The organism is Streptomyces sp. NPDC005281 (assembly GCF_040607495.1).
Taxonomy (GTDB): Bacteria; Actinomycetota; Actinomycetes; order Streptomycetales; family Streptomycetaceae; genus Streptomyces.
In genome coordinates this window covers 1-57,671 of record NZ_JBEXGX010000018.1, presented here as the reverse complement: position 1 = coordinate 57,671, position 57,671 = coordinate 1, and the positions used below count along the sequence as shown (strand labels likewise).

Here is a 57,671-nt window from a genome sequence, read left to right as displayed (position 1 = left end):
GTTCACGGCGCGGGCGGGGCACGGAGGGGGCGACCGCCCGGGTGTAGAGCTGGACCACTTCGTCGGCGGCCGTGGTCGCGGTGTTCGTCACGGTGCAGGAGACGGACAGCGCGTCAGGCCCTCTGCGGACTCGCAGGTCCGAGTAGGTGAACGAGGCGTAGGACAGGCCGTGCCCGAAGGGGAACAGCGGGGTCCCCTCGAAGTAGAGGTAGGTCTGCCGGCCGCCGATCACGTCGTAGTCGAGCGGATCCGGCAGGTCGTCGTCCCCGGCGTACCAGGTCTGCGGAAGGCGGCCGGCGGGGGAGACGTCCCCGGCGAGGACGCCGGCCAGCGCGGTGCCCGCGGCCTGCCCGCCGTGCGCGGTCCACAGCATCGCGGGCAGGCCGGCGTGGTCGACCGCGTACGGGTAGGCGGAGACCAGCGCCAGCACGGTGGCCGGGTTCGCCGCGCGGGCGGCGTCCAGCAGCCGCTCCTGATGCGCGGGCAGCCGCAGCGTCGTACGGTCCTCGGTCTCGCGGCCGTTGATGTGCGGGTCGTTGCCCGCGACGACGAGAACCACGTCGGCCGCGGCGGCGGCGCGCGCCACCGCGTCCTCGCCGCGTTCGGTGAACCGCGGCTCGAAGATCTCGGCGTCCCGGGCGTCCGGCCCGACCCTCACGCCGTCGGCGGAGACACGGACGTACCCGCCCGTCCCCAGGTGCTTCAGAAGGTGTCCGCCGCCATGGGCCGGGGAGGGTTCCAGCCGGAAGGTCTCCTGGACGACCCAGCCACCCGGCCGGTCCGCCGACGCGCGGACGAAGCCGTCGTCGGCGACCGACAGCCAGCGGCCGTCGGGGGCGCGCAGGGTGAGGACGCCCTCGCCCCAGTCGATCAGCGCCAGTTCGGTGCCGACGTCGTCGGCGGTCAGCGGGGGCAGGTCCGTGCGGCCCGGGATCAGCGCCGGATCGAGAGCGCCCTCGGCGTCCCGCCCGCCCTTCGGCGCGTCCGTTGCCGCGGGCACCGCGAGATACCGGCCGGACGAGGTCCTCAGGCGTACGCGGTCCACGCCCTCGGCGAAGTCCACCCGGTCGGCGCCGAAGCGCTCGTACAGCCCCTCCAGCGGTGTCCACCGGTGGATGAGCGTGCCGCTGTACCAGTCGAGCTTGCACTCGTCGGCGAGCAGACCGACGACGGCGATCCTGACACCGGGGCGCAGCGGCAGCAGACCGTCGTTCTTGAGCAGGACGATCGCCTGCTCGGCGGCCTCGCGGGCGAGCGCGCGGTGGGCGGGCGTGTCGAACTCCCCGGTGCGGGCGTACGGGCCGAGGTCCGGGTCGAACTCGCCCAGCCGGAAGCGCACGGCGAGCTGGCGGCGGACCGCGGTGTCGACGTCGGCCTCGGTCAGCAGGCCTCGCTCCAGGGCGCCCCGGACGCGCGCGGTGATCCGTGAGGCGTCCGTGCCGTGGTCGGTGAAGCTGTCGACACCGGCGAGGAGCGCGGCGGCGGTCGCCTCCTCGTGGGTGTCGAAGTAGTGCTCGGAGTCGACAAGGTTGGAGGGCGCGCCCGCGTCCGAGCAGACCAGCAGCTCTTGGTCGGTCCAGGTCCGCAGATGCTCGCGCAGATACGGCGAGACGTGGTTGGGGCGGCCGTTGACCAGGTTGTACGCGGGCATCACCCCGGCGACGGCGCCCGCCGTCACGGTGTCGCGGAAGGCGCGCAGATCGTACTCGTGCAGCACGCGCGGCCGGACGGAGGAGGACGAAGTGTCCCTGGCGGTCTCGTTGTTGTGCGCGAGCCAGTGCTTGAGGACCGGCGCCGTACGCCAGTGGACCGGGTGGTCGCCGCGCAGTCCTCGGGTGTACGCGGTGGCGATGGCGGAGGTGAGCGCCGGGTCCTCGGAGTAGCCCTCCTCGTTGCGGCCCCACAGCGGGTGGCGCAGCAGATTGACCGTGGGGGACCAGACGTTGAGGCCCACGCGTTCGTCGCGGGCGCGCATCGCGCGGACCTCCGACGACACGGCCCGGCCGATCCGGCGCACGAGTTCCCCGTTCCAGGTCGCGCCGAGTCCGACGGCCTGGGGGAACACCGTCGCCGGCCCCATCCAGGCGACCCCGTGCAGTGCCTCCTGGCCGGTGCGGAAGGCGGGGATCCCGAGCCGCTCGACGGCAGGCACGAACTGGTGGAGGAACGCGATCCGTTCGTCCAGGGTGAGGCGCGTCAGCAGGTCGTCGACGCGCTTGGCGAACGGCAGGCGCGCATCGCGGAAGGGCGGCATGGGGGGCGTCTCTGCGGTCACGTGGGGATCCCTTTGCGGTGGGGCACCAAAGGTCTTTCGAAGCGCTTCGATGCTCGATCGACCAAGGGGTGGGTGTCAAGAGACCCGCACCCGCCACCTCTGTTTCCCGCCAGTCACCTCAAGTGCCGCACGGAGACGTCCTGTTGTTCCGTACCTCCGAGGAATCTTGGGAACGACCCTTGTGCACCCCCAGGCGTTCACTTAACCTCGCAGCAACATCGAAGCGCTTCGATTGCCGGGCTCCCCTTTTCCACAGGGCACAGTCCTCCGAGGACCGCTTCCGCTCGGGCAGATCCACTGGAGACACCGCAGCCGACGGCCCCAACCGCCGGGTGTCCTGCTGTGCGCCACGAAGGGTTGACGCAATGACGCCGAACTCCGCCACCTCCGCCCCCAGCCGGAGAAGCTTCCTCGCCTCCACGGCGGTCGCAGCGGCCGCCGTGGCCGGCGGAACGCCCCTGCTCGCCGCCTGCGGCGGCGGACAGGCCGGCAGCAAGGACGGCACGACCTCGGGGAAGGACGCCCAGAAGCTCCTTCCGGCCTTCGTGGCGTCGGGTGTCGTCACGCCCGACCTTCCGTCGAAGAACGGATCGGCGGCCGGGTTCACCCGCGCCATCGACCTGAACGCGCTGAAGACGTCCGTCCCGAAGAAGCTCGGCGGCGGCAGCGACCTGAAGGTCATGTCGCCGTTCTGGGGCAGCCCGCCGGCCGGTGACAACGCGTACTACACGGCCATGAACGAGGCCATCGGCATCAAGGCGACCTGGCAGAACCAGGACGGCAACACCTATGACGAGAAGCTGGGCGCGGTCCTCGCCTCCAGCGACATCCCCGACGTGGTGGTCGTCCCCGGCTGGAACCTGAACGGCAAGATACCGAGCGCGATCAACGCGAAGTTCGCCGACCTCGGCCCGTATCTGTCGGGCGACAAGGTCAAGGACTACCCCAACCTCGCGGCCGTACCGACCGACGCCTGGCAGCGGTCCATCTTCGGCGGCCGGCTGCGCGCGATCCCGATGCCGGCCTCGTACGTCACGAACATCGCGCCCTTCTACCGCAAGGACATCTTCGCCACGAAGGGCTACACGCTGCCCAAGTCGCCCGAAGAGTTCCTGTCCTGGGCGAAGGAGGCCACCGACGCCAAGGCGAAGGTGTGGGCCTGCGACGACCTCAAGTGGACGGCCTTCAACATCTACGGCGTTCTCAACGGCAGCGACAAGGCCCTGTGGTGGGACCTGAGGGACGGCAAACTCGTCAACCGGATCGAGACCGGCGAATACCTCGAAGCCCTGGAGTGGACCCGCAAGCTGTACGCGGCGGGAGTCGTCCACCCCGACGCCAAGGCCGTCAAGGGCGACGCGTCCAACCGCTTCACCGCGGGCCAGTCCCTCGTCTTCAACGGCGACCTGTCCTACTGGTACGGCTCGACGGCCGAACAGCGCACCCAGAAGACGGACTTCGAGATGGGCGCGTTCGATATCTTCGGCCCCGACGGCGGCGACCCCACGCTCTGGGCGACCCAGCCCGCCGGCATCTTCACCTTCGTCAGCAAGAACGCGTCCAAGCGGCAGATCAAGGACTTCCTCGCGCTCGCCGACTTCTGCGCGGCGCCGTACGGCACGAAGGAGTACATGCTCACGGTGTACGGCGTCGAGGGAACCGACTACACCGTCAAGAGCGGCCTGCCCACCAAGACCACCAAGGGCACCAACGAGGTCAACGGCGCCTACGACTACACCGGCGACCCGGCCGCCTACCTCGCCCACCCCGATCTGCCGGACATCGCGAGGCTCCAGGTCGAGTGGCAGCAGCGCATGGGCGCCTTCACCAAGAAGTCCTCCTTCTACGGCCTGACGATCACCGAGCCCAGCAGGTGGACCAACCTCGCCAACGACTTCGAGCAGCTGGAGGACGACATCGTCCGCGGCCGCAAGAAGATCGCCGACATGCAGCAGGCCGTCGCGGACTGGAAGCGGAAGGGCGGCGACGACCTGCGGGCCTGGTACAAGAAGCTGCTCGACGACAACGGCTCCGCGGCCAAGTGACCCAGGGCTGAGGCAAGGAGAAGACCGTGTCCCACAGCACGGTGCCTCGGAGCAGGGCCGGGGCCGGGGCGAGCGCCAGGACGCAGGACGGGAGCCCGCCGGACGGCGGAACAGGACGACGGACCGCCGGGAGAGCCGGCGGGGGTGCGGGAAGACTGGGCCTCCGGCTGCGGCTGCGACGCGACCGCACCCTCATCCTGATGACCCTGCCCGCCATCGCGCTGCTGCTCGTCTTCAACTACATACCGGTGCTCGGTAATGTCGTGGCCTTCCAGGACTACGACCCGTATCTCAGCGACAACGGCTTCGTCGCCATGTTCGAGAGCCCCTGGACAGGTCTGGAGAACTTCCAGCGGATCTTCGCGGACTCCGAGTTCTGGCACGCGGTGCAGAACACCTTCGTCTTGTTCTTCCTCCAGCTGGTGCTCTACTTCCCGATCCCGGTCGCCCTCGCGCTGCTCATCAACAGCGTGGTCAGGCCCCGGGTCCGGGCGCTGGCCCAGGCGGTCATGTACCTCCCGCACTTCTTCTCCTGGGTCCTCGTCGTGACCGTCTTCCAGCAGATCTTCGGCGGGGCGGGCGTCATCGCCCAGACCCTGCGCCGCCACGGTCATCAGGGGATCGACCTGATGACCGACCCGGGGATCTTCAAGTTCCTGGTGACGGCCGAGGGCGTCTGGAAGGACGCGGGCTGGGGCATCATCGTCTTCCTCGCGGCCCTGTCGTCCGTGTCGCCCGACCTGTACGAGGCCGCCGCCATGGACGGGGCCGGACGATGGCGGCGGATGTGGCACATCACCCTGCCCGCCCTGCGCCCGGTGATCGCCCTGCTCCTGGTGCTGCGGGTCGGCGACGCGCTCACCGTCGGCTTCGAGCAACTCCTGCTCCAGCGCGACTCGGTGGGCCCCGGCGCCTCCGAGGTCCTGGACACCTACGTGTGGTGGAACGGCATCCGCAACCAGGACTTCGGCTATGCCGCGGCAGCCGGACTGATCAAGGGAGTGGTCGGCCTGGGGCTCGTCCTGACCGCCAACAAGGTCGCCCATCTCATGGGCGAGCAGGGGGTGTACGAGAAATGACCGCCGTGACCTGCGAACCGGTCGGGAAACCCGGCCGCTGGACGGCGCCGCCCCGGCCGTCCTGGGAGGAGGAGCCGTCGAAGGCCGGCCTCGCGGGCAAGGGGCTCATCCTCACCCTGGCGGCCTTCGCGATCCTCTTCCCGCTCTGGATCGTCGTCGTCACCAGTCTCCAGTCGAAGAAGACCATCGACGCGGCCGGCGGACTGGTCGTCGTCCCCAGAGGCGTCACGTTCGTCGCCTACCGGGAACTCCTCACCGGCGGCCAGGTGCAGCGCGCCGCGCTCGTCAGCCTCGGCGTGACCCTGACCGGCGCCCTGTTCAGCATGACGGTCTCGGTCCTGTGCGCCTACGGCCTCTCGCGCGTCGGATCGCTCGGCCACCGCTGGTTCCTGATGCTGCTGCTCGCCACGATGTTCTTCGGCGCCGGACTCATCCCCACGTACCTGCTGGTACAGGCGCTCGGCCTCACCGACAGCTATCTCGCGCTGATCCTTCCCAGCGCGGTGAGCGTCTTCAACATCCTCGTGCTGCGGGCGTTCTTCATGGGCATCTCACCCGAACTGATCGACAGCGCCCGTATCGACGGCGCGGGCGACTGGCGCATCCTGTGGCAGATCGTGATGCCGCTCTCCCGGGCGGTCCTCGCGGTCATCTCCCTGTTCTACGCGGTCGGTTACTGGAGTGCCTGGTTCAACGCCTCCATCTACCTGACCGAACAGGACATGATGCCGTTGCAGAACGTCATGATCCAGCTCGTGCAGAAGCAGGAGCGTCCCGTCGGACTCGCCACCCAGATCAACACCGGCCAACTGTCCCCGCTCGCCGTCCAGATGGCGGTCATGGTGATGGCGCTGCTGCCGGTGGCGGTCCTCTCGCCCTTCGTCCAGCGGCACTTCAAGAAGGGCATGCTCACCGGCGCCGTCAAGGGCTGACCGGGCCCGTCCTCCGCCCCGAGGTACTCCCGCGCCGCCCCCGCACTCGTCGCGGCCGACCTGCTCCTGACCGGCGGCCGGCCGCGGCGTACCACTCCCTCACCCCGATCGAGGTGGCTCATGCGCACGCCCCGCGGAACCGCTCCGGAGCCCGGCCGGCCCGGCCTGAGGGACGCCACCCGCGGCCGCATCCTGTTCGGCGGCGACTACAACCCCGAGCAGTGGCCGGAGGAGACCTGGCACGAGGACGTACGCCTCATGAAGGAGGCCGGCGTCAACTCCGTCACCCTCGGGGTCTTCTCGTGGGCCATGCTCGAACCGCGCCCCGGAGCAAGGGAGTTCGGCCGGCTGGACCGGTTGATGGACCTGATGCACGAGCACGGCATCGGCGTCGTGCTCGCCACCCCCACCTCCTCGCCGCCGCCCTGGATGGGCCGGCTGCACCCCGAGACCCTGCCCCGGGACGAGGAGGGCCGGACCGAATGGTGGGGCTCCCGGCAGCACTTCTCGCACTCCAGTACCGTCTACCGCCGCTGCGCCGCCGCCATCACCGAGGACCTCGCCGCCCGCTACGCGAACCACCCCGCCCTCACCATGTGGCACATCAACAACGAGTACTGCACCTTCGACTACGGCGACGAGGCGGCCGCGGCCTTCCGGCGCTGGCTCCGGGACAGGTACGAAACCCTGGACGCGCTCAACACGGCCTGGGGAACGGCCTTCTGGGGCCAGGGCTACGACGGCTGGCACGAGATCGTCCCACCACGTCACGCGCACTACCTGAAGAACCCCACACACGTCCTCGACTTCAAGCGCTTCACCTCCGACATGCTTCTGGAGTGCTACGTCGCGGAGCGGGACATCGTGCGCCGCCACAGCCCCGGTGTCCCGGTGACCAGCAACTTCATGCCGATGTGGGTCGGCCAGGACGCCTGGCGTTGGGCCGGGGAGGAGGACGTCGTCTCGGTCGACCTCTACCCGGACCCGCGCGACCCCCTCGGCGCGCAGTACGGCGCCCTCGTCCAGGACATGACGCGCTCGCAGGCGGCGGGCGGCCCCTGGATGCTCATGGAGCAGGCGGCCGGAGCGGTCAACTGGCGCGGGGTGAACCACCCCAAGCCGCGCGGTCTGAACCGGCTGTGGTCGCTCCAGGCCGTGGCGCGCGGCGCCGACGCCGTCTGCTACTTCCAGTGGCGGCAGTCCCGGCAGGGCGCGGAGAAGTTCCACTCCGGGATGATCGGGCACGCGGGGGAGCGGGGCCGTGGCTTCCGGGAGATCAAGCGGATCGGCTCCGAACTCGCCCGCCTCGCAGCCCACGTGACGGACACCCGGGTCAGCGCCGACATCGCGATCCTGCACGACTGGAACTCCTGGTGGGCCGGAGCGCACGACGGCCGGCTGTCCGCGGAGAACGACTGCGCCGAGGTCGTACGGGCCTGGCACCGCGCCCTGTGGGAGGCACACCTCACCACCGCCTTCGCCCATCCCGAGCACGACCTCTCCGGGTACCGGATGGTCGTCGCTCCCCAGCTCTACCTGCTCACGGACACGGCGATCGAGAACCTCCTCGGCTACGCGCGAGCGGGCGGCACGCTCGTCTGCGGCTTCCTCACCGGCACGGCCGACGAGGACGACCGGGTGCGGCCCGGCGGCATGGACGAGCGGCTGCGCGAGCTGTTCGGCATCCGCACGCTGCACGAATGGTGGCCGCTCGACGCCGGGGAGAGCGCCGCGTGCGACGGCTTCTCGGGCACCGTCTGGTCCGAGGAGATCGAGCCGGGCCCGGCCGCGGCCGTCGAGGCGCGCTACCGCGGCGGCGAGCTGGACGGGATGCCCGCCGTACTCCGCAAGGGCACCGTCCGCTACCTGTCCACCCTCCCCGAACCGCCCGCCCTGCGCGCACTGCTGGCCGAGGCGGCGGACCGAGCGGGCGTCCGGCCGGTGCTCGACCGGCTGCCCGACGGTGTCGAGGCCGTCCGGCGCGGCGACCTGATCTTCCTGCTCAACCACGGCGACCCGGTGACCGTCGAGGTGCCGGGCAGCCACCGCGACCTGCTCGGCGGCGTGCCCGTGCTGGACTCCGTACGACTGGAGCGCCACGGAGCGGCGGTGCTCGCCCCATGACCGACGGGACTCGCACCGGCACCCACGCGGACCGCCCCGGGACGGAGGACGGGCGCCGCCCCGGGACGGGGGGCGGGCGTGGCTCCGGAACGGGGGGCGGGCGTGGCTCCGCCCTCGTCCACGGCACCTGGGAACCCCGGCCCGCCGCCCGCTGGGAGGACGCCTTCCTGAGCGGGAACGGCACACACGGCGCCATGGTGTTCGGTGATCCGAACGACGACCGGGTCATCGTCAACCATCACCGCCTGGTCCGCCCCAACGGCAGCGCGGCCGCCCGGCCGCTCGAACTCGCGGGCCGCCTCGCCGACCTTCAGGACCGGCTGCTGGCCGGAGACGTGAAGGCCGGCGAGGACTTCACCGACGGCCGGCCACTGCTGTGGGTGCAGCCCTTCCACCCGGCGTTCCAGGTACGGGTGCGCCGACCCGCCGAGGAATCGCGCGGCTACCGGCGCGACGCAGACTTCACCACCGGGGTGGTCCGCTCCGTGTGCGGGGACCGGCGCGGCGAGGTCTTCGTCTCGCGCGCCGACGACATGATCGCGCAGTACGTGACCGCACCAGGCCCCACGGCCGAGGTGACGCTGGACCACCGGCTTGCGGGGGCGCCCGCGGACCTGGCGGTGGAGAACGGAGCCGTCCACACCCCCGAGGGCGCCCTGCTGACCCTGCGCGCCCGCTATCCGGGCAGCGACCTGGCGTACACCGGGGTCACCCTCCTCGTCACGGACGGCGTCGTCCGTGACGCCCTTCCCGGCGTACGGGTCGAGGGCGCCCGCTCGCTGCTGCTGCTCACCCGGGTCAGCCGGCACCCGGGCGACCCGGACGTCCTCGCGGAAGTCCGCGCACTGCGGGAGCCGCTGCCCGACGCCGGTCACGGCGCCGAGGGCATCGAGTACGCCTACACACACCTTCTCGCCCGCCACACCGCCCTGCACCGGGCCGCCTATCTCCGCGTCACCCTCGACCTGCACGCCGACCCCGCCGAACGGGCGCTGTCCGGCTCGGAGTTGCTCGGGCGTCCGAAGTCTCCCGCCCTCCTGGAGCGGCTCTTCGCGGCCGGCCGCCACCACCTGCTGTCGGCGGCCGGGACGCTGCCGCCGCGGCTGACGGGCCTGTGGACCGGCGACTGGGACACCGCCTGGTCCGGGGCGTTCACCACGGACGCCAACCTCAATCTCCAGACGGCGTCGGCCGCCGCGGCCGCCCTCCCCGAGGTCACCGAGGCGCACGCGGCCCTGGTCCACGGCCAGTTGCCGCACTGGCGGGACAACGCCCGGGCCGTCTTCGGCACCCGCGGCGCGGTCGCCCCCGCCCACACCGACGGCGAGTCAGGACACGTTTACCACCTCAGCCGCGCGTACCCGCTGCATGTGTGGACCGCCGGCGCCGACTGGCTGCTCAAGCCCCTCGTGGACCACGACGAGACCCGCGGAGCGCGCGATCCACGCCTTGCCGCCGCGCTCGCCGAGACCGCCCGCTTCTACGAGGACTTCCTCACCAGGACCGACGAGGACGGCCGGCTGGTGATCGTGCCGTCCTACTCCCCGGAGAACCGCCCCGCGAACGCGAGCTGGGTCACCGTCAACGCCGCCATGGACCTCTCGGCGGCCCGGCACGCCCTGTGCACGGCCGCCGCCTACCATCCGGGCCCCGACGCCGAGCGCTGGCGGGCGCTCGCCGGCCGGCTGCCGCCGCACCGGGTCAACGCCGAGGGAGCACTGGCCGAGTGGGCCCGTCCCGGACTCCTCGACACCTACGACCACCGCCACCTCAGCCATCTCTACGGCGTCTGGCCGCTCGACGAGATCAACCCGTACGACACCCCCCGGCTCGCCGCCGCTGCCCATCGCGCCCTCGTACTGCGCGGCGCCGAGAACGACTCGGCGCACGGCCACCTCCATCACGCCCTGGTCGCCGCCCGGCTGCGGGACGCCGAGCGGGTGGCGAACGCCCTCGGCAACGTCCTGGCCGGGGACTTCTTCCACGTCTCCCTGATGAGCGGCCACTACCCGAGGCGGCACGTCTACAACGCCGACGCCGCCCACACCCTGCCCGCCGTGCTCATCGAGGCGCTGATCCAGTCCACACCGCGGCGGCTCGTCCTCCTCCCCGCGCTTCCCGCCGGCCTCCGGAGCGGCGAACTCCGGGGCATCCGCACGAGGTTCGGCGCCCATGTCGACCTCACCTGGACCCCGGAGGGAGCCACGGCCGTACTGCGGCCGGGCCGCACCTGCCGCGTCGAACTCGTGACTTCCTCCGGTGCGACACCGCTCTCCCTGAACGCCGGAGAAGACCGCGTCCTCACCCTGGGGCCGCGGTAGACCCCCGCACCTCCCCCCACCCATGGAAGGGACAACCATGGCACTTCGCACACTGAACAGGGTCACCAAGGCCCTCGTCGCCCCCGCACTCGCGCTCGGCGCGACCATCGGTCTCGCCTCCGCCCCCGCCCAGGCCGCCGTCTGGTCCTCCTGCGACCAGTGGGGCAGCACCACCCTGAACGGGTACACGCTCTACAACGACATCTGGGGCTCCGGCGCCGGCAGCCAGTGCGTCTGGGCCAACTCCGGCACCAACTGGGGAGTCTGGGCCGACCACCCGAACACCGGCGGCATCAAGTCCTACCCCAACTCCAAGAAGTACGTCGGCAGGACGATCGCGGGGCTGTCCTCCCTGACCAGCACCTACAACGTCACCGTCCCGTCCTCCGGCGCGTACAACACCTCGTACGACATCTGGGACACCGGCTACGCCTACGAGACCATGCTCTGGGTCAACTACAACGGAGCCGTCGGCGCGCTCGGCACCTCACAGGGCACGCTCACGCTGGGTGGCAACACCTGGACCGTCTACAAGGGCAACAACGGCGCGAACGACGTCTTCTCGTTCCTGCGCAGCTCCGACTCCACCTCCGGCACCATCGACATCCTCCCGATCCTGAAGTGGATCGCGAACACCAAGGGCTGGATGTCGAGTTCCAGGACCATCGGGGACGTGCAGTTCGGCTTCGAGATCACCTCGTCGGCGGGCGGCCTCGACTTCGTCACCAACAACCTGACGGTCAGCAGTAGCTGACCCGCGTGCGAGTGCGGCCGGTCCCTCGCGGGGAGCCGGCCGCACCTTCGGGAGTCTCCTAACCCGCCACCGGCAGCCGTGCCCCGTCCCGCAGGAACAGCGGGATCCGGTCCAGCGGCGCGTCCACCGTCACCGTCTCGCCCCCCTCGTACACCACCCCGGTCCACGCGTCCGTCCAGCGGGCGCCCGCCGGGAGATAGGCCGTACGGGCCGTCGCGCCCGCGGTGAGGACCGGCGCGACCAGCAGATCCGGGCCGAGGAGGTAGGCGTCGTCCACCGACCAGGCCGCCCGGTCACCGGGGAACTCCAGAAACAGCGGGCGCATCACCGGCAGCCCCTCCTCGTGGGCCTGCCGCATCACGTCCAGCAGATACGGCTTCAGGCGTTCGCGCAGCCGCAGGTACTTCTCCATGACGGCCCCGGCCTCCTCGCCGTACGACCAGACCTCGTTGGGACCGCCGGTCATGTCGGGGCCGAGCGGCAGACCCGGGTCGCGGAAGCCGTGCAGCCGCATCAGCGGCGACAGTGCGCCGAACTGGAACCAGCGGACCATGACCTCGCGGTACGCCGGGTCGTCCGGGTCACCGCCGTGGAAGCCGCCGATGTCGGTGTTCCACCAGGGGATGCCGGACAGCGCGGTGTTGAGACCCGCGGCGATCTGGCGGCGCAGGGTCGCGAAGTCCGTTCCGATGTCACCCGACCACAGGGCGGCCCCGTAGCGCTGACTGCCCGCCCAGGCCGAGCGGTTGAGGGAGACGATCTCGGTCTCCCCGGCGGCCAGCAGGCCCTCGTAGAAGGTGCGGGCGTTCTCGCGCGGGTAGAGGTTGCCCACTTCGAGTCCCGGGCCCGCGTGATAGCGCAGGTTCTCGGAGAAGCCCGGCTTCAGCTCCGGCTCGCAGGCGTCCAGCCAGAAGGCCGAGATGCCGTACGGGGCCAGGTAGTTGTCCTTGACCCGGGACCACAGGAAGTCGCGGGCCTCCGGGTTCGTGGCGTCGTAGAAGGCCACCTGGACCGTGGACGCGACCTCCTTGTCCGGCCAGTCGGCGTGCGCCGTCGGCCCGTACTCGGTGCCGATGAACCAGCCCCGCTGCTCCATCAGTTGGTGGTTCTCCGAGAGCGGCGAGACCGAGGGCCAGACCGACACGACCAGTTTGACGCCGAGGGCGGCGAGTTCGGTCTGCATGGCCGCCGGGTCGGGCCACTCGGCCGGGTCGAACCTCCAGTCCCCGAGGTGCGTCCAGTGGAAGAAGTCGCAGACGATGACCGACAGCGGAAGCCCCCGGCGTCTGTACTCCCGGGCCACGCCGAGGAGTTCGTCCTGGGTGCGGTAGCGCAGCTTGCACTGCCAGAACCCGGCCGCCCACTCGGGCAGCATCGGCGTCCGTCCGGTCGCCGCGCTGTAGCGGCGCTGGGCGTCGGCCGGGGTGCCCGCGGTGATCCAGTAGTCGATCTGACGGGCCGAGTCGGCGACCCAGCGGGTGCCGTTGCCCGCGAGTTCCACCCGGCCGATGGCGGGGTTGTTCCACAGGAGGGTGTAGCCGCGGCTGGAGGTGAGCACCGGAACGGTGACCTCGGCGTTGCGCTGGATCAGGTCCAGGACCGCGCCCTTCTGGTCGAACAGCCCGTGCTGGTGCTGCCCGAGGCCGTACAGACGCTCGCCTTCGTACGCGGCGAAGCGCTGCTCCAGCCGGTGGTGACCGTTTCCGGTGGGGGTGTACAGCCGTGAGCCCGGCCACCAGAAGTGGGCGCGCTCCTCGGCGAGGAGTTCACCGCCGTCCCCGGTGCGGGTGAACCGGATCAGTCCCTCGGCGCTCACCTCGACCGTCAGCGCCCCCACCGTCAACCGGCCCTCGCCGTGCCGGAGTTCCAGCGTGCTCGCGGTGTCCTCCGGCTCGTCGAGCAGTGCTCCGGGGAGGCCTTCGAGCAGGGGGCCGCCGAGCCGGGCGCGGACCCGGACCGCGTCGGGGCCCCACGGCTCGATCCGGAGGGTCTCGGTGCGGCCGCTCCACTCCAGTGCCCCGCCCCGTTCACGGAACGTGCCGACGGTCGGGGAAGACTGCGCGAGGCTGACCTGGGGCTGGATTTCGGCAGACTGATTCACGTGGATGCTCCTGAAGGAGTGCAGACATGAACGAATGCAGACAGCGGGGGAGTGCGCGGCCGGCGGGCAAGCGCGCGGGCCGGGGGAAGTACGCGCGGACAGCAGGGCCCGGCAGGGACGCGAGGTCCGCGAAGGGAGCCCCGGCCGGGGGCGCCCCCGAAGAGGCTGTGGCTCAGGGAGCGGCCGGGGCAGGTCCCGTGCTCGCCCGTGCGGTCAATACCGGGGCGATCAGTACGACCTCGTCCTCGCCGCGTCCTTCGAGCTTGGCGATCAGATGCTCGACGGCTCGGCGGCCCATGTCCTGCGCGGGAATGGCGACTGACGTCAGCCGCACCGAGGCCTGGGTGGCGACCTGGTCCGGACAGACGGCGATCACCGAGACGTCCTCGGGCACGGCACGGCCCTTCTGGCGCAGCAGCGCGAGCAGCGGTTCGACCGCCGACTCGTTCTGCACGACGAAGCCCGTGGTGCCCGGGCGCTCGTCGAGGATGCGGGCGAGCGTGAGGGCCATCGCGTCGTAGCCGCCCTCGAAGGGCCGGTGCAGCACCCGCAGCCCCAGCTCCCGCGAGCGGGCACGGAGTCCGTCGAGCGTGCGCTCGGCGAAACCGGTGTGGCGCTCGTAGACGGCGGGCGCCTCACCGATGACAGCGATGTCACGATGGCCGAGCAGTGCCAGATGCTCGGCGCACAGCGCGCCCGTCGCCCCGAAGTCGAGGTCGACGCAGGTCAGGCCCGCGGTGTCGGCGGGGAGGCCGATCAGCACGGACGGCTGGTCCGTCCCGCGCAGCAGTGGAAGCCGCTCGTCGTCGAGTTCGACGTCCATCAGGATCATCGCGTCGGCGAGCCCGCTGCCGGTGACCCGGCGCACCGCGTCGGGCCCCTCCTCCCCGGTGAGGAGCAGGACGTCGTAGCCGTGGGTCCGGGCGTTGGTGGCCACCGCGATGGCGATCTCCATCATCACGGGTACGTACATGTCGGTGCGCAGCGGAACCATCAGCGCGATGATGTTGGACCGGCTGCTCGCCAGGGCACGGGCGCCGGCGTTCGGGTGGTAGCCGAGCTCCTGGATGCTCCGCTCGACCCGCTGCCGGGTGCTCGCGGAGATGGACCGCTTGCCGCTGAGGACATAGCTCACCGTGCTCGCCGAGACTCCGGCGTGCTGGGCGACCTCGGCGAGGGTGACCATCCAGCTCTCCCAGCTTGTGAAGCGCTTCGACAGTGCGCGCGGTATCGATAGGGGCGAATGAGAGTGGCTCGACACTAGCCCCGTGGAGGAATCGTGTCCATAGGTGTCGAAGCGCTTCGACAGACGAATTCCCATGGAGCGGGTCTCCGGCACGGCTGCGACGGCCGGTTCACGGGGAGCGCATTGGGCCGAACGCTGCGCGAGGACTGGTGGGGTCATCCGGAATCGGGTAAATACGATCGAGTAGAACCGGTCGGTAACGGACTGTCCCAAGATCCCTATTCGCGGCGAGGTGAGCCTCATGTCCGCAACACCCCACCAGCCCACAGTCACAGAACGTGAGGCCCGACAGGTCGCCGAGGCCGCGCGTGAACAGGGCTGGCAGAAGCCCAGCTTCGCCAAGGAACTCTTCCTCGGCCGCTTCCGGCTCGACCTGATCCACCCCCACCCGCTCCCCGCGGACGAGGACACACAGCGCGGCGAGGAGTTCCTGGCCAAACTGCGCGACTTCTGCGAGACGAAGATCGACTCCGCCCGGATCGAGCGCGAGGCGCGGATCCCGGACGAGACCATCACCGGGCTCAAGGAACTCGGCGCCCTCGGCATGAAGATCGACACCAAGTACGGCGGCCTCGGCCTCACCCAGGTGTACTACAACAAGGCCCTCGCCCTGGTCGGCTCCGTGAACCCGGCGCTCGGCGCGCTGCTCTCCGCCCATCAGTCGATCGGCGTACCCCAGCCGCTGAAGCTCTTCGGCACCCAGGAGCAGCGGGACACCTTCCTCCCGCGCTGCGCCCGCACCGACATCTCCGCCTTCCTGCTCACCGAACCGGACGTCGGCTCCGACCCGGCACGGCTCGCCACGACCGCCGTACCGGACGGCGACGACTACATCCTCGACGGGGTGAAGCTCTGGACGACCAACGGTGTCGTCGCCGACCTCCTCGTCGTCATGGCACGCGTACCGAAGTCCGAGGCGGGCAAGGGCGGCATCACGGCCTTCGTGGTGGAGGCCTCCTCCGAGGGCGTCACCGTCGAGAACCGCAACGCGTTCATGGGCCTGCGCGGCCTGGAGAACGGCGTCACCCGCTTCCACCGGGTGCGGGTGCCGGCCGCCAACCGCATCGGACCCGAGGGGGCGGGCCTGAAGATCGCCCTCACCACCCTCAACACCGGGCGGCTCTCGCTGCCCGCCATGTGCGCCGGCGCGGGCAAATGGTGCCTGAAGATCGCCCGCGAGTGGACGTCGGTACGCGAGCAGTGGGGCAAGCCGGTCGCCCTCCACGAAGCCGTCGGCGCCAAGATCTCCTTCATCGCCGCCACCACCTTCGCGCTCGAAGCCGTTCTCGACCTGTCCTCGCAGATGGCCGACGAGAACCGCAACGACATCCGCATCGAAGCCGCCCTCGCCAAGCTCTACGGCTCCGAGATGGCCTGCCTGATGGCCGACGAACTCGTCCAGATCCGCGGTGGCCGCGGCTTCGAGACGGCCGCGTCGCTCGCGGCCCGCGGCGAACGCGCCGTCCCCGCCGAACAGGTCCTGCGCGACCTGCGCATCAACCGCATCTTCGAGGGCTCCACCGAGATCATGCACCTGCTGATCGCCCGGGAGGCCGTCGACGCCCACCTCTCGGTGGCCGGAGACCTCATCGACCCCGACAAGTCCCTCTCGGAGAAGGCGAAGGCCGGCGCGAACGCCGGTGTCTTCTACGCCAAGTGGCTGCCGAAACTCGTCGCGGGCGCCGGACAGCTCCCTCGCTCGTACAGCGAGTTCCACCACGACGTGGACCTCTCCACACACCTGCGCTACGTCGAACGCAGCGCCCGCAAGCTCGCCCGGTCCACCTTCTACGCGATGTCGCGCTGGCAGGGCCGCATGGAGACCAAACAGGGCTTCCTGGGCCGGATCGTCGACATCGGCGCCGAACTCTTCGCGATGAGCGCGGCCTGCGTACGGGCCGAACTCCTGCGCACCACGGGGGACCACGGACGCGAGGCCTACCAGCTCGCCGACGCCTTCTGCCGCCAGTCCCGCATCCGCGTCGAGGAACTCTTCGGACGCCTGTGGACCAACACCGACGACATCGACGGCAAGGTCGTCAAGGGCGTCCTGTCCGGCACCTACACCTGGCTGGAGGAAGGCGTCCTCGACCCGTCGGGCGACGGCCCCTGGATCGCCGACGCCACCCCCGGCGCCAGCACCCGGGAGAACCTCCACCGGCCCATCCGCTGACGGTTCACCCCGGTCACGCACACCCACCCGTCTCCCGGCCGCGCCGCTCACCGAGCCCGCAGCCGGGATCCGGCCGGAGGGGCCGTGCCGGTACACCACAAGCCCGTCACCCACGCCCGGACCGGGCGGCGGCTCACCCGTCGACCGATGTCCGCTCCAACGGTGACCGGCGGGTGTACCGGCACGGCCCCGACCACCCACCGGACAGAACCGCGAACGCCGGCGCGAGCGACCCCGCCGCCTCCGCCCAAACCCGCGTCCCGCCGCCGCAACCGCTGACCTGCGGATCAGTAGAGCGGACGGCCGCACCACGGCCACCGCACACCCGCAGTCGGGATCCGGCCGGAGGGGCCGTGCCGGTACATCGATGCCCGTCGCCACCGACGCTCACGCCTCACCCAACGGCGACGGGCTGATGCACCGGCACGGCCCCGCCCCCACCGCGGCCCGTACCGGATGCCCAGCGCTCACCGATGCCCCCCGGTACGGCCGGGCACCACCGGTCACGGTGGGAGACGACGGGAATGAGGGACGCCCTGTCCGCCGGCCGACGCGATGCGGCCACAATGGGGGGATGAGCGACAGTCCAGCCCCCCTCGCTGATCCGCATCTCGTCTTCGACCCCGTGAACGGAGTCCGGGATGTCGTGATCCTCGGATCCACCGGCTCGATCGGCACCCAGGCCATCGACCTCGTGCTGCGCAACCCCGACCGGTTCCGGGTCACCGCGCTGTCCGCCGCCGGCGGCAGGGTCGGCCTGCTCGCCGAGCAGGCCCACCGACTGCGGGTAGAGACGGTCGCCGTGGCGCGCGAGGACGCCGTCCCCGCGCTCAGGGAGGCCCTCGCGGCCCACTACGCACCCGGTGAGACCCTTCCCGAGATCCTCGCCGGACCGGACGCGGCCACCCAGGTCGCCGCGTCGCACTGTCACACCGTCCTGAACGGCATCACCGGTTCCATCGGCCTCGCGCCCACCCTCGCCGCGCTGGAGGCGGGCCGCACCCTCGCGCTCGCCAACAAGGAGTCGCTCATCGTCGGCGGCCCGCTGGTGAAGGAGCTGGCCGAGCCGGGCCAGATCATCCCGGTCGACTCCGAGCACGCGGCCCTCTTCCAGGCGCTGGCCTCGGGCACCCGCGCCGATGTGCGCAAGCTCGTCGTCACCGCCTCCGGGGGCCCGTTCCGCGGCCGTACGAAGGCCGACCTGGCGGACGTGAAACCGGCCGACGCCCTCGCGCACCCCACCTGGGCCATGGGGCCGGTCATCACGGTCAACTCCGCGACCCTGGTCAACAAGGGACTGGAAGTCATCGAGGCGCACCTCCTCTACGACATTCCCTTCGATCGGATTGAGGTGGTCGTGCACCCGCAGTCGTATGTCCACTCGATGGTGGAATTCACGGACGGCTCGACGATCGCCCAGGCGACGCCCCCCGACATGCGGGGGCCCATCGCCATCGGCATCGGCTGGCCCGAGCGCGTCCCGGACGCGGCGCCCGCCTTCGACTGGACGAAGGCGTCGAGCTGGGAGTTCTTCCCGCTCGACAACGACGCCTTCCCGTCCGTGGGACTCGCCCGGCACGTGGGGCAGCTCGCGGGCACGGCTCCGGCGGTGTTCAATGCCGCCAACGAGGAGTGCGTGGACGCGTTCCTGAACGGCACACTGCCGTTCAACGGGATCATGGAGACCGTCACCCGGGTCGTCGAGGAACACGGCACACCGCGTACGGGAACTTCCCTGACCCTCGCGGACGTCCTCGAAGCGGAGACCTGGGCGCGCGCCCGGGCCCGTGAACTGACGGCACAGACGACAACCGCGGAGGCTCGTGCATGACGACCCTGATGATGATCCTCGGCATAGTCGTCTTCGTGCTCGGGCTGCTGATCTCGATCGCGTGGCACGAGCTGGGACATCTGTCGACGGCCAAACTCTTCGGCATCCGGGTGCCGCAGTACATGGTGGGCTTCGGGCCGACCATCTGGTCGCGCAAGAAGGGCGACACCGAGTACGGCATCAAGGCCGTGCCGCTCGGCGGCTACATCCGCATGATCGGCATGTTCCCGCCCGGCCCGGACGGCCGGATCGAGGCCCGCTCGACCTCCCCGTTCCGGGGCATGATCGAGGACGCCAGGTCGGCCGCGTTCGAGGAACTGCAACCCGGCGACGAGACGCGCCTCTTCTACACGCGCAAGCCGTGGAAGCGCGTGATCGTGATGTTCGCCGGCCCGTTCATGAACCTGATCCTCGCCGTCGCGATCTTCCTCGGCGTGATGATGACGTTCGGCGTCCAGACCCAGACCACCACGGTCGGCAAGGTCTCGGACTGTGTCATCCAGCAGAGCGAGAACCGCACGAAGTGCGCGAAGAACGACCAGGCGGCGCCCGCCAAGGCCGCCGGGCTCAAGGGCGGCGACAAGATCGTCGCGTTCGACGGCAAGTCGGTCGGTGACTGGTCCGCCCTCCAGTCCGACATCCGCGCCAACCCCGGCAAGGACGTCACGATCACGGTCGACCGCAAGGGGCAGCAGGTCGACCTCAAGGCTCACCTGATCAAGAACCAGGTGAGCAAGACCGACGGCAGCGGCGGCTATGTCGAGGGCAAGTACGTGTACGCCGGATTCCTCGGCTTCACGCCCGCCTCCGGCATCGTCCAGCAGTCCTTCGGCGAGTCCGTGAACCGCATGGGCGACATGATGCAGAACGGCGTCGAGTCCCTGGTCTCGCTGCCCGGCAAGGTCCCCGACCTGTGGAACGCGGCCTTCGACAACGCCCCGCGCAAGGCCGACTCCCCGATGGGCGTGGTCGGCGCGGCCCGCATCGGCGGCGACGTCTTCACCCTGAACATCCCCGCGTCGCAGCAGGTCGCGATGATGCTCCTGCTCGTCGCCGGGTTCAACCTCTCCCTGTTCCTGTTCAACATGCTCCCGCTGCTCCCGCTCGACGGCGGGCACATCGCCGGGGCCCTGTGGGAGTCGCTGCGCCGCAACACGGCGAAGGTGCTCCGCCGCCCCGACCCGGGCCCGTTCGACGTGGCGAAGCTGATGCCGGTGGCTTACGTGGTGGCCGGAATCTTCGTCTGCTTCACCGTGCTCGTCCTGATCGCAGACGTCGTAAATCCCGTGAAAATCTCATAGTCATACTGCGTTGGTGGCGGCCGGGCACTCCAGGTGTCCGGCCGCCTTCCATCGGGTGGGTTTGAGTGCCGGGGCGTGATGTGCCCGGTGGTGCGCCCGTACCGTAATCTCGAAGCCCGGAGCCCAGGATTTCCGGGACCTTGATCCACAACTTGGGGTTGCACAGCAGATGACTGCGATTTCTCTCGGCATGCCGTCCGTTCCGACCAAGCTGGCCGAGCGCCGCAAGACCCGGCAGATCCAGGTCGGAACCGTCGCCGTGGGCGGAGACGCACCCGTCTCGGTGCAGTCGATGACGACCACGCGCACGTCGGACATCGGTGCGACGCTTCAGCAGATCGCCGAGCTGACCGCCTCCGGCTGCCAGATCGTGCGCGTCGCCTGCCCCACCCAGGACGACGCCGACGCGCTCGCCACGATCGCCAAGAAGTCCCAGATTCCCGTCATCGCGGACATCCACTTCCAGCCGAAGTACGTGTTCGCCGCGATCGAGGCCGGCTGTGCGGCTGTTCGCGTCAACCCCGGCAACATCAAGCAGTTCGACGACCAGGTCAAGGAGATCGCGCGGGCCGCCAAGGACACCGGCACCCCGATCCGGATCGGCGTCAACGCGGGCTCGCTCGACAAGCGCCTGCTCCAGAAGTACGGCAAGGCCACGCCCGAGGCGCTCGTCGAGTCCGCCCTGTGGGAGGCCTCCCTCTTCGAGGAGCACGACTTCCGGGACATCAAGATCTCGGTCAAGCACAACGACCCGGTGGTCATGGTCAACGCCTACCGCCAGCTCTCCGCCGCCTGCGACTACCCGCTGCACCTCGGCGTGACCGAGGCCGGCCCCGCCTTCCAGGGCACCATCAAGTCGGCCGTCGCGTTCGGCGCCCTGCTCTCCGAGGGCATCGGCGACACCATCCGCGTCTCCCTGTCCGCGCCGCCGGTCGAGGAGGTCAAGGTCGGCCTCCAGATCCTCCAGTCGCTGAACCTGCGCCAGCGCGGCCTGGAGATCGTCTCCTGCCCGTCCTGCGGCCGCGCCCAGGTCGACGTCTACAAGCTGGCCGAGGAAGTCACCGCCGGCCTCACCGGCATGGAGGTCCCGCTGCGCGTCGCCGTCATGGGCTGCGTCGTCAACGGTCCCGGCGAGGCCCGCGAGGCCGACCTCGGCGTCGCCTCCGGCAACGGCAAGGGCCAGATCTTCGTCAAGGGAGAGGTCATCAAGACCGTCCCCGAGTCGAAGATCGTGGAGACCCTCATCGAAGAGGCGATGAAGCTCGCCGAGCAGATGGAGGCCGAGGGAATCGCGTCCGGCGAGCCCTCCGTGTCCGTCGCCGGCTGACACTCCCACCCGTTCCGCACAACGCCCCCGGGCCCCGCACGCCCTCCCGAGACCCCCGCCTTCCGACCCCGGACCGGCGGACGTCCCAGGGAGAACGCGGGGCCCGGGGGCGTTCGCCGATCCGGCCCTCCAGACGCCGACGCTTCACCCGCCGGAGCCCTGCCGGGCCGGGCCGCCGCACCGCGCGCACCCCGGGACAGCCCCTGCGCATCGCGGGGACGCCGTCCTCGTCCCCGCCGCAGCCTGCGCCTCACGAGGCCGCCACACCCTGCGCACCGCCGGGCCGCCAGAGCCCTTCCGCGCCACCCGATCCAGCGTGCTCCGCGCCGGCTGCGGCTCCGCCGACAGGCGGTCGGCGGGTTCGGGCGCGACGATGGGCCGGGCGCCCGAACCACGCCGATAGGCCAGTACTCCCGGACGCCCGTACTCCCGAGGAGGCGCACCATGACCGCTGACCGAGAAGTGCGGGGAACGCCTCGCCTGCCGGGCATCGCCGACCAGACGGTCGTGGTGATCGGGGCGAGCGCGGGCATCGGACTGGAGACGGCCCGGCAGGTACGCGCCGGCGGCGGGCGCCTGGTGCTGGTCGGCCGAAATCCGGAACGCCTCCAGGAGGCGGCGCGCGAACTCCGGCCGGTCGCCACCGCGGCGTTCGACGCGTCGGACACCGGCCGCCTCGGGGAGTTCTTCGAGGAGCTGCCCGGCCCGGTCGACCATGTGCTGCTCACGGCGGGGAGCCCGGCCTACATGCCCTTGGACGGCATGGACGTGGCCGACGCGAGCCGGGCGTTCGCCGGGCGCCTGTCCATGGCACTCGGCGTCGCCCTCGGCAGCCGCGACAAGGTACGGCCCGGCGGCACGCTGATCTTCCTCGGCGGCACCGGCGGCCGCCGGCCCGGTGTCGGGATGGCCGTCGTGAGCGCCATGACCGCGGCCCTGCCCGCCCTCACCGCCAACCTGGCGCTCGAACTCGCACCGATCCGGGCGAACCTCATCGCTCCCGGATTCGTCGACACCCCCCTGTCCGCCTCGCTCCTCGGAGACCAGCTCGAAGCGCGGAAGGAGGAACTGCGCACGACGCTCCCCATCCGCCGGGTCGTGGTCCCCGAGGACGTCGCCGCGCTCGCCGTCCACATCATGGTCAACGAAGCACTCACCGGCGCCACCTTCGACGTGGACGGCGGCCAGCAGCTCGTCGCCCGCTGACCGCGTACGCCCGGCCCCGGCCGGGGCCGGACTCCCGCGGCCGGGCGTGGGGCCGCTCCTCCGGAGCGAGGGGCGGCGCGGCACAACCTCGCCAGGTACAGTGCGGAGATCAGCAGATCCCAGGGTGAGGCCCCCGCACGTGTTGACCCAGACCACCACCAGGGTCCTCGAACCGAGTGACCTCGACGCCGCGCTCGCCGTCCTCGGCCGTGAGCCGGTGACCAACGCCTTCGTCACCTCCCGCGTACAGGTCGCCGGGCTCGACCCGTGGAGGCTCGGCGGCGAGATGTGGGGCTGGTACGAGGACGGCATGCTCCAGTCCCTCTGTTACGCGGGCGCCAACCTCGTCCCGATCTGCGCCACCCAGCGCGCCGTGCGGGGCTTCGCCGACCGGGCCCGCAGAAGCGGTCGCCGCTGCTCCTCGATCGTCGGGCCCGCCGAGGCCACCGCCCAGCTGTGGCGGCTGCTCGAACCGAGCTGGGGCCCCGCCCGCGAGATCCGCGCCCACCAGCCGCTGATGGTGACCGACCGGCTGCCCGCCGGCATCGCCCCGGATCCCTACGTCCGCCGCATCCGCAAGGACGAGCTGGCAAGCATCATGCCGGCCTGCGTCGCCATGTTCACCGAGGAGGTCGGCGTCTCTCCGATGGCCGGCGACGGCGGTCTGCTCTACCAGGCCCGGGTGGCCGAACTCGTCGGCTCCGGCCGCTCCTTCGCGCGCCTCGACCCGGACGGCAACGTCGTCTTCAAGGCGGAGATCGGCGCCGCGACCGCCGAGGCCTGCCAGGTCCAAGGGGTGTGGGTGGCTCCCGAGTACCGCGGCCGCGGGCTGGCGGCCCCAGGCATGGCGGCCGTGCTGCGCTACGCCCTCGCCGATGTCGCCCCGGTCGTCAGCCTCTACGTCAACGACTTCAACACGGCGGCGCGGGCGACGTACCGGCGCGTGGGGTTCCAGGAGACCGGGGCGTTCATGAGCGTCCTGTTCTGACGTCCGGCACGGGCCCGTCGGCACCTCACGCGTCACACGTTCCGCCAGGTAGTCTCCCGGCATGCTGCGCTTCCCCGGTCACGGCCACCGCCAGTCCGACGACGTGGTCATCGGCCCGCTGGATCTCGCCGCGCGCGTCGACGAGGCGCTCGCCGTGCAGGCGCTCGCCTTCGGGCTGGGCGCCGACGAGATCGCCGTACGACGCCAGATCGTGCTGCGCCACCTCACTTATCCGGGAGCCCACGCGCTCGGCGCCACCACCGTCGACGGACGGCTCGTCGGCTTCGTCTACGGCATGCCCAACGACCGCGGGCACTGGTGGTCCACCGTCGTCGAACCGTATCTGCGCGGCCGGGGCCACGACGGCTGGCTCGACGACTCCTTCGTGATCACCGAACTGCATGTCCACCCCCGGTTCCAGAACCGGGGCGTCGGCCGCACCCTGATCACCTCGATCACGGACACGGCGGCCGAACCCCGCTCGATCCTCTCCGCGATCGACATCGACAGCCCGGCCCGCGGCCTGTACCGCTCCCTCGGCTACGAGGACCTCGCCCGGCAGGTCCTGTTCCCCAGCGCACCCAAGCCCTACGCCGTGATGGGTGCCCCGCTGCCCCTGCGACACCGGTAGGTCCCGTCCCAATGGATTTCCGGGGACGGCCGCTGCCCGGCTAACCTCCAGACATCACCCTTACGCAGCAGGAGTCGAGAACCATGGCCCAGGTCCAGCGCATGTCCCGTTTGATGGTCAAGACATTGCGTGACGACCCGGCGGACGCCGAGACGCTCAACCACAAACTGCTCGTCCGCGCCGGCTACGTACGCCGCAACGCCGCGGGCATCTGGACCTGGCTGCCGCTCGGCAAGAAGGTCCTCGACAACATCTCCCGCGTGGTCCGTGAGGAGATGGACGCGATCGGCGCCCAGGAGGTGCTCCTCCCGGCCCTGCTGCCCAAGGAGCCCTACGAGGCCTCGGCCCGCTGGGAGGAGTACGGCGACCTCCTCTTCCGCCTCAGGGACCGCAAGGGCGCCGAGTACCTGCTCGGCCCCACGCACGAGGAGATCTTCACGCTGATCGTGAAGGACCAGGTGGCCTCGTACAAGGACCTGCCGGTCATGCTCTACCAGATCCAGACGAAGTACCGCGACGAGGCCCGCCCGCGCTCCGGCGTGCTGCGCGGCCGTGAGTTCCAGATGAAGGACTCGTACTCCTTCGACATCACGGACGAGGGCCTCGCCGAGTCGTACCGCCTGCACCGCGAGGCCTACCAGAAGATCTTCGCGCGCCTCGGTCTCGACTACCGCATCGTGTCCGCCGTCTCCGGCGCCATGGGCGGCTCGGCCTCCGAGGAGTTCCTCGCGCCCGCCGCCGCCGGTGAGGACACCTTCGTGGACTGCCCGGCCTGCGACTACGCCGCCAACACGGAGGCCGTGACGTTCAAGCTCACGCCCGTCTCCGCGGAGCACGGCCCGGTCGAGGAGCTGGACACCCCCGACACCCCGACCATCGAGACGCTCGCCGGGCACCTCGGCGTGCCCGCCTCCGCGACCCTGAAGAACCTGCTGGTCAAGATCGACGGCGAGATCGTTGCCGTGGGTGTCCCCGGCGACCGCGAGGTCGACCTCGGCAAGCTGGGCGAGCACCTTGCCCCGGCCGTCGTCGAGCTCGTCACGGCCGAGGACTTCGAGGGCCGCGAGGACCTCGTGCGCGGTTACGTGGGCCCGCAGGGCCTGGAGAAGGTCCGCTACATCGCCGACCCGCGCGTCGCACCCGGCACGGCCTGGATCACCGGCGCCAACAAGATCAACACGCACGCGAAGAACGTCGTCGCCGGCCGCGACTTCGAGATCGACGACTACCTCGACGTCGTCGTCGTGCAGGAGGGCGACCCCTGCCCGAGCTGCGGCAACGGCCTCAAGCTGGACCGCGCCATCGAGATCGGCCACATCTTCCAGCTCGGCCGCAAGTACGCCGACACCTTCGGCCTCGACGTCCTCGGCCAGCAGGGCAAGCCGGTCCGCGTGACCATGGGCTCTTACGGCATCGGCGTCTCCCGCGCGGTGGCCGCGCTGGCCGAGCAGTCAGCCGACGACAAGGGCCTGTGCTGGCCCAAGGAGATCGCTCCCGCCGACGTGCACGTGGTCGCCGCGGGCAAGGCCCTCCAGACCGAGCTGGCGCTCGACGTGTCCGAGAAGCTCGGCGCCGTGGGCGTCCGCGTCCTGGTCGACGACCGCGCGGGCGTCTCCCCGGGCGTGAAGTTCACCGACGCGGAGCTCATCGGCGTCCCGACGATCCTGGTCGCGGGCCGCCGCTCGGCCGAGGGCGTCGTGGAGCTGAAGGACCGCCGTACCGGCGAGCGCGAGGAACTGACCGTCGAAGAGGCGATCGCCCGCCTGACGGCATAACCCGTTCATCCGTCGGCGCCCCGTGCCTCCTGTCCGGAGACACGGGGCGCCGACGTGTCGTCCGCCGTGAGCCGCGCCGACACGGTCCGGTCAATAGCCGGCCGAGGTCGCCTCCGTGCGAGGGAATGCTTGAACTCCCCTCGGAGAAAGGGGAGTCGGTAAGCGGGGGCGTCCGCACACCCGGCCGGCGGTCAGAGCCAGCCGGCGAACTCCAGGAGCAGTTCGGCGTCCTGGGGGCGGCCGACGCGGCCCGCCCGGACGCCCGACTCGACGGCGCGGAACAGGGTCCAGCCGCGCAGCCGTTCCTGGTCCACGTCCAGGGACTCGGCGAGCCGCTTGATCCGCCGCCGGGTGATCGAAGGTCCCGAGGGCGACGCGATGAGGTCCTCCACCCGGTCGCGGACCAGCCGGGCCAGGTCGAACGCGCACTCGCCGACCACCGGGTCGGGACCCACGGCCAGCCAGGGCGCGCGCTCGGCGGCGAGCACCTTGCTCTGCCGGAACGTGCCGTGCAGCAGCCGTGCCTCCGGCGGCGCGGCGAGCAGTTCGTCGCGGGCGGCGAGGGCCGCGTCGACCAGATCCCGGACCCCGGCTCCGGCCTCGCCCGCAGCCGTGGCCCGCATGGCCTCGGCCTGCCGCCCGGTCCGCTCCGCCACCGTCTCGAAGACGGGGTCCGCGGGCGGCTCGACCCACAGCCGCCGCAACGTCCCCGCCGCCTCCAGCAGGGCCTTCGCCTCGGGCAGGGACCGCACGGACACGTCCGGGTGCAGCCGCTCGAGGAGCAGGACGCCGTCGGTGCCCGAGCCGTCGTCGAGCAGCCGGACCGCCCCGAGGCCGTCCCAGTGGGCGAGCGCGGCCCGCTCGCTCCCGGGACGCGCCCGCTCGGGGGCCAGTTTCAGCACGGCGGGAGCGCCGTCGGCCCGGCGCACCAGCACGACCAGACTGCTGCGCCCGCCCGGCGCCTGTACCCGCTCCACGGTCAACTCGCGCAGCGCGACGGCCCGTCGGGCGAGCTCGGGCAGGCTCTCCAGCCACTCGTCGGCCTCGTCGGCGCCCTCCGGCCCGCTCCGGCGGGTCTCGCCGAGCGCCCGGAGAAGGCGCTGCGGCGGTTCGAAGGCCATGCGCGAGTCCATGCGCGAGATGTTCCCTTCCAGGTCGCGTTACGTCGGTGAGGGCGCCGTGGCGGACGGGGCGCCCGCCCGCTCGGCGAGCCCAGGGAAGGCTACGCTCTCGCCGCTCCAGCGCACCGCGCGCACCGCGGCCTCGCGCAGCGCGCCGGCCGCCGTGCGCCGCAGGTCGCCCGTGGCGGCGCGGACGAGGTCGGAGTAAACGTCGGCGACCCGCTCCTCCAGCTCGGCCGCGAACCGTATGGCGGCGGCGGTGTCCGTCACCGGGAACGGCAGCATGTAGGCGGCCGAGGCGGCCTCGGGCGAGCCGCCCATGTCCTTCACCGCCCGGGCCAGTTCGTCGCGTCGTGCCCGGTGGGCGTCGTACGCCGACCGGGCGTCCGGCTGCCGGGCCGCGCCGATCCGGGCGCCCACGACGCCGTAGCCGTAGACGGCCGCGTGTTCGGCGCCCAGCGCGGCCTGGAGGGCCTTGAGCTCCGCTTCCTCGGTCTTGTTCCGCTTGCTCACTTCGCCGCCTTCGTCAGCAGGAACGCGTGGGCCGCTCCGGCCGCCGCCACGGAGGCGAGCAGCCGGGCGAGCTCGCCGGGGACGTTCACCAGGGCCTGGGTCCGGTCGTCCGCGAGGGCCAGTTCGGCGGCGGCGAGCTCGGCGAGCGCGTCCTTGGGCCGGGCCGCCGCACCGGGGGAGGCACCGGCCGAGGCCGAGGCCGAACCCGAGGCGGACGCCGACCCGGACGCCGAGGCCGACGAGGACGCGGACGGAGACTCGGTCGGGGACGCCTTCCCCGATCCGGAAGCGGACCCCGACGGCGACGCCGTGGCCCCCGCGCTCCCGCCCCCGAACGCTGTCGCGTGCCGCAGGACCTCCGCCCGCAGCGGGCCGAGCCGCTCCGCCAGCTGCGGATGCGCGGCGATCACGGAGGTGTACCGGTCGGAGAGGGTCATGCTGTCGCGGGCCGCACGCGTGCGCGCCCGGTCCGCGGCCGAGGGGCTGCCGCCCGTCGTGTCGCCGGACGGCTCGGGAGCGGAACAGCCCGCGAGCGCGAAGGCACCCGCGGCGGCCGCGAGCAGGGTCCTTCGGCGCGGACCCGACAGGGTGCGCGACGGCAGAGGGAACGACACGGCAGACGTCCTCGGAGGGCTCGTACGAATGTATGGGCGAACTGCCCGTGATCACGGTACCCGCGCAACGGCCGATCACGGCCCAGCGGCTCTCCTCCAACTGTCTCCGGCCCCGTTCGACGCAGTCCCGCCGGGGTCCGTCCGGGCGGGCGCACCCGCCCGGTGGACGGCAACACCCCCCGCGACCGGATACCCTTTGAGCTGACACGCGACCAACCCACAACAGCACACGCGGCCGAGGAGTCACCCGGATGAGCACGACCCAGAGCGAGAGGCTTCGAGAACTCCTGGATCCGCTCGTGACCTCCCAGGGACTCGATCTCGAAGAGATCGAAGTGGAGTCGGTAGGCCGCAAGCGTGTGCTGCGCGTCGTCGTCGACTCGGACGAGGGCGCCGACCTGGACGCGATCGCCGATGTGAGCCGCGTGCTCTCGGCGAAGCTCGACGAGACCGATGCGATGGGTTCGGGTGAGTACACCCTCGAGGTCGGAACCCCCGGTGCCGAGCGCGAGCTCAAGGAGCACCGCCACTACGTACGCGCCACCGACCGGCTGGTGAAGTTCCAGCTGGCGGAGGACGGCGAACTGCTCGCCAGGATCCTGCTGGTCGAGGACGACGGTCTCGATGTCGAGGTGCCGGGCGTGAAGGGGCGCAAGCCCAGCGCCAGGCGGCTCGCCTTCGGGGACATCGTCAAGGCCCGCGTCCAGGTCGAGTTCAGCCGCAAGGACAAGAAGGAAGAGGAGGCGTAGCCGTGGACATCGACATGAGTGCCCTGCGGGGTCTGGTGCGGGAGAAGGAGATCTCCTTCGACCTGCTGGTCGAGGCGATCGAGTCGGCCCTCCTCATCGCCTACCACCGCACCGAGGGAAGCCGCCGGCGCGCGCGCGTGAAACTCGACCGGGAGACCGGCCATGTGACCGTGTGGGCGAAGGAGGACCCCGAGGACCTGGAGGAGGGGCAGGAGGCCCGCGAGTTCGACGACACCCCCTCGGGGTTCGGCCGGATCGCGGCGACCACCGCCAAGCAGGTCATCCTGCAGCGCCTGCGGGACGCCGAGGACGACGCGACCCTCGGCGAGTACGCGGGCCGTGAGGGCGACATCGTCACCGGTGTGGTCCAGCAGGGCCGCGACCCGAAGAACGTGCTGGTCGACATCGGCAAGCTGGAGGCCATCCTGCCGGTGCAGGAGCAGGTCCCCGGCGAGAACTACGAGCACGGCCTGCGCCTGCGCTCGTACGTCGTACGGGTGGCCAAGGGTGTCCGCGGTCCGTCCGTGACCCTCTCCCGTACGCACCCCAACCTGGTGAAGAAGCTCTTCGCGCTGGAGGTGCCGGAGATCGCCGACGGTTCCGTCGAGATCGCCGCCATCGCGCGTGAGGCCGGTCACCGTACGAAGATCGCCGTCCGGTCCAACCGCAGCGGCCTGAACGCCAAGGGCGCCTGCATCGGCCCCATGGGCGGCCGGGTGCGCAACGTCATGGCCGAGCTGAACGGCGAGAAGATCGACATCGTCGACTGGTCGGACGACCCCGCCGACATGGTGGCGAACGCGCTCTCCCCGGCCCGGGTCTCCAAGGTCGAGGTCGTCGACCTCGCGGCCCGCTCGGCGCGCGTGACGGTCCCCGACTACCAGCTGTCGCTGGCGATCGGCAAGGAGGGCCAGAACGCCCGCCTCGCCGCCCGCCTCACCGGCTGGCGGATCGACATCCGTCCGGACACCGAGCAGCCCGCCGAGCAGCGCGGCGAGTAGCGGGGTCCGGCGGTGCGGCGAGCGGCTCGGGGAATAGAGCGGGAATAGATCCGAGCCGCGGATCGCTTACATCACGACAACAACCGTTCGATTCATGCCCCAAAGGGGTGAGGTCGGTACGGGGAGGTAGACTTAAGAGTGTCTGGCCGGACGCGAGCCCGCGCATGCCCTGAACGCACCTGTGTGGGGTGCCGGGAGCGAGCGGCCAAGAGAGACTTGCTGCGCATCGTGGCGGTCGAGGGTGAATGTGCCCCCGATCATCGCGGTACGCTGCCCGGCCGGGGTGCGTACGTGCATCCCGTTCTGGTCTGTCTCGATCTGGCGGTCCGCCGCCGGGCGATCCCGCGGGCGCTGCGCGCTCCGGGACAGCTCGACACCACGGTGTTGCGCCTTCACGTCGAGCAGGCAACACCGTAAGAAGCGTCGCACGGGGCCCCCGTGCGGCTCTGTATTCCGCGAGTTGGAAGTAGGTCGAGATTGCGATGAGCACTCGATGAGCACGCGATGAGTACGCCCATGAAGTAGCGACGGTCCGGACGCAGACCCGGACCTAAAAGGAGCGAAGTGGCTAAGGTCCGGGTATACGAACTCGCCAAGGAGTTCGGTGTAGAGAGCAAGGTCGTCATGGCCAAGCTCCAGGAACTCGGTGAATTCGTCCGTTCGGCGTCCTCGACGATCGAGGCCCCCGTCGTACGCAAGCTGACAGATGCCCTCCAGCAGGGCAACGGTGGCGGCAAGCCCGCCCCGCGCAAGGCTGCCCCGGCCAAGCCGGGCGCCCCCTCTCCGGCGCAGGCTGCCCGTCCGGCCGCCCCGCGCCCGCCGGCCCCGAAGTCGGCCGAGACGCCCGCGGCTTCGGCCCCGGTCACTCCGGCTGCCCCGGGCCCGCGCCCGACTCCCGGCCCCAAGCCGGCCCCGAAGCCCGCTCCGGCGGCTCCGGCTCCGGTCGCGGCAGAGTTCACCGCGCCCCCGTCGGCTCCGGCCGCTCCGGCGGCCTCCTCGGCGGCTCCCGCCGCGGGTCCCCGTCCGGGCGCCCCGCGTCCCGCCGGGCAGCAGGCTCCGCGTCCCGGTGCCCGTCCCGCCGGTGGTCCCGGCCAGGGTGGCCAGGGCCGTGGTGACCGTCCCGAGCGTGGTGACCGTCCCGAGCGCGGCGACCGTCAGGGCGCTCCGCGTCCCGCCGGCCAGGCCCCGCGTCCGGGCGCCCGTCCGGCCGGTCCCCGTCCGGGCAACAACCCGTTCACCTCTGGTGGCTCCACCGGCATGGCGCGCCCGCAGGCGCCCCGTCCCGGCGGCGCCCCGCGTCCCGGTGGCGCCGCCGGTGCCCCCGGCGGCCCGCGTCCGCAGGGCGCAGGCGGCCAGGACCGTGCTCCCCGTCCGCAGGGCGGTCCCGGCGGCGCTCCGCGTCCGCAGGGCGGTCCGGGCGGTGCCCGTCCCGCTCCGGGCGGCATGCCCCGTCCGCAGGCCCCGCGTCCCGGTGGCGGTCCGGGCGGTAACCGTCCGAACCCCGGCATGATGCCTCAGCGTCCGGCCGCGGGCAGCCCCCGTCCCGGTGGCGGCCCCGGTGGCCGTGGTCCCGGTGCCGGCGGCGGTCGTCCCGGTGGCGGCGGCGGTCGTCCGGGTGGCGGCGGCTTCGCCGGTCGTCCGGCCGGTCCCGGTGGCGGCGGCGGTTTCGCCGGTCGTCCGGCGGGTCCCGGTGGCGGTGGCGGCGGTTTCGCCGGTCGTCCCGGTGGTCCCGGTGGTGGCGGCGGCGGTCGTCCCGGCTTCGGCGGTCGTCCGGGTGGTCCCGGTGGCCGTGGTGGCACACAGGGTGCGTTCGGCCGTCCCGGCGGTCCGGCGCGTCGTGGTCGCAAGTCGAAGCGGCAGAGGCGCCAGGAGTACGAGGCCATGCAGGCCCCGTCCGTCGGCGGCGTGATGCTGCCTCGCGGCAACGGACAGTCCGTCCGCCTGTCGCGCGGTGCGTCCCTCACCGACTTCGCCGAGAAGATCGGCGCCAACCCGGCGTCGCTCGTCGGCGTGATGATGAACCTCGGCGAGATGGTCACTGCCACGCAGTCCGTCTCCGACGAGACGCTGAAGCTCCTCGCGGACGAGATGAACTTCGTCCTCGAGATCGTCAGCCCCGAGGAGGAGGACCGCGAGCTGCTCGAGTCCTTCGACATCGAGTTCGGCGAGGACGAGGGCGACGAGGACGACCTGGTGGTCCGTCCGCCGGTCGTGACCGTCATGGGTCACGTCGACCACGGTAAGACCCGCCTTCTCGACACCATCCGCAAGACGAACGTCGTCGCGGGCGAGGCCGGCGGTATCACCCAGCACATCGGTGCGTACCAGGTGGCCACCGAGGTCAACGGTGAAGAGCGCAGGATCACCTTCATCGACACCCCGGGTCACGAGGCGTTCACCGCCATGCGTGCCCGTGGTGCCAAGTCGACCGACATCGCGATCCTCGTGGTGGCGGCCAACGACGGTGTGATGCCCCAGACGATCGAGGCGCTGAACCACGCCAAGGCGGCCGACGTGCCGATCGTGGTCGCGGTCAACAAGATCGACGTCGAGGGCGCGGACCCGACCAAGGTGCGCGGTCAGCTCACCGAGTTCGGTCTGGTGGCCGAGGAGTACGGCGGCGACACGATGTTCGTCGACATCTCCGCCAAGCAGGGCCTCAACATCGAGAGCCTGCTGGAGGCCGTGGTCCTGACCGCGGACGCCTCGCTCGACCTGCGGGCCAACCCGGAGCAGGACGCGCAGGGTATTGCGATCGAGTCCCACCTCGACCGCGGCCGCGGTGCCGTTTCGACGGTCCTGGTCCAGCGTGGCACGCTGCGCATCGGCGACACCATGGTGGTCGGCGACGCGTACGGCCGTGTCCGGGCGATGCTCGACGACAACGGCAACAACGTCGAGGAAGCGGGTCCGTCGACCCCCGTCCTGGTCCTGGGTCTCACCAACGTCCCGGGTGCCGGCGACAACTTCCTGGTTGTCGACGAGGACCGTACGGCGCGTCAGATCGCCGAGAAGCGCGCGGCGCGTGAGCGCAACGCCAACTTCGCCCGCCGGGGTGTCCGGTTCTCCCTGGAGAACCTGGACGAGGCCCTCAAGGCCGGTCTGGTGCAGGAACTCAACCTCATCATCAAGGGCGACGCGTCCGGTTCGGTGGAGGCTCTCGAGTCCTCGCTGCTCCAGCTCGACGTCGGCGAAGAGGTCGACATCCGTGTCCTGCACCGCGGTGTGGGTGCGGTCACCGAGTCCGACATCAACCTGGCGACCGGCTCCGACGCCATCGTCATCGGCTTCAACGTCCGCGCTGCGGGCCGCGCGGCGCAGATGGCGGAGCGCGAGGGCGTCGACGTCCGGTACTACTCGGTGATCTACCAGGCCATCGAGGAGATCGAGGCGGCCCTCAAGGGCATGCTCAAGCCGGAGTACGAGGAGGTCGAGCTCGGCACGGCGGAGATCCGCGAGGTCTTCAAGTCGTCCAAGCTGGGCAACATCGCCGGTGTCCTGGTCCGTTCGGGCGAGGTCAAGCGCAACACCAAGGCGCGCCTCATCCGCGACGGCAAGGTCATCGCGGAGAGCCTCAACATCTCCGGGCTGCGTCGCTTCAAGGACGATGTCACCGAGATCCGCGAAGGGTTCGAGGGCGGTATCAACCTCGGCAACTTCAACGACATCAAGGTCGACGACGTCATCGCGACGTACGAGATGCGCGAGAAGCCGCGCTCGTAAAGCGGTTCCCAGGCTGGCCGGCGGTGAGCAGTCACCGCCGGCCGGCCTGGCTTTTGCGAGAACACGCGATTCCCCGCGTCCCTCTCCGGGGCGCGGGGAATCGCGTGACCGGCCCCGGGCCGGCCCCACGGCCGGGCACCCCGTCGGGTCACCCGTCCGGCGTAGGACCCGGGCCCGGAAACCCCGTCGAGCGAGCCGGCGGTTCGTTGTACGGTTCTGATGTCCCTGCCAAGTGCCTTGGCAGGCCGTCTACCCCGTACCGGCGGGACATCCGGTTACACATGTATGTGGGGACGCTGTCCTTCGATCTGCTCCTCGGCGACGTTCACTCGCTCAAGGAGAAACGCTCTCTCGTCCGGCCGATCGTCGCCGAACTCCAGCGGAAGTACGCGGTGAGTGCCGCCGAGACGGGCAACCAGGACCTTCACCGCAGGGCCGAGATCGGCCTGGCGGTGGTCTCCGGGGACACCACGCATCTGGCCGACGTACTGGATCGGTGCGAACGGCTGGTCGCGGCCCGACCGGAGGTGGAACTGCTGTCGGTACGACGCAGGCTCCACAGCGACGAAGACTGACGAAGACCGACGTAACACGCAAGGCGAAGAAGGAGACGGACCAGTGGCCGACAACGCGCGGGCGAAGAGGCTGGCGGACCTCATCCGAGAGGTGGTGGCCAAGAAGATGCAGCGCGGGATCAAGGACCCGCGGCTCGGCACGCACGTCACCATCACGGACACCCGGGTCACCGGGGACCTCCGGGAGGCCACCGTCTTCTACACGGTGTACGGGGACGACGAACAGCGCGCCGAGGCGGCCGCAGGCCTGGAGAGCGCCAAGGGCGTCCTCCGCTCGGCCGTCGGCGCGGCGGCGGGCGTGAAGTTCACGCCGACGCTGACGTTCGTCGCGGACGCCCTGCCGGACACCGCCAAGACGATCGAGGACCTCCTCGACAAGGCACGGGCCTCGGACGCGGCGGTGCGCGAGGTCTCGGCCGGCGCGGCCTTCGCGGGTGACGCGGACCCGTACAAGAAGCCGGGCGAGGACGACGAGAACGACGAGAACGACGAGGGCGACGCGGCTAAATGACGCAGAAGCCCAACACGCCCGACGGGCTTGTCATTGTCGACAAGCCGTCGGGCTTCACCTCGCACGACGTGGTCGCCAAGATGCGCGGCATCGCCCGGACCCGCCGGGTCGGCCACGCCGGCACCCTCGACCCCATGGCGACGGGTGTGCTCGTCCTCGGCGTCGAGAAGGCCACCAAGCTCCTCGGGCACCTCGCGCTCACCGAGAAGGAGTACCTCGGTACGATCCGGCTCGGCCAGAACACGCTGACCGACGACGCCGAGGGCGACATCATCACCTCGACGGACGCCTCCGGTGTGAAGCGCGACGCGATCGACGCCGGGGTCGCCAAGCTGACCGGCGCCATCATGCAGGTGCCGTCCAAGGTCAGCGCCATCAAGATCAACGGCGTGCGCTCGTACAAGAGGGCCCGCGAGGGCGAGGACTTCGAGATCCCGGCCCGCCCGGTGACCATCTCGTCGTTCGCGGTGTACGACATCCGTGACGCGGTCGCCGAGGACGGCACCCCGGTGCTCGACCTGGTCGTGTCCGTCGTCTGCTCGTCCGGGACGTACATCCGGGCGATCGCCCGCGACCTCGGCTCGGACCTGGGCGTCGGCGGTCACCTCACCGCCCTGCGCCGCACCCGCGTCGGCCCGTACAAGCTGGACTCCGCGCGCACCCTCGACCAGCTCCAGGAGGAGCTGACGGTGATGCCGATCGCGGAGGCGGCCGCGGCCGCGTTCCCGCGCTGGGACGTGGACTCCAAGCGGGCCCGGCTGCTGCTCAACGGCGTCCGGCTGGAGATGCCCGACGAGTACGCGGGCAAGGGCACCGTCGCGGTCTTCGACCCCGACGGGCAGTTCCTCGCGCTGGTCGAGGAGCAGAAGGGCAAGGCCAAGAGCCTGGCGGTCTTCGCCTGAGCGTCGCGCGCCCCTTCAGGGCGCGGGGCCGGGCGGACACCCCGCCCGTGGAGCGGCGGTCACGGGGTCTCGTGCCCGCCGCTCAACGGTCCCCCCTCGGTTCCCCCACCCAAGGTGTATCCATCCGACCTGCCGTATTCACCCCATCGGGCGGGCGCTCGGAGTGAACCGGGGGAGTAGAAGGGGGCGCTTTTCCCGCACGATCTGTCCCGCTGATCATCTCGCCCCTACCGTCGGATCAGGAGCGCGGCGGGGAGGTTCGAGTATGGCGGGGCGAGGCCCGCGGACCGGGAACGAAGAGACGGCGGACGGCGCCGGACACACGGGGGACGACGCTCTCGTACGCGTCTGCGACCCGGCCGGCCGTCCGCGCGGCACAGGTTTCGCGGCCGACCACCACGGCACCGTGATCACCAGCCACGAGGCCGTCGACGGACTGACCCGGCTCGTCCTGCACGCCCCCGGCGACCGCACCTGCGTCCTGGGCGCCGACGCCGTCACACCCCTGCCCGAGCTCGGTCTGGCTCTCGTACGCACCGACGGTCTCGGCCTGGTCCCGCTCCCCGTCACCGTGCGGGACCGCGTCGCGACCGGCACGTACGTCAGACTCGCCGCGGGCGGCTGGCGCGAGGCGCGTGTGCTCGGCTCCACCGCCGTGACGTACACGACCGCCGGCCGCGCCCATCTCCTGGGCGGCGCGATGGAGTTGGCGATCGGCACAGCGGGCGCGGACGCGCTCAGGCCGGGCGGCGGAGCGGCCGGAGGGCCGGTCCTCGACGCCGGCACCGGCGCGGTGGTGGCGGTCGCCTGCACCACCCTGCTCGCCCGCACCCCGGACGGCACCCCGCCAGGGGAGACCCCGGCGGGCCGTCGGGCACCCGGCTTCGCCGTCCCCCTGCGGGGCACCGCGGGTCCGCTCGCCGAACTGCTGGCCCGCAACGCGGCCACCGTGCCCGCGTACGGCGCCGATCTGAATCTCGCCGGCGCGCTCGAACTCACGGCGACCTCGGTGGGCTCGGACGGACCCCGCAGGCCGGTGCCGTCCGCCGCCGCGGGCACATACCCCGGAATCGTCGAACGGGCCGATGTCACCGAGGAGTTCGCGGCCTTCGAGAGCGGTCCGGCCGTCGTCCTCGGGCTCGTCGGCCCGCCCGGCAGCGGCCGCACGACAGAGCTCGCCGCCCTCGCCTCCCGCCGCCTCGGCGGCCCCGAACCGGCCCCCACCCTGTGGCTGCGCGGCGCCGATCTCCGCGCCGACGACACCTCGCTCGCGGACGCGGCGACGCGTGCCCTGGAGCGTGCCGGGCGGATCGTGGCCGCGTCCCTGCGGAGCACCGGAGCGACCGGGACGGCGGCCGCGCGGCGGTCACCGGCCGGGACGAGCGTCCTGCCCCCCGAGGGATACGGCGGCGAACTCGGCGACATCGCCCCGGACCGCCTGGCCGCCCCCGCACGCGCGGCGGGCCGTCCCCTCCTGCTCCTCCTCGACGGCCCCGAGGAGATGCCCGCCGAGCTCGCCCACCGCCTCCCCGACTGGACCGGGGAGACGACCGCCTGGCTGACGGAAACCGGCACCCGGCTGGTGATCGCCTGCCGCAGGGAGTACTGGGAACGGGCCGGCGCGGAATTCCCGGCAGGCCTCCTGCACTCTCCCGCGCGGCACCCACGCGGTCTTCTGTCCCCCTGCGTGCCGCTCGGGGATCTGAGCGAGGAGGAAGGGCGACGGGCGCGGTCGGGGGGCGGGATCCCCGAAGGGGTTCTCGTACCGGGCGACGCGCGCCATCCGCTGGTGCTGCGGCTGCTCTCCGAGGTGCGGGCCGCGGCCGTGGACCTTCGGGCCGGACAGCTCGGGCGCGACGACGTGTTCGCCGCCCACCTCGACCTGATGTGCCTGCGCGTCGCGGTCCGGCTCGCCGACGCCAACGGACTGCGCGGCAGCGCCGTCCGCCGGCTCGCCGCCCGTGTCTCCGGCCAGGTCCACGAAGCCGCCCGGCGCTGTCTGGGCCCCGGCCAGGGCCGCCTGGACCGGGCCTCCTTCGAGAGCGTCTTTCCCTGGGGGCCCGCCCGGGGACGCCTCGCGGGCATCACCGGCTGGGCGTCCGCCGTCCTCACCGAGGGGCTCCTCGTCCCCGCCGGTGACGGCTACCGCTTCGCCCACGAGGAGCTCGCCGACTGGATCCAGGGCTCCCACCTCGATTTGGACGCGGCCCTGGACAGCCTGGTCCACCGAGGGCGCGCCACACCCGACAGCGGCTCCGGACACACGCGGACCACGGCGCCCGGCCGCCGGGACTCCCGCCGTGACCGGTCCGTCCCGTCCGGGGCCGGAGCCCGTGATTCCGGGGCTCCTGCTTCCGGTTCGGACACCCTTCCCGTCCCCCGGCACAGGATCGGTCCCGTCGTCGAGACCCTGCTTCTGCTGGCCCGTCACCAGGCCTCCACCGAACTGACCCTCCGTCTCGAGGACCTCGTCCACGCGATCGACGATCTGCTCCCCGAAGCGCCGGACCGGCTCACGGCCCCGTACGGTGCCGCCCACGACGGCCGGCCCGCCGGCCCGCCGGGCGACTCCCTCTGGTGGGCCACCCGCCTGCTCACCACCGTCCTGCTCCGCGTGCCCGACGCGACCGCGTACCTCGGCGCGCTGCGGCTGCTCACCGAGCGGATCGTGGCGTGGCGGCAGCAGGGCAGGGCCGTACCGGACGAGCTCGGTCCTGCGTTCTGGGCGGCTCTGCCCGTCCCGGACACGGAACGCTTCGACCTGCTCAGGCGCCTGGTGGCAGCCGATCCCCGCCGGGCCCCGGCTGCCGAACCCCCGCACCCGGACGAGGTCCCCGCCGCCCCGCGCCACCTCGACACCGTCTCCCGTCTCCTCGCCGCCGACCCCATCGCCGTGCACCGCCACCTCACCCGCTGGTTCGACGACGAACGGCCCCTTTCCGCCACACCCGACGCGACCGTGGCGACGGCCGCGCAGGCACTGCTGTACGCGCACCGGCGGCGCGCCCCGGACGATCTGACCGAGGCCCTGATGGCCGGCGCGCATCCGCGGGGCGACGAACTGCTGGCCGTGCTGGCCGAGGAGGACCCCTCGGCCGTGTGCCGGGCGGTCGACCGGTGGGCGCGGGACGAACGGCCGGCCCGGCGGGCGGCGGCGGTCGCCCATGGACTCCGGGCGGCACCGTTCGCCGCCACCCCGGCCGACCGGGAGATGCTGCGTCAGGCCGCTCTCGCCCTGCTCGCCCGCCCCGCCGACCGCGCTCTGCACGGCGGAGCGCTCGGCATCCTCGTACGGGATCCGCTCACGCGTGCCCGCTGTCTGCCGCAGGCCCTGGACCGCTTCGCGGCCGGCGACCCTCGGCTGCCGCCGGGCGCGCTGGCCGCCGCGCTCACCACCGACCCGGAGCCGGTGCTCGCCGCGTTCCGCGACCGACTGCTGCGGCTCGGCCCCGACACCGCCGAACTGCTGCACGCCCTCGCCGACGTCACCACCCCCGCGCTGGCCCGTCCGGTCGCAGCCCTGGTGCGGGAGACCGTGGAACTGTGCCCGGCGGTCGCCGCCTGCGTGGCCGCGGACTTGGACCGGCGCATCGACCACGGAAGGGCTCCCCAAGCGGTACTGTTTCCGCTGGTCAACGGCCTGCTGGAGACATGCGGCAGGCCGGTGCGGACCGCGCTCGCCCAGGTCCTCGCGGCGCCGGGGGAGCAGGCGTCGGCCCCGCTGCGGCGCGAACTGCTCGATCTGCTGCTGGCGCACGAGCGGGATCCGGCCGTTCTCGACACCGTGCTGAGGGCCGCGGGCGACGGCCTCGACCGCAGGGCGGAGGCGCCGACCCGCGAACTCGTGCACCGCGTCGGCCTCCTCCTCGTCCGATCACCGGCCGGGGCCACCGCCTTCGACCGGGGCCTGGTCGACCTGGCCCGGCGTGTTCCGGGCTTCGCCACCCTGATGGCCCGCTGGGTGACCGGTGCCCCCGAGACCTGGTCCGGCCTGGTCGGCCCCGGCACCCGCCACATGATCGGGAGCCCGGCCGGGGCGCGGGCTCCCGTCTGAACCGCGCCCGCACACCTCGTCGAACTCGGTACCGCGCTCTGCGGCGCTGAGCGATCGGTCACAGCCCGATGCCGATGCAAGCCGAGAGCGCACGGCATGGCACCCTTAGAGCTGCGAATAAGGCAATCACGGACACGGGTTCGACAAGGAGCGGTCACAGTGCAGCGCTGGCGTGGCTTGGAGGACATCCCCGAGGACTGGGGGCGCAGCGTCGTCACCATCGGTTCCTACGACGGGGTGCACCGCGGACACCAGCTGATCATCCGGCATGCCGTGGACCGCGCCCATGAGCTGGGCGTCCCCTCCGTCGTGGTCACCTTCGACCCGCACCCCAGCGAGGTGGTCCGCCCCGGCAGCCACCCTCCGCTGCTCGCCCCGCACCACCGCCGCGCCGAACTGATGGCCGAACTCGGCGTCGACGCCCTGCTCATCCTGCCGTTCACCACCGAGTTCTCGAAGCTGTCGCCCGCCGACTTCGTGGTCAAGGTGCTGGTCGACAAGCTGCACGCCAAGGCGGTCGTCGAGGGCCCCAACTTCCGCTTCGGCCACAAGGCCGCGGGCAACGTCGACTTCCTGCGCGAGCAGGGGGAGACGTACGACTTCGAGGTCGAGGTCGTCGACCTGTTCGAGTCCGGTGAGGCGGGCGGCGGCGAGCCGTTCTCCTCGACCCTCACGCGGCGCCTGGTCGCCGAGGGCGATGTCGAGGGCGCGCGCGAGATCCTCGGCCGGCCGCACCGGGTCGAGGGCATCGTCGTGCGCGGCGCCCAGCGCGGGCGCGAGCTCGGCTTCCCCACGGCGAACGTCGAGACCCTCCCGCACACCGCGATCCCCGCCGACGGCGTCTACGCCGGCTGGCTGCACGCCCAGGGCGAGGCCATGCCCGCCGCGATCTCCGTGGGCACGAACCCGCAGTTCGACGGCACCGAGCGCACGGTGGAGGCTTACGCCATCGACCGCGTCGGCCTCGACCTCTACGGTCTGCACGTCGCCGTCGACTTCCTCGCGTTCGTCCGCGGCCAGGCCAGGTTCGACTCGATCGACGCACTGCTGGTGGCCATCGGCGACGACGTGAAGCGCTCGCGGGAGCTGATCGAGGCATACGAGGGGGAGTAACCCCTCCCGGCCCGGCGGCCCGGCTCCCGCCGATCCGTCGCCGCCTCTTCCGCTGTCTCTCCCGTCGCCTCCAGTACGCGAAAGACCCGCACCGTCCTTGAACGGTGCGGGTCTTGGCGTCTGCCGGCCCTCGGCGGAGCCGGGCCGTCTCTACTGCTGCGGGGGCGCCGGAGGCGGCGGGTTCTGCGGGTATCCCTGCCCCGGCGCCTGACCGGGCTGCTGGGGGTAGGGCCGGCCCGGCTGGGCGTACGGCTGTCCGGGCTGGGGCTGCTGCGGAGCCTGCCCCGGCGCCGGCTGTCCCGGAACCGGCTGCCCGGGAACGTACTGGCCGGGAACCGGCTGCCCGGGAACGTACTGGCCGGGAACCGGCTGCCCGGGAACGTACTGGCCGGGAGGCTGCTGTCCCGGAACGTACTGGCCCGGAACCTGCTGCTCGGGAACGTACTGGCCCGGAACCTGCTGTCCGGGAGCGTACTGGCCCGGCATCGGCGGGGCGGCCACCGGCGGCGGGTTGCCGTCGTTGGTCCACAGCCCGTGCGACTGCTGGTGCCGCGCGAAGTCCTCGGCGACCATTGCGGAGAGGTTGAAGTACGCCTCCCGGACCTTGGGCCGCATCATGTCGAGGTCGACCTCCGCGCCCGCGGACAGATGCTCGTCGAACGGCACGGTCACGACACCGCGGCAGCGCGTCTCGAAGTGGCTGACGATGTCGTCCACCTTGATCATCTTGCCGGTCTCGCGCACTCCGGAGATGACCGTGATCGACCGCGAGACGAGGTCCGCGTACCCGTGCGCCGACAGCCAGTCCAGCGTCGTACTGGCGCTGCTCGCCCCGTCCACGGACGGCGTCGAGATGATGATCAGCTGATCGGCGAGGTCGAGCACCCCGCGCATGGCGCTGTACAGCAGACCCGTGCCGGAGTCGGTCAGGATGATCGGGTACTGCTTGCCCAGGACGTCGATCGCGCGCCGGTAGTCCTCGTCGTTGAAGGCCGTCGACACGGCCGGGTCGACGTCGTTGGCGATGATCTCCAGCCCGGAGGGCGCCTGCGAGGTGAACCGCCGGATGTCCATGTACGAGTTGATGTACGGGATCGCCTGGACGAGGTCACGGATGGTGGCGCCGGTCTCGCGACGCACCCGGCGGCCGAGCGTACCGGCGTCCGGGTTGGCGTCGATGGCGAGGATCTTGTCCTGGCGCTCGGTGGCGAGCGTGGAGCCGAGCGCGGTGGTCGTGGTCGTCTTGCCGACACCGCCCTTGAGACTGATGACGGCGATCCGGTAGCAGGAGAGGACCGGGGTCCGGATCAGCTCCAGCTTCCGCTGCCGATCGGCCTCCTCCTTCTTCCCGCCCAGTTTGAAGCGCGACGACGCGGCGGCCGGACGACCGCTCTTGACCTTCTGCCTCTTGTTGTTGAGCAGCCGGTCGGACGACAGCTCCACCGCCGCGGTGTACCCGAGCGGGGCGGCACCGGGATTGATCGGCTGCCGCTGATCGTGCCGTACGGGCTGCGGCCAGGCGGTACCGGTCCGCGGGTCGACGGGGGCGGTCGGCTGCTGCTGTACGGGCGGCGGGCCCGACTGGTGCGGCGGCTGCGGCTGCGGGCTCTGCGGCTGGGCCTGCGCCGGGTACGGCGGGGCGGCCTGCGCGGGGGGCTGCTGCTGCGCGTAGTCGTGACCGGGCTGCGGAACGGCCGGGTCGGGCGCCGGCTGCGGGAAGCCGTAGCCCTGCTGAGGAGCGGGGGCGGGAGCAGGAGCGGGAACCGGGGCATGCGGCGCCACGGCGTCCGGGACGGGCGGGGCGGGCTGCGGGAAGCCGTAGCCGGGTGCGGGTGCGGGCTGGACGGGGGCCTGCTGCTCGGGGGCGTGGACGCTCTGATGCGGGAAGCCGTAGCCGGGGGCCGGCGGAACCGGGGCCTGGGGCGGCTGCTGGTCCTGGGGTGCGGTGCCGGGCTGCGGGAAGCCGTAGCCCGGAGCCTGGGCGGGCGGTGCCGCCGGTGCCGGAGCGGGTGCGCCGGGCTGGGGGAAGCCGTAGCTGCCCTGCGGGGCGGATGCCGGGCCCGGGGCGCCGGCCTGCGGGAACCCGTAACTCCCCTGCTGCGGGAAGCCGTAGCCGGGTGCCTCGGGGACGGGGGCCGGGGCCGGCGGCACCGAGGGCTGAGCCTGCGGGGGAGCGGGTACGGCGTTCTCGAGTCCGGCCGACTGTGCGGGCCCGTGAGGTGCACCGGCGGGACCGGGAGCACCGGGGGAGGACCACGCCGACGAAACGGACTGCGGCGCCGGGGGCTGGAAGGGTTCGCCGGGGGCCGGTACGGGCGCGGCAGGCTGGAAGGGCAGGCCGGGCGCGGGCGCGGGTGCCTGTGCGGCCGGGGGCTGGTAGGGCGCCCCCGGCGCCGGTGCGGTGGGTGCCTGCTGCGGCACTGGCATCGGCACCTGGTCCGGCACCCGGCTCCGCGCGTCCGGAGCGGGCTCCGCGCCGGCGGGCCACTGCGGGGCCGACGTGGGGGCCGCGGGCTGGTAGGCGGGCGGCAGCGGCGGCAACCCACCCTGCGGCAGCGGCGGCGGAGCCCAGGCGGGTGGCGTGTCCTGCACTGCCGCGGGCTCCTCCGGCGGGACGAAGGGCACCGCGTCCTGGGGCTCACCGTCCTGGGGCTTGCCGTCACGGGGGCCCGTGTCCCGGGGAGAAGCGTCCTGGAGCTGGAAGTCGCCAGCGGCGCGGGCGACGGCGCCCGTACCGGCTGGCTCGGCCTCCGCGGAGCGCGGTTCGGCGGAGCCCGTCTCCACTGCGTCGACTGTCCGGCCCTGGGCTTCCCCGTCGGCCTCGGCCGAAGCGGCGCCCGCTTCCTCGGCGGGCTCGGCGCCCGGGGAAGCGACGACGACGTCTGCCGGGGCGCCCTGGTCCGCCATCGGTACGTCAGCCACGCCGGCGCGCTGGGACTGGGAGGCCGCCTCCAGCGACTGGTAGGCGAGCACGGGATCGATGACGGGAGCCGGCACGGGCCCGGGAGTCGCGACGGGCCGGACGTGCTCAGGCTGCCCGGACCGGGCCCCGTACTCCGGCTGGACCACGGCCAGGGCCAGCGGTGCGCCCGGGGTCCTGACTTCGTCCTCGCCCTGCACCGCGCCGCCGTCGCCCGGGACGTCATCGCTCGCGGCGGTACCGGTCGCGCGCTCCGCCGCGCCCTCGGCAGTCGTGTCCTCGCCGCCGGTGCCGGCCGCGGGTGCGCCCTCGGCCTCGGCCGCGGTCCCGGCATCACCGGAAGCCGCCCGCTCGGCGATCTCACGCGTCAGCGCGACAGCGGAGAACCGCATGGTCGCGCCGCTCTCGAGGTCCCCGTTCCCGGAATCCTGCGGGCCGGGAGCGGTGGGAGCGGTGCCGGACGCAGCCGGACCACCGGCAGATGCCGCATCCTCCGAGTCCCGAGCCTCATCCGAACCCCGGAATTCCTCCGAACCCCGCGACCCCCGCTGCTCCTGCTGCTCCGCGGACTCGTCCAAGCCCTCGGAAGCCTTCAGACCGTCGGAGTCCCGCGAGCCGTCGGACTCCGCCGACCCCTCCGGCTTCTCCGACCCCTCCGGCGCTTCCGAGTCCCCCGGATCGCCCGGCGCCGGTGAGTCGCCCGTGCTCCCCGGAACCCCGGAACCGTCCGCGGCGTTCTGCGTGTACCAGGCGGGTGGCGCGTAGTCGATGGTGAACTCGCCCGTCGTCTCGACGGCGGACTCGGCGTCGGACTGGTCATCGCCGGGCGTGGCCCAGCCCCCGCGGATCCCGCCCCGATCGCTGTTCACAATTCCTCCTGGTGTGGTCGGGCACCCTCAAGTCGTGCCGGATCGACCGTCTGCTTGTCGTCCGTTGACGTTCACGGACGACCGAGGCCGCCCGAAGTCCGTACGAGTCCGCCCGAATTGACCGGCTCCCCGGATAACGCGAGCCCCCCGTCAACGGGTTCAGGCGTCGCGCCCTGTCCCAGCCTAATCACCATGACTGTTCGCGGGGCAGGCCTGTCCACCCCGCCGCTGAGGCCCGTTACGGCACACCCTGCCCAGAAGTGGCGTACACACGCTCACTATTGACCCCGAAAGCGGACAAACAACGGCACTGGGACGGCCACTTGCCGTAGGGCCGCCCGCCCGACGGCAAAGTGCGTCCTGGGGAGACGGACCACGAGGCGGGCAGACAAAAGGGCCGCCACGGAAAATGTCTCCGTACCGGCCCCCGAGTTCCCGGCTGCGCGTTACTCCGCCTGGCCACCCGCGCCGGCAGCGGACTCCAGATCGAACTCGCCGTCCCTGGCACCCAGCACGAAGGCCCGCCACTCGGCCTCCGTGTACCGCAGGACCGTCCCCGGGTCGAGTGACGACCGCATGGCCACCGCGTTCCCGGGCAGATGCGCGATCTCGACCCGCTCCTCGTGCTGCTCGGTGCCCGGCGCGCTCTGCCATTCGGCGCCCGAGATGTCGAGGGCGTAGAGCTCGTCCTTCTCCCGCTCCTTGCGCGCCTTGACGTCGTTCTCCGCTTCCTCGGCCATGTTCCGCCGGCCCCTTCCCCACGTACGAATGACCTCTGCCGTCACCCTAGTGGCCCGGTCCGCGCCGGCCGGGAAGGTTCGGAGACCCGGACAGACGTATCCGTCCAGGCTGGTACCCTGTGTAACGGCCGTTTGTGTACGCACCCCCGGAGCTCCGCTCTGGAGGCCGCGCCCAACGGATCCCCGCCGTCCGAGTCATGGAAGCTCCCCTGAGAATTCGACCAGGGGCACTCGGTGGCAGACACGAGACTACAAGGAGTAAGCGTGCCGCTCGACGCCGCTACGAAGAAGCAGCTCATCAGCGAGTTCGGTCAGAAGGAGGGCGACACCGGCTCCCCCGAGGTCCAGGTCGCCATGCTTTCGCGCCGGATCTCGGACCTGACCGAGCACCTCAAGGCCCACAAGCACGACCACCACTCCCGCCGTGGTCTTCTGATCCTGGTCGGCCAGCGTCGCCGCCTGCTTCAGTACCTGGCCAAGAAGGACATCCAGCGCTTCCGTGCGCTGGTCGACCGCCTGGGCATCCGCCGCGGTGCGGCCGGCGGCGCCAAGTAAGACGCCGTGAAGGGAGCGGTTCCCACCTCTTGGGAGCCGCTCCCTTTGCTGTATGTGCTGCCGCACGCGCTCTCTACGTGCGGAGTGTCACCGACGCTTTGTAGTGTGGTAGCACAACGCAATACGCAGGAAACCGCACGTACGAACACAGCGTGACGACGCCGTACCCGCCGGGTAGGGCATCTCACGACAACGAACGAGGAGAAGCGCGCCTCATCGCCGCCGGTCCTCGGTAGTGGCCCCCGGGCGAAAGAACCCCGGGTGCTTCGATCGAAGACCGGCCCGCACCAGAAGGAGCGCTTCTCCGCCACCGTCCCCCTGCCACACGGGCAGGCCGGGACGAAGACGAGGAGAAAACGCTAGTGGAGAACGAGACCCACTACGCCGAGGCCGTTATCGACAACGGTTCCTTCGGCACCCGCACCATCCGCTTCGAGACGGGACGTCTGGCCAGGCAGGCCGCCGGTTCCGCCGTCGCGTACCTGGACGACGACACCATGGTGCTGTCGGCCACCACCGCGTCCAAGAAGCCCAAGGACCAGCTCGACTTCTTCCCCCTGACGGTGGACGTCGAGGAGCGGATGTACGCCGCCGGCAAGATCCCCGGCAGCTTCTTCCGCCGTGAGGGCCGGCCCTCCGAGGACGCCATCCTCACCTGCCGCCTGATCGACCGCCCGCTGCGTCCGTCCTTCAAGAAGGGCCTTCGCAACGAGATCCAGGTCGTCGCCACGATCATGGCGCTCAACCCCGACCACCTGTACGACGTCGTGGCGATCAACGCCGCCTCCGCGTCCACCCAGCTGGCCGGTCTGCCCTTCTCCGGCCCGGTCGGCGGCGTCCGCGTCGCGCTGATCAACGGCCAGTGGGTCGCGTTCCCGACGCACACCGAGCTCGAGGACGCCGTCTTCGACATGGTCGTCGCCGGTCGCGTCCTCGAGGACGGCGACGTCGCGATCATGATGGTCGAGGCCGAGGCCACCGACAAGACGATCACGCTGGTCCAGGGTGGCGCCGAGGCGCCGACCGAGGAGGTCGTGGCCGCCGGCCTCGACGCCGCGAAGCCCTTCATCAAGGCCCTGTGCAAGGCGCAGTCGGACCTCGCCGCGAAGGCCGCCAAGCCGACCGGCGAGTTCCCGATCTTCCTGGACTACCAGGACGACGTCTTCGAGGCCCTCACCGCCGCGGTCAAGAGCGAGCTCGCCCAGGCGCTCACCATCGCCGGCAAGCAGGACCGCGAGGCCGAGCTGGACCGCGTCAAGGAGATCGCCGCCGAGAAGCTGCTCCCGCAGTTCGAGGGTCGCGAGAAGGAGATCTCCGCCGCGTACCGCTCGCTCACCAAGAAGCTGGTCCGCGAGCGCGTCATCAAGGACAAGGTCCGCATCGACGGCCGCGGCGTCACGGACATCCGTACGCTGGCCGCCGAGGTCGAGGCCATCCCGCGCGTGCACGGCTCGGCGCTGTTCGAGCGTGGCGAGACCCAGATCCTGGGCGTCACCACCCTCAACATGCTCCGCATGGAGCAGCAGCTGGACACCCTCTCCCCGGTGACCCGCAAGCGCTACATGCACAACTACAACTTCCCGCCGTACTCCGTCGGTGAGACGGGCCGCGTCGGCTCCCCGAAGCGCCGCGAGATCGGCCACGGCGCGCTCGCCGAGCGCGCGATCGTGCCGGTCCTGCCGACCCGCGAGGAGTTCCCCTACGCGATCCGTCAGGTGTCCGAGGCCCTCGGCTCCAACGGCTCGACGTCCATGGGCTCGGTCTGCGCCTCCACCATGTCGCTGCTGAACGCCGGTGTGCCCCTCAAGGCCGCCGTCGCCGGTATCGCCATGGGTCTGATCTCCCAGGAGATCGACGGCCAGACGCACTACGTCGCCCTCACCGACATCCTCGGTGCGGAGGACGCCTTCGGTGACATGGACTTCAAGGTCGCCGGCACCAAGGAGTTCGTGACCGCCCTCCAGCTCGACACCAAGCTGGACGGCATCCCCGCCTCCGTCCTGGCCGCGGCCCTCAAGCAGGCCCGCGACGCCCGCCTCCACATCCTCGACGTGATGATGGAAGCGATCGACACGCCGGACGAGATGTCCCCGAACGCCCCGCGGATCATCACCGTCAAGATCCCCGTGGACAAGATCGGTGAGGTCATCGGCCCCAAGGGCAAGATGATCAACCAGATCCAGGAGGACACCGGCGCCGACATCACGATCGAGGACGACGGCACCATCTACATCGGTGCTGTCGACGGCCCCTCCGCCGAGGCCGCTCGCGCCACGATCAACGCGATCGCCAACCCGACCATGCCGGAGGTCGGCGAGCGCTACCTGGGCACCGTCGTGAAGACGACGACCTTCGGCGCGTTCGTGTCGCTGCTCCCCGGCAAGGACGGTCTGCTGCACATCTCGCAGATCCGCAAGCTCGCCGGCGGCAAGCGTGTGGAGAACGTCGAGGACGTCCTGGCCGTGGGCTCCAAGGTCCAGGTCGAGATCGCCGAGATCGACTCCCGCGGCAAGCTCTCCCTGATCCCCGTGGTCGAGGGCGGCGAAGGCGACGACGACAAGAAGGACGACACCGACCAGTGACGTCGAGTAGCTCCACGACGACGGCCCGCACCTCTTCGGAGGCGCGGGCCGTCGCCCGTACCCAAACCCTCATCAAGGGCGCGAACGGCATCGGCACGGTCCGCAAGACCACCCTGCCCGGCGGGCTGCGCATCGTCACCGAGACGCTGCCCTCCGTGCGCTCCGCCACGTTCGGCATCTGGGCGCACGTGGGCTCCCGCGACGAGACGCCGTCCCTGAACGGCGCCACGCACTATCTGGAGCACCTGCTCTTCAAGGGCACCAGCCGCAGGTCCGCCCTGGACATCTCCTCGGCGATCGACGCGGTCGGCGGCGAGATGAACGCGTTCACGGCGAAGGAGTACACGTGCTACTACGCACGCGTGCTCGACACCGACCTGCCGCTGGCCATCGACGTCGTCTGCGACATGCTGACCGGCTCACTGATCCTCGAGGACGACGTCAACGTCGAACGCGGCGCCATCCTCGAAGAGATCGCCATGACCGAGGACGACCCGGGCGACTGCGTGCACGACCTGTTCGCGCACACCATGCTCGGCGACACCCCCCTCGGCCGCCCGGTCCTCGGCACCGTCGACACGGTCAACGCCCTCACCGCGGACCGCATCCGCCGCTTCTACAAGAAGCACTACGATCCGACGCACCTCGTCGTGGCCTGCGCGGGCAACGTCGACCACAACAAGGTCGTACGCCAGGTCCGCGCCGCCTTCGAGAAGGCCGGAGCCTTCAAGAACGCGGAGGCCGCTCCCATCGCCCCGCGCGACGGCCGGCGCGCCATCCGCACCGCGGGCCGGGTCGAACTGCTCGGCCGCAAGACCGAACAGGCCCATGTCGTCCTCGGGATGCCCGGACTGGCCCGCACCGACGACCGTCGCTGGGCCCTCGGCGTACTGAACACCGCCCTCGGCGGCGGCATGTCCTCGCGCCTGTTCCAGGAGGTCCGCGAGAAGCGCGGCCTGGCCTACAGCGTGTACTCGTACACCTCGGGCTTCGCCGACTGCGGCCTCTTCGGCGTCTACGCGGGCTGCCGTCCGAGCCAGGTCCACGACGTCCTCAAGCTGTGCCGCGACGAGCTCGACCAGGTCGCCGAGCACGGACTGTCGGACGACGAGATCGGCCGCGCCATCGGCCAGCTCCAGGGCTCCACGGTCCTCGGCCTGGAGGACACCGGCGCGTTGATGAACCGCATCGGCAAGAGCGAGCTGTGCTGGGGCGAGCAGATGTCGGTCGACGACATGCTCGCCCGGATAGCGTCGGTCACCCCGGACGAGGTCCGTTCCATCGCCCGGGACGTCCTCGGACAGCGGCCCTCGCTGGCGGTCATCGGCCCGGTCAAGGACAAGCAGGCGTCCCGGCTGCACGACGCGGTCGCCTAAATCCCGTCTCGGTAAGGAACGAAGCAATGAGCAAGCTGCGCGTGGCGGTCCTCGGTGCCAAGGGCCGGATCGGAGCCGAGGCGGTACGAGCCGTCGAGGTGGCCGAGGACATGGAGCTGGTGGCCGCGCTGGGCCGCGGCGACAAGCTGGAGACGCTGGCCGAGGCCGGCGCCCAGGTCGTGGTCGAGCTGACCACCCCGGCCTCGGTGATGGACAACCTCGACTTCTGCGTCCGGCACGGCATCCACGCCGTGGTCGGCACGACCGGCTGGACCGAGGAACGCCTCGCGCAGCTCGGCACCTGGCTCGCCGCGTCCCCGGAGACGGGCGTGCTCATCGCGCCCAACTTCTCCATCGGGGCCGTACTGACGATGAAGTTCGCCGAGGTCGCGGCGCTGTACTTCGAGTCCGTCGAGGTCGTCGAGCTGCACCACCCGAACAAGGTGGACGCCCCCAGCGGCACCGCCACGCGCACCGCTCAGCTCATCGCCGCGGCCAGGCGGCGCGCGGGCAGCGCCCCGCAGCCCGACGCCACCGTGACCGCCCTGGACGGCGCCCGCGGCGCCGACGTCGACGGCGTCCCGGTCCACGCGGTCCGGCTGCGTGGCCTCCTGGCCCATCAGGAGGTCCTGCTCGGCGGCGAGGGCGAGACCCTGACCATCCGCCACGACTCCCTCCACCACAGCAGCTTCATGCCGGGCATCCTGCTCGGCGCCCGCCGCGTGGTGACCACCCCGGGCCTCACCTTCGGCCTGGAACACTTCCTCGACCTCGGCTGAGCCGGGGCACGTACGACAGTTAGCCGGCAGACATGCGCGCGAAGATCACCTATGCCATCACGGCCGCCGTCCTGGTCGTCTATTTCGTCCTGGTCGGCAGCCGGGGCGTGCTGCTCATCCAGAACGGCACCCTGATCACCGTCACCTTCGGGGTCGCGGTGCTCATCCTGCCGGTCATCGGCGTCTGGTTCCTGTGGCAGAACACCCAGTTCGTCCGCAAGGCCAACAGGCTCGCCGCGGTGCTCGACTCCGAGGGCGCACTGCCCGTCGACGAGCTGCGGCGCACCGAGGGCGGCCGCATCGACCGGGACTCGGCCGACGAGGTCTTCGCCCGCCGCAAGGCCGAGACCGAGGACGCCCCGGACGACTGGCGCAACTGGTTCCGTCTCGCCGTCGCCTACCACGACGCCCGCGACACCCCGCGCGCCCGCAAAGCCATGCAAAGGGCCATCGCCCTGCACGAGGGCAGGACCCTGGAAGCCTGATCAGGCCGTACGGCGAAGGGGCCGGCCCGCACATTGTGCGGACCGGCCCCTTCGGCTTGCTGTCTCAGGCCCGGCGGTACTCGTCGGCCCACACCTCGATGATGTCCGCCGCGCGGTCGAAGGCCTCGGAACGCGCCAGGAAGTCGGCGTTGTGCGTGGTCATCAGCGGCGCTACGTCCCCGTCCGAGCGGTCCGTGGTCACCAGGGTCAGGGCCTGGCCCTGAACCGTGCGCGGCAGCCCCAGCCACCGCACCGGCTGCTGCACCGTGCGCACCGCCGCGACCTGCTTCCACGCAGTCGTCCGGGTGACGAGGAAGCCCACCCGGCGCAGCCCCCGGGCACTGACCCACACCCCCATGCGCAGGAGCCGCAGCGCACACAGGATGACGGCCGCCGCGGCAGCCATGCAGGCGGCGGCGCCGGACAGCGTCCCGGCGACGGCGATGATCACGGCGGCGACGAGCACGTACGAGGCGAGCAGCAGGACGAGCGCGGCCGCGCCCACGCGCCAGGGGCCGGGCCGGTAGGGGCGCCGCCAGCGGTCACGGTCGTCGAAGGGCAGCGCGACATCCTCCGACGCCTCGTCAAAGGCGCGGTCCGCCATCAGAAAGGGCAGGGGCACGACTGTTCCTCACTCGATCCACGCATGGGCAGTGCCCGGTGAGGTTATCGAGCCGGTTGCCGGCTCACCACCCTTGGGGGTCCGGAAGGGTCAGCGGCCGTCCGAGGCCACGGAGTGCTGCGTCTGCGCAGGTGACGGATCCTGTGACAGGGCGGGCATTCCGACGACCATGGACCCGGCTATCCCGGCGAGCAGGGTGAGTCCGAAGAGCCACCGGCCGGCTATCTGCCCGGCGGAGGAGCGCTCGCGGGGCGGGGGAGCGACGTTGCTGCGGAACTGGTCGGCTTCGGCGGTGAAGGCGAACGGGACGGGCTCGCGCCGACGGGACATGGGCGGTGCTTCTCCTCTTGGGGCTTACGGGCCATGGCGACCCGGTGATCCGGACGTCCGGGGTGTTCCGGGCGACCAGGGTGTTCCGGGCGGCCCGGGCGATCCGGTGGCAAGCGGCGCGAACCTCTCGAACGCATCACTCTCACTCATACAGACGGGCGAACGTTACAAGAGGTGCCCGGAATCACCGAATTCGCAGAAGTTCGCCGATGAATGTCGTGGCCCGGCACCGAACGCCCGTTGTCGGTGCCGGGCCGTAGAGTGGTCGCCGCCCGAGCCAGTGATGGGAAGGACCCTCCGCACCGTGACCGACAACCCGGCCGACGACCTCAAGCCCCGCTTCCGCGGCGATGTCACCGTCGAGCTGATCAAGCACACGGCCTCCGACGCCGACGTGCTGTTCGCCGCCCGTGTCTCCACCGCAGGTGAGCAGTCGCTGGGGGAACTTCAGAAGGACCCGGAGCGCTCCAAGGGCCTGATCAACTACCTGATGCGGGACCGCCACGGCAGCCCGTTCGAGCACAACTCGATGACCTTCTTCGTCAGCGCCCCGATCTTCGTGTTCCGGGAGTTCCACCGTCACCGCGTCGGGTGGTGCCTGCCGGGCGACGCCATGATTCGCGTCGGCACCAGCAAGAACGGCAAGGCCAAGCGCATCGCGGACATCTATCGGGACTGGAAGGTCGGCGTGCCCGACTCCATGGGCCGTACGCGCAGGCTGAAGTCCTGTCAGAACCTCCTGGCCGACACGATCGACCTGGAGACCGGGCTGGCGGAGAAGGCGCCCATGGTGGACGTCTTCGAGTCCGGAGTGAAGCCGATCCTCAAGGTCTCGACGACCAACGGCAAGGCGCTGCGCTGCACCGCGGATCACCGTGTGTGGACGCCGGACGGCTGGGTGCGGGCCGCCGACCTCCGTGTCGGCGACCGGGTCGGGCGGCTCGGCCGTGTCGGCGTAGGCGAGCGGGTCGGCATCCCGAAGCGGCTGCGTGAGGGAATCCAGATCTGGACCACCGAGCAGCGCGCCGATCTCATCTCGCCCATGGACCTCTGTTACCTCTGCGAGGAGAAGTTCGAGGCGCAGGACCTGGAGCTCGACCACGTCATCCCTGTGGACGCCGACCTGACCAAGGCGCTCGACGTCTCGAATCTGCGACCGGCCTGCAAGCCGTGTCACCAGCGGAAGACGAACGGCGAAGGCGTGCCGATCGGCGTGCGCCGCCGTGCCCTCCAGAACGGCGTGCGCTGGGAGGCCGTCGTCTCCGTCGCTTCCGACGGGGAGGAGATGACCTACGACATCTCCATGCCGCCGCCGCACCACAACTTCATCGCGGACGGCTTCGTCGTGCACAACTCGTACAACGAGGAGTCGGGCCGCTACAGGGAGCTGGAGCCGGTCTTCTACGTTCCCGGTGAGGAGCGCAAGCTGGTCCAGCAGGGGCGTCCCGGCAAGTACGAGTTCGTCCAGGGCACCCCCGAGCAGTACGGGACCGTCACCAGGGCCATGGAGGAGTCCTACCGGCAGTCCTATGCCGCGTACCAGGAGATGCTGGCGGCAGGTGTCGCCCGCGAGGTCGCCCGTGCCACCCTCCCGGTCGGTCTCTTCTCCTCGATGTACGCCACCTGCAACGCCCGTTCCCTGATGCACTTCCTCGGACTGCGCACCCAGCACGAGCTCGCCAAGGTGCCGTCGTTCCCGCAGCGGGAGATCGAGATGGTCGCCGAGAAGATGGAGGCGCACTGGGCCGGGCTCATGCCTCTCACACATGCGGCCTACAACGCGAACGGGCGCGTGGCGCCGTAACACGCCACCGCACACCGGCCCGGCACAGATGTACGGATCAACCGAGCGAAGTGTCCGTATTGCGGCATTTCGCGAAGTTCATCTAGCCTGATCAAACGGACCCGGCACTGCTTGAACCCCCGAGCAGGCAGTGCCGGGTTCCACTTTTGTCATGCTTTGTCGTGCCCCCCGAGGGCAGACCACGCGGTGAGCAGCGAGTAGCGTATTACCCATGGCTCCGACCTCCACTCCGCAGACCCCCTTCGGGCGGGTCCTCACCGCCATGGTCACGCCCTTCACGGCGGACGGCGGACTCGACCTCGACGGCGCTCAGCGGCTCGCGACCCACCTGGTGGACGCAGGCAACGACGGCCTGATCATCAACGGCACCACCGGTGAGTCCCCGACCACCAGCAACGCGGAGAAATCGGAGCTCGTACGCGCCGTGCTGGATGCGGTCGGCGACCGCGCCCACATCGTCGCCGGCGTCGGCACGAACGACACCCGCCACAGCATCGAGCTCGCCCAGGACGCCGAGCGGGCCGGCGCGCACGGCCTGCTCACCGTCACGCCGTACTACAACAAGCCCCCGCAAGAGGGCCTGTACCGCCACTTCTCGGCCATCGCCGACGCCACCGAACTTCCGGTCATGCTCTACGACATCCCCGGCCGCAGCGGCGTCCCGATCAACACCGAAACCCTGGTGCGGCTCGCGGAGCATCCGCGTATCGTCGCCAACAAGGACGCCAAGGGGGACCTCGGCCGCGCCAGCTGGGCCATCGCCCGCTCCGGCCTCGCCTGGTACTCGGGCGACGACATGCTGAACCTGCCGCTGCTCTCCGTCGGCGCGGTGGGCTTCGTCTCCGTGGTCGGCCACGTCGTCACCCCGGAGCTGCGCGCGATGCTCGACGCGTACCTCTCCGGGGACGTCCAGAAGGCCACCGAGATCCACCAGAAGCTGCTCCCCGTCTTCACCGGCATGTTCCGCACCCAGGGCGTCATGACGACCAAGGCCGCGCTCGCCCTCCAGGGCCTGCCCGCAGGTCCGCTCCGCGCCCCGATGGTCGAACTGTCGCCCGAGGAGACCACCCAGCTCAAGATCGATCTTGGCGCCGGCGGGGTAGAGCTCTAACCACAGACTTCACAACTGAATAAGCCCGACCGCAGGCCATGGGCCTGCACCCCACACAACAGCTACTGCACGAACGTCACGCGCGCCACGTGCCTTGCGAGGTACGTGGCGCGCGTGGTGAGGAGAGTCTTTTGAGTCATCCGCATCCTGAACTCGGCAAGCCGCCGGTCCTCCCGAAGGGCGGCCTCCGGGTCACCCCGCTCGGCGGCCTCGGCGAGATCGGCCGGAACATGACGGTCTTCGAGTACGGAGGCCGCCTGCTGATCGTCGACTGTGGAGTGCTCTTCCCCGAGGAGGAGCAGCCCGGAATCGACCTGATCCTGCCGGACTTCACGTCCATCAGGGACCGCCTCGACGACATCGAGGGCATCGTGCTCACGCACGGCCACGAGGACCACATCGGCGGCGTCCCGTTCCTCCTGCGCGAGAAGCCGGACATCCCGCTGATCGGCTCCAAGCTGACCCTCGCGCTCATCGAGGCGAAGCTCCAGGAGCACCGCATCCGGCCGTACACGCTCGAAGTGGCCGAGGGCCACCGTGAGCGCATCGGCCCCTTCGACTGCGAGTTCGTCGCGGTCAACCACTCCATCCCGGACGCCCTCGCGGTCGCCATCCGCACCCCCGCGGGCATGGTCGTCCACACCGGCGACTTCAAGATGGACCAGCTCCCGCTGGACGGCCGTCTCACCGACCTGCACGCGTTCGCCCGGCTGAGCGAGGAAGGCATCGACCTTCTCCTCTCGGACTCCACGAACGCCGAGGTCCCGGGCTTCGTCCCGCCCGAGCGCGACATCCAGAACGTGCTGCGCCAGGTGTTCGCGAACGCCAGCAAGCGGATCATCGTGGCGAGCTTCGCCAGTCACGTGCACCGCATCCAGCAGATCCTCGACACCGCCCACGAGTACGGCCGCAGGGTCGCCTTCGTCGGCCGCTCGATGGTCCGCAACATGGGCATCGCGCGTGACCTCGGCTATCTGAAGGTTCCGCCGGGTCTCGTGGTCGACGTCAAGACGCTCGACGACCTTCCGGACCATGAGGTCGTCCTCGTCTGTACGGGATCCCAGGGCGAGCCGATGGCGGCGCTCTCGCGGATGGCGAACCGCGACCACCAGATCCGGATCGTCCAGGGCGACACGGTGATCCTGGCGTCGTCGCTGATCCCCGGCAACGAGAACGCGGTCTACCGCGTCATCAACGGTCTGACCCGCTGGGGCGCCAACGTCATCCACAAGGGCAACGCCAAGGTCCACGTCTCCGGACACGCGTCCGCGGGCGAGCTGCTGTACTTCTACAACATCTGCAAGCCGCGCAACCTGATGCCGGTCCACGGCGAATGGCGCCACTTGCGGGCCAACGCCGAGCTGGGCGCCCTGACCGGCGTCCCGCACGACCGGATCGTGATCGCCGAGGACGGCGTCGTCGTCGACCTGATCGAGGGCAAGGCGAAGATCTCCGGCAAGGTCCAGGCGGGATACGTCTACGTCGACGGTCTCTCGGTCGGTGACGTCGGTGAGCCCACGCTCAAGGACCGCAAGATCCTCGGCGACGAGGGCATCATCTCGGTCTTCGTGGTGATGGACGCCAGCACCGGCAAGCTCACGGCCGGCCCGCACGTGCAGGCACGCGGCTCCGGCATCGACGACGCCGTCTTCGTCGATGTCATTCCGAAGATCAGGGAAGTCCTGGAGCGATCGGCCCAGGACGGTGTGGTCGAGCCCCATCAGCTGCAGCAGCTCATCCGCCGCACGCTGGGCAAGTGGGTGTCCGACACCTACCGCCGACGCCCGATGATCCTCCCGGTCGTCGTCGAGGTCTGACCCTCGGCAAGGTCCCGACCAGGAGCGGGGCGCCTCGATTTGCATCGGGGCGCCCCGCTCCAGTACGTTTACGTCTCCGCCTGAACGGGAACTCCCGAAGCTTCGTGCTTCGGAGTCAGTCCCCGGAGGGGGCGGGAATTCCGACTCAGAGAATCTGATAAAGTCGGAGTCGCTGGAAAGGGAAACGCGAAAGCGGATTACCTGAAAAGCACCGAGGAAATCGGGCCCGCAAGGATCTGATAGAGTCGGAAACGCAAGACCGAAGGGAAGCGCCCGGAGGAAAGCCCGAGAGGGTGAGTACAAAGGAAGCGTCCGTTCCTTGAGAACTCAACAGCGTGCCAAAAATCAACGCCAAATTTGTTGATACCCCGTCTCCGGCCAATCTCGGTCGGGGCGAGGTTCCTTTGAAAAAGTCCTGTCGGGCATTGTTCCGGCAGGCGCATCAGCGAGGACGCTGTGAACCGAGGGATTATTCCTCCCTCCGGTTCCGCTCTCGTGGTGTTCCACCGGATTACCGGTAAACATTCACGGAGAGTTTGATCCTGGCTCAGGACGAACGCTGGCGGCGTGCTTAACACATGCAAGTCGAACGATGAAGCCCTTCGGGGTGGATTAGTGGCGAACGGGTGAGTAACACGTGGGCAATCTGCCCTTCACTCTGGGACAAGCCCTGGAAACGGGGTCTAATACCGGATA

41 protein-coding genes, 1 rRNA gene and 1 pseudogene (1 of these 43 running past the window's edge) are annotated in these 57,671 nt (G+C 71.1%); 33 read left to right on the top strand and 10 right to left on the bottom strand.

All coding sequences use genetic code 11. The features are described 5' to 3' along the window. On the bottom strand, positions 1–2,275 hold the 5' portion of the coding sequence (locus ABZV42_RS24665) for a glycoside hydrolase family 3 C-terminal domain-containing protein (RefSeq protein WP_356053598.1). It extends 665 nt beyond the left edge of the window; only the first 2,275 of its 2,940 coding nucleotides appear in the window; its start codon is at positions 2,273–2,275; the stop codon falls past the left edge of the window. 365 nt (positions 2,276–2,640) lie between these two features. On the opposite strand from ABZV42_RS24665, the gene ABZV42_RS24660 reads away from it, so the two are divergent. The 6 genes from ABZV42_RS24660 to ABZV42_RS24635 all read left to right on the top strand — a co-directional run bounded on the left by ABZV42_RS24660 (position 2,641) and on the right by ABZV42_RS24635 (position 11,530). Beyond that, positions 2,641–4,320, top strand: coding sequence for an extracellular solute-binding protein (locus ABZV42_RS24660; protein WP_355986362.1), 1,680 nt, complete (start codon positions 2,641–2,643; stop codon positions 4,318–4,320). A 26-nt stretch (positions 4,321–4,346) separates the two neighbouring features. After that, entirely contained in the window at positions 4,347–5,399 is a 1,053-nt protein-coding gene (locus tag ABZV42_RS24655) for an ABC transporter permease subunit (RefSeq protein ID WP_355986364.1), read from the top strand. Beyond that, positions 5,396–6,331 (top strand): carbohydrate ABC transporter permease, encoded by a 936-nt coding sequence (locus ABZV42_RS24650; protein WP_356053597.1) that lies wholly within the window; start codon positions 5,396–5,398, stop codon positions 6,329–6,331. The genes ABZV42_RS24655 and ABZV42_RS24650 overlap by 4 nt, the downstream gene beginning before the upstream one ends. A 120-nt stretch (positions 6,332–6,451) precedes the next feature. Next, entirely contained in the window at positions 6,452–8,455 is a 2,004-nt protein-coding gene (locus tag ABZV42_RS24645) for a beta-galactosidase (protein ID WP_356053596.1), read from the top strand. Then, a complete protein-coding gene (locus ABZV42_RS24640; protein WP_356053594.1) occupies positions 8,452–10,776 on the top strand; it encodes a glycoside hydrolase N-terminal domain-containing protein in 2,325 nt (774 codons plus the stop codon). The genes ABZV42_RS24645 and ABZV42_RS24640 overlap by 4 nt, the downstream gene beginning before the upstream one ends. A gap of 37 nt (positions 10,777–10,813) precedes the next feature. Next, positions 10,814–11,530 carry a hypothetical protein gene (locus ABZV42_RS24635; protein WP_356053593.1) on the top strand — a complete coding sequence of 239 codons (717 nt, stop codon included), beginning with the start codon at positions 10,814–10,816 and terminating at the stop codon, positions 11,528–11,530. A 58-nt stretch (positions 11,531–11,588) separates the two neighbouring features. Here ABZV42_RS24635 and ABZV42_RS24630 read toward each other — a convergent pair whose 3' ends face one another. After that, positions 11,589–13,631, bottom strand: a complete 2,043-nt coding sequence (locus tag ABZV42_RS24630; RefSeq protein WP_356053592.1) for a glycoside hydrolase family 31 protein — start codon at positions 13,629–13,631, stop codon at positions 11,589–11,591. 172 nt (positions 13,632–13,803) lie between these two features. Next, positions 13,804–14,817 (bottom strand): LacI family DNA-binding transcriptional regulator, encoded by a 1,014-nt coding sequence (locus tag ABZV42_RS24625; RefSeq protein ID WP_355986379.1) that lies wholly within the window; start codon positions 14,815–14,817, stop codon positions 13,804–13,806. Between the two features lie 301 nt (positions 14,818–15,118). On the opposite strand from ABZV42_RS24625, the gene ABZV42_RS24620 reads away from it, so the two are divergent. The 8 genes from ABZV42_RS24620 to ABZV42_RS24585 all read left to right on the top strand — a co-directional run bounded on the left by ABZV42_RS24620 (position 15,119) and on the right by ABZV42_RS24585 (position 26,109). Further along, positions 15,119–17,050, top strand: coding sequence for an acyl-CoA dehydrogenase family protein (locus tag ABZV42_RS24620; RefSeq protein ID WP_356053591.1), 1,932 nt, complete (start codon positions 15,119–15,121; stop codon positions 17,048–17,050). Between the two features lie 574 nt (positions 17,051–17,624). Next, positions 17,625–18,881: a 1-deoxy-D-xylulose-5-phosphate reductoisomerase gene (gene dxr / locus ABZV42_RS24615; protein ID WP_355989112.1), complete on the top strand. Its 1,257-nt coding sequence runs from the start codon at positions 17,625–17,627 to the stop codon at positions 18,879–18,881. After that, positions 18,878–20,182, top strand: coding sequence for a site-2 protease family protein (locus ABZV42_RS24610; RefSeq protein WP_355989110.1), 1,305 nt, complete (start codon positions 18,878–18,880; stop codon positions 20,180–20,182). Before dxr ends, ABZV42_RS24610 begins: the two co-directional genes overlap by 4 nt. A gap of 169 nt (positions 20,183–20,351) precedes the next feature. Continuing rightward, a complete protein-coding gene (gene ispG, locus ABZV42_RS24605; protein ID WP_355989107.1) occupies positions 20,352–21,509 on the top strand; it encodes a flavodoxin-dependent (E)-4-hydroxy-3-methylbut-2-enyl-diphosphate synthase in 1,158 nt (385 codons plus the stop codon). 444 nt (positions 21,510–21,953) lie between these two features. After that, complete coding sequence (locus ABZV42_RS24600) at positions 21,954–22,715, top strand: SDR family oxidoreductase (protein WP_355989105.1); 762 nt, start codon at positions 21,954–21,956, stop codon at positions 22,713–22,715. A 139-nt stretch (positions 22,716–22,854) separates the two neighbouring features. Beyond that, positions 22,855–23,703, top strand: coding sequence for a GNAT family N-acetyltransferase (locus ABZV42_RS24595; protein ID WP_356053590.1), 849 nt, complete (start codon positions 22,855–22,857; stop codon positions 23,701–23,703). Between the two features lie 61 nt (positions 23,704–23,764). Beyond that, the gene (locus ABZV42_RS24590) at positions 23,765–24,334 is read left to right on the top strand and encodes a GNAT family N-acetyltransferase (protein ID WP_355989101.1); all 570 of its coding nucleotides are present in this window, start codon (positions 23,765–23,767) and stop codon (positions 24,332–24,334) included. 83 nt (positions 24,335–24,417) lie between these two features. Further along, positions 24,418–26,109, top strand: a complete 1,692-nt coding sequence (locus tag ABZV42_RS24585; RefSeq protein WP_355989099.1) for a proline--tRNA ligase — start codon at positions 24,418–24,420, stop codon at positions 26,107–26,109. A gap of 191 nt (positions 26,110–26,300) precedes the next feature. Here ABZV42_RS24585 and ABZV42_RS24580 read toward each other — a convergent pair whose 3' ends face one another. The 3 genes from ABZV42_RS24580 to ABZV42_RS24570 are packed head-to-tail and all read right to left on the bottom strand — an operon-like array spanning position 26,301 to position 28,357. Then, complete coding sequence (locus tag ABZV42_RS24580) at positions 26,301–27,230, bottom strand: aminoglycoside phosphotransferase family protein (RefSeq protein ID WP_355989117.1); 930 nt, start codon at positions 27,228–27,230, stop codon at positions 26,301–26,303. A gap of 39 nt (positions 27,231–27,269) precedes the next feature. After that, positions 27,270–27,743: a ferritin-like domain-containing protein gene (locus ABZV42_RS24575; protein ID WP_355989097.1), complete on the bottom strand. Its 474-nt coding sequence runs from the start codon at positions 27,741–27,743 to the stop codon at positions 27,270–27,272. After that, on the bottom strand, positions 27,740–28,357 hold the full coding sequence (locus tag ABZV42_RS24570) for a hypothetical protein (RefSeq protein WP_356053589.1): 618 nt from the start codon (positions 28,355–28,357) through the stop codon (positions 27,740–27,742). The genes ABZV42_RS24575 and ABZV42_RS24570 overlap by 4 nt, the downstream gene beginning before the upstream one ends. A gap of 251 nt (positions 28,358–28,608) precedes the next feature. Here ABZV42_RS24570 and rimP point away from each other — a divergent pair, with 251 nt between their 5' ends. The 9 genes from rimP (at position 28,609) to ABZV42_RS24525 (ending at position 40,985) form a co-directional block, all read left to right on the top strand. Further along, positions 28,609–29,106, top strand: a complete 498-nt coding sequence (gene rimP, locus ABZV42_RS24565; RefSeq protein ID WP_356053588.1) for a ribosome maturation factor RimP — start codon at positions 28,609–28,611, stop codon at positions 29,104–29,106. A gap of 2 nt (positions 29,107–29,108) precedes the next feature. Beyond that, on the top strand, positions 29,109–30,107 hold the full coding sequence (gene nusA / locus ABZV42_RS24560; RefSeq protein ID WP_355765230.1) for a transcription termination factor NusA: 999 nt from the start codon (positions 29,109–29,111) through the stop codon (positions 30,105–30,107). A gap of 138 nt (positions 30,108–30,245) precedes the next feature. Continuing rightward, positions 30,246–30,524 carry a YlxR family protein gene (locus ABZV42_RS24555; protein WP_356053587.1) on the top strand — a complete coding sequence of 93 codons (279 nt, stop codon included), beginning with the start codon at positions 30,246–30,248 and terminating at the stop codon, positions 30,522–30,524. A gap of 147 nt (positions 30,525–30,671) precedes the next feature. Continuing rightward, positions 30,672–33,830, top strand: a complete 3,159-nt coding sequence (gene infB / locus ABZV42_RS24550; protein ID WP_356053586.1) for a translation initiation factor IF-2 — start codon at positions 30,672–30,674, stop codon at positions 33,828–33,830. Between the two features lie 281 nt (positions 33,831–34,111). Further along, the gene (locus ABZV42_RS24545) at positions 34,112–34,405 is read left to right on the top strand and encodes a DUF503 domain-containing protein (protein WP_355989084.1); all 294 of its coding nucleotides are present in this window, start codon (positions 34,112–34,114) and stop codon (positions 34,403–34,405) included. A 43-nt stretch (positions 34,406–34,448) separates the two neighbouring features. Continuing rightward, complete coding sequence (gene rbfA, locus ABZV42_RS24540) at positions 34,449–34,916, top strand: 30S ribosome-binding factor RbfA (protein WP_356053585.1); 468 nt, start codon at positions 34,449–34,451, stop codon at positions 34,914–34,916. Continuing rightward, on the top strand, positions 34,913–35,818 hold the full coding sequence (gene truB, locus ABZV42_RS24535; protein ID WP_355989078.1) for a tRNA pseudouridine(55) synthase TruB: 906 nt from the start codon (positions 34,913–34,915) through the stop codon (positions 35,816–35,818). The genes rbfA and truB overlap by 4 nt, the downstream gene beginning before the upstream one ends. A gap of 265 nt (positions 35,819–36,083) precedes the next feature. After that, a complete protein-coding gene (locus ABZV42_RS24530; protein WP_356053584.1) occupies positions 36,084–39,872 on the top strand; it encodes a serine protease in 3,789 nt (1,262 codons plus the stop codon). Between the two features lie 159 nt (positions 39,873–40,031). Further along, positions 40,032–40,985 carry a bifunctional riboflavin kinase/FAD synthetase gene (locus ABZV42_RS24525; protein WP_355989073.1) on the top strand — a complete coding sequence of 318 codons (954 nt, stop codon included), beginning with the start codon at positions 40,032–40,034 and terminating at the stop codon, positions 40,983–40,985. Positions 40,986–41,135: 150 nt separating this feature from the next. On the opposite strand, the gene ABZV42_RS24520 is transcribed toward ABZV42_RS24525, so the two are convergent. Both ABZV42_RS24520 and ABZV42_RS24515 read right to left on the bottom strand, forming a co-directional pair. Continuing rightward, positions 41,136–44,774, bottom strand: a complete 3,639-nt coding sequence (locus ABZV42_RS24520; RefSeq protein WP_356053583.1) for an SCO5717 family growth-regulating ATPase — start codon at positions 44,772–44,774, stop codon at positions 41,136–41,138. A gap of 446 nt (positions 44,775–45,220) precedes the next feature. Further along, complete coding sequence (locus ABZV42_RS24515) at positions 45,221–45,514, bottom strand: DUF397 domain-containing protein (protein ID WP_355989068.1); 294 nt, start codon at positions 45,512–45,514, stop codon at positions 45,221–45,223. A 264-nt stretch (positions 45,515–45,778) separates the two neighbouring features. On the opposite strand from ABZV42_RS24515, the gene rpsO reads away from it, so the two are divergent. The 5 genes from rpsO to ABZV42_RS24490 all read left to right on the top strand — a co-directional run bounded on the left by rpsO (position 45,779) and on the right by ABZV42_RS24490 (position 51,291). Continuing rightward, positions 45,779–46,069: a 30S ribosomal protein S15 gene (gene rpsO / locus ABZV42_RS24510; RefSeq protein WP_355989065.1), complete on the top strand. Its 291-nt coding sequence runs from the start codon at positions 45,779–45,781 to the stop codon at positions 46,067–46,069. A gap of 362 nt (positions 46,070–46,431) precedes the next feature. Continuing rightward, entirely contained in the window at positions 46,432–48,651 is a 2,220-nt protein-coding gene (locus tag ABZV42_RS24505) for a polyribonucleotide nucleotidyltransferase (RefSeq protein WP_355989063.1), read from the top strand. Continuing rightward, positions 48,648–50,027 (top strand): pitrilysin family protein, encoded by a 1,380-nt coding sequence (locus ABZV42_RS24500; protein ID WP_355989061.1) that lies wholly within the window; start codon positions 48,648–48,650, stop codon positions 50,025–50,027. Before ABZV42_RS24505 ends, ABZV42_RS24500 begins: the two co-directional genes overlap by 4 nt. A 26-nt stretch (positions 50,028–50,053) precedes the next feature. Further along, the gene (gene dapB, locus ABZV42_RS24495) at positions 50,054–50,806 is read left to right on the top strand and encodes a 4-hydroxy-tetrahydrodipicolinate reductase (RefSeq protein ID WP_355989059.1); all 753 of its coding nucleotides are present in this window, start codon (positions 50,054–50,056) and stop codon (positions 50,804–50,806) included. 32 nt (positions 50,807–50,838) lie between these two features. Then, complete coding sequence (locus tag ABZV42_RS24490) at positions 50,839–51,291, top strand: hypothetical protein (protein WP_355989056.1); 453 nt, start codon at positions 50,839–50,841, stop codon at positions 51,289–51,291. 64 nt (positions 51,292–51,355) lie between these two features. Here ABZV42_RS24490 and ABZV42_RS24485 read toward each other — a convergent pair whose 3' ends face one another. Both ABZV42_RS24485 and ABZV42_RS24480 read right to left on the bottom strand, forming a co-directional pair. Then, a complete protein-coding gene (locus ABZV42_RS24485; RefSeq protein WP_355989054.1) occupies positions 51,356–51,913 on the bottom strand; it encodes a hypothetical protein in 558 nt (185 codons plus the stop codon). 90 nt (positions 51,914–52,003) lie between these two features. Continuing rightward, on the bottom strand, positions 52,004–52,243 hold the full coding sequence (locus ABZV42_RS24480; protein WP_355989052.1) for a hypothetical protein: 240 nt from the start codon (positions 52,241–52,243) through the stop codon (positions 52,004–52,006). A gap of 304 nt (positions 52,244–52,547) precedes the next feature. Here ABZV42_RS24480 and ABZV42_RS24475 point away from each other — a divergent pair. The 5 genes and pseudogenes from ABZV42_RS24475 to ABZV42_RS24455 form a co-directional block, all read left to right on the top strand. Then, positions 52,548–52,838, top strand: a pseudogene (locus ABZV42_RS24475) (FAD-dependent thymidylate synthase); the annotation flags it as partial. Between the two features lie 18 nt (positions 52,839–52,856). Further along, the gene (gene thyX / locus ABZV42_RS24470) at positions 52,857–54,047 is read left to right on the top strand and encodes an FAD-dependent thymidylate synthase (protein WP_355989114.1); all 1,191 of its coding nucleotides are present in this window, start codon (positions 52,857–52,859) and stop codon (positions 54,045–54,047) included. A gap of 211 nt (positions 54,048–54,258) precedes the next feature. Then, positions 54,259–55,158 carry a 4-hydroxy-tetrahydrodipicolinate synthase gene (gene dapA, locus ABZV42_RS24465; protein WP_355989049.1) on the top strand — a complete coding sequence of 300 codons (900 nt, stop codon included), beginning with the start codon at positions 54,259–54,261 and terminating at the stop codon, positions 55,156–55,158. A 131-nt stretch (positions 55,159–55,289) separates the two neighbouring features. Next, a complete protein-coding gene (locus ABZV42_RS24460; RefSeq protein ID WP_355989047.1) occupies positions 55,290–56,975 on the top strand; it encodes a ribonuclease J in 1,686 nt (561 codons plus the stop codon). 524 nt (positions 56,976–57,499) lie between these two features. After that, a 16S ribosomal RNA gene (locus ABZV42_RS24455) occupies positions 57,500–57,671 on the top strand; the annotation flags it as partial.

Bases quoted from the DNA above. Each gene is read 5' to 3' on its own strand.
- ABZV42_RS24660 (WP_355986362.1), top strand. From the start codon at position 2,641: ATGACGCCGAACTCCGCCACCTCCGCCCCCAGCCGGAGAAGCTTCCTC.
- ABZV42_RS24650 (WP_356053597.1), top strand. From the start codon at position 5,396: ATGACCGCCGTGACCTGCGAACCGGTCGGGAAACCCGGCCGCTGGACG.
- ABZV42_RS24645 (WP_356053596.1), top strand. From the start codon at position 6,452: ATGCGCACGCCCCGCGGAACCGCTCCGGAGCCCGGCCGGCCCGGCCTG.
- ABZV42_RS24640 (WP_356053594.1), top strand. From the start codon at position 8,452: ATGACCGACGGGACTCGCACCGGCACCCACGCGGACCGCCCCGGGACG.
- ABZV42_RS24635 (WP_356053593.1), top strand. From the start codon at position 10,814: ATGGCACTTCGCACACTGAACAGGGTCACCAAGGCCCTCGTCGCCCCC.
- ABZV42_RS24625 (WP_355986379.1), bottom strand. From the start codon at position 14,817: ATGGTCACCCTCGCCGAGGTCGCCCAGCACGCCGGAGTCTCGGCGAGC.
- ABZV42_RS24620 (WP_356053591.1), top strand. From the start codon at position 15,119: ATGTCCGCAACACCCCACCAGCCCACAGTCACAGAACGTGAGGCCCGA.
- dxr (WP_355989112.1), top strand. From the start codon at position 17,625: ATGAGCGACAGTCCAGCCCCCCTCGCTGATCCGCATCTCGTCTTCGAC.
- ABZV42_RS24610 (WP_355989110.1), top strand. From the start codon at position 18,878: ATGACGACCCTGATGATGATCCTCGGCATAGTCGTCTTCGTGCTCGGG.
- ispG (WP_355989107.1), top strand. From the start codon at position 20,352: ATGACTGCGATTTCTCTCGGCATGCCGTCCGTTCCGACCAAGCTGGCC.
- ABZV42_RS24600 (WP_355989105.1), top strand. From the start codon at position 21,954: ATGACCGCTGACCGAGAAGTGCGGGGAACGCCTCGCCTGCCGGGCATC.
- ABZV42_RS24590 (WP_355989101.1), top strand. From the start codon at position 23,765: ATGCTGCGCTTCCCCGGTCACGGCCACCGCCAGTCCGACGACGTGGTC.
- ABZV42_RS24585 (WP_355989099.1), top strand. From the start codon at position 24,418: ATGGCCCAGGTCCAGCGCATGTCCCGTTTGATGGTCAAGACATTGCGT.
- ABZV42_RS24580 (WP_355989117.1), bottom strand. From the start codon at position 27,230: ATGGCCTTCGAACCGCCGCAGCGCCTTCTCCGGGCGCTCGGCGAGACC.
- rimP (WP_356053588.1), top strand. From the start codon at position 28,609: ATGAGCACGACCCAGAGCGAGAGGCTTCGAGAACTCCTGGATCCGCTC.
- ABZV42_RS24545 (WP_355989084.1), top strand. From the start codon at position 34,112: ATGTATGTGGGGACGCTGTCCTTCGATCTGCTCCTCGGCGACGTTCAC.
- truB (WP_355989078.1), top strand. From the start codon at position 34,913: ATGACGCAGAAGCCCAACACGCCCGACGGGCTTGTCATTGTCGACAAG.
- ABZV42_RS24530 (WP_356053584.1), top strand. From the start codon at position 36,084: ATGGCGGGGCGAGGCCCGCGGACCGGGAACGAAGAGACGGCGGACGGC.
- ABZV42_RS24515 (WP_355989068.1), bottom strand. From the start codon at position 45,514: ATGGCCGAGGAAGCGGAGAACGACGTCAAGGCGCGCAAGGAGCGGGAG.
- dapB (WP_355989059.1), top strand. From the start codon at position 50,054: ATGAGCAAGCTGCGCGTGGCGGTCCTCGGTGCCAAGGGCCGGATCGGA.
- ABZV42_RS24490 (WP_355989056.1), top strand. From the start codon at position 50,839: ATGCGCGCGAAGATCACCTATGCCATCACGGCCGCCGTCCTGGTCGTC.
- ABZV42_RS24480 (WP_355989052.1), bottom strand. From the start codon at position 52,243: ATGTCCCGTCGGCGCGAGCCCGTCCCGTTCGCCTTCACCGCCGAAGCC.
- thyX (WP_355989114.1), top strand. From the start codon at position 52,857: ATGATTCGCGTCGGCACCAGCAAGAACGGCAAGGCCAAGCGCATCGCG.
- dapA (WP_355989049.1), top strand. From the start codon at position 54,259: ATGGCTCCGACCTCCACTCCGCAGACCCCCTTCGGGCGGGTCCTCACC.